This is a genomic window from Phocaeicola sp. ICN-14070, assembly GCF_037892625.1.
Taxonomy (GTDB): Bacteria; Bacteroidota; Bacteroidia; order Bacteroidales; family Bacteroidaceae; genus Phocaeicola; species Phocaeicola plebeius.
This window is the reverse complement of the sequence record NZ_JBBKBF010000025.1, coordinates 1-48,985: the sequence shown is the minus strand read 5'-3', so window position 1 is coordinate 48,985 and position 48,985 is coordinate 1. Positions and strand designations below refer to the sequence as shown.

The 48,985-nt window shown below is 44.2% G+C and carries 36 protein-coding genes; 29 read left to right on the top strand and 7 right to left on the bottom strand.

All coding sequences use genetic code 11. From position 1 onward, the window contains the following. The first annotated feature begins 64 nt into the window (after window positions 1–64). A complete protein-coding gene (locus tag WKT20_RS08810; protein ID WP_040313445.1) occupies window positions 65–709 on the top strand; it encodes a MarC family protein in 645 nt (214 codons plus the stop codon). A gap of 166 nt (window positions 710–875) precedes the next feature. Continuing rightward, complete coding sequence (locus WKT20_RS08805) at window positions 876–1,322, top strand: hypothetical protein (protein WP_007564513.1); 447 nt, start codon at window positions 876–878, stop codon at window positions 1,320–1,322. Window positions 1,323–1,396: 74 nt separating this feature from the next. On the opposite strand, the gene WKT20_RS08800 is transcribed toward WKT20_RS08805, so the two are convergent. Both WKT20_RS08800 and WKT20_RS08795 read right to left on the bottom strand, forming a co-directional pair. Beyond that, window positions 1,397–2,701, bottom strand: coding sequence for a sensor histidine kinase (locus WKT20_RS08800; protein ID WP_340417233.1), 1,305 nt, complete (start codon window positions 2,699–2,701; stop codon window positions 1,397–1,399). Continuing rightward, window positions 2,691–4,064, bottom strand: coding sequence for a sigma-54-dependent transcriptional regulator (locus tag WKT20_RS08795; RefSeq protein WP_117702539.1), 1,374 nt, complete (start codon window positions 4,062–4,064; stop codon window positions 2,691–2,693). The genes WKT20_RS08800 and WKT20_RS08795 overlap by 11 nt, the downstream gene beginning before the upstream one ends. A gap of 212 nt (window positions 4,065–4,276) precedes the next feature. Here WKT20_RS08795 and WKT20_RS08790 point away from each other — a divergent pair, with 212 nt between their 5' ends. From WKT20_RS08790 to WKT20_RS08770, 5 genes are read left to right on the top strand one after another with little or no spacing between them, the layout of a single operon-like run. Then, complete coding sequence (locus WKT20_RS08790; protein ID WP_340417232.1) at window positions 4,277–5,647, top strand: TolC family protein; 1,371 nt, start codon at window positions 4,277–4,279, stop codon at window positions 5,645–5,647. 25 nt (window positions 5,648–5,672) lie between these two features. Beyond that, on the top strand, window positions 5,673–6,923 hold the full coding sequence (locus WKT20_RS08785; RefSeq protein ID WP_117673706.1) for an efflux RND transporter periplasmic adaptor subunit: 1,251 nt from the start codon (window positions 5,673–5,675) through the stop codon (window positions 6,921–6,923). Between the two features lie 13 nt (window positions 6,924–6,936). Then, window positions 6,937–7,563: a GIN domain-containing protein gene (locus tag WKT20_RS08780; RefSeq protein WP_118244453.1), complete on the top strand. Its 627-nt coding sequence runs from the start codon at window positions 6,937–6,939 to the stop codon at window positions 7,561–7,563. 35 nt (window positions 7,564–7,598) lie between these two features. Continuing rightward, entirely contained in the window at window positions 7,599–9,953 is a 2,355-nt protein-coding gene (locus WKT20_RS08775; protein ID WP_118337999.1) for an ABC transporter permease, read from the top strand. Between the two features lie 22 nt (window positions 9,954–9,975). Further along, window positions 9,976–12,342, top strand: coding sequence for an FtsX-like permease family protein (locus WKT20_RS08770; protein WP_340417231.1), 2,367 nt, complete (start codon window positions 9,976–9,978; stop codon window positions 12,340–12,342). A gap of 71 nt (window positions 12,343–12,413) precedes the next feature. Here WKT20_RS08770 and WKT20_RS08765 read toward each other — a convergent pair whose 3' ends face one another. Next, window positions 12,414–12,986 carry a superoxide dismutase gene (locus WKT20_RS08765; protein ID WP_118338000.1) on the bottom strand — a complete coding sequence of 191 codons (573 nt, stop codon included), beginning with the start codon at window positions 12,984–12,986 and terminating at the stop codon, window positions 12,414–12,416. A gap of 210 nt (window positions 12,987–13,196) precedes the next feature. On the opposite strand from WKT20_RS08765, the gene glmS reads away from it, so the two are divergent. The 4 genes from glmS (at window position 13,197) to WKT20_RS08745 (ending at window position 18,115) form a co-directional block, all read left to right on the top strand. Next, the gene (gene glmS / locus WKT20_RS08760) at window positions 13,197–15,041 is read left to right on the top strand and encodes a glutamine--fructose-6-phosphate transaminase (isomerizing) (protein ID WP_118338001.1); all 1,845 of its coding nucleotides are present in this window, start codon (window positions 13,197–13,199) and stop codon (window positions 15,039–15,041) included. A gap of 221 nt (window positions 15,042–15,262) precedes the next feature. Further along, on the top strand, window positions 15,263–16,030 hold the full coding sequence (locus tag WKT20_RS08755) for a DUF1295 domain-containing protein (RefSeq protein WP_117702545.1): 768 nt from the start codon (window positions 15,263–15,265) through the stop codon (window positions 16,028–16,030). 14 nt (window positions 16,031–16,044) lie between these two features. Then, complete coding sequence (locus WKT20_RS08750) at window positions 16,045–17,268, top strand: NADH:flavin oxidoreductase (RefSeq protein ID WP_118338002.1); 1,224 nt, start codon at window positions 16,045–16,047, stop codon at window positions 17,266–17,268. Between the two features lies 1 nt (window position 17,269). Then, window positions 17,270–18,115 carry an SDR family oxidoreductase gene (locus WKT20_RS08745; protein ID WP_117747593.1) on the top strand — a complete coding sequence of 282 codons (846 nt, stop codon included), beginning with the start codon at window positions 17,270–17,272 and terminating at the stop codon, window positions 18,113–18,115. A gap of 68 nt (window positions 18,116–18,183) precedes the next feature. Here WKT20_RS08745 and WKT20_RS08740 read toward each other — a convergent pair whose 3' ends face one another. After that, window positions 18,184–19,083 carry a diaminopimelate dehydrogenase gene (locus WKT20_RS08740; RefSeq protein WP_117702572.1) on the bottom strand — a complete coding sequence of 300 codons (900 nt, stop codon included), beginning with the start codon at window positions 19,081–19,083 and terminating at the stop codon, window positions 18,184–18,186. A 171-nt stretch (window positions 19,084–19,254) separates the two neighbouring features. Here WKT20_RS08740 and ruvA point away from each other — a divergent pair, with 171 nt between their 5' ends. From ruvA to folE, 18 genes are all read left to right on the top strand, one after another. Next, a complete protein-coding gene (gene ruvA / locus WKT20_RS08735) occupies window positions 19,255–19,851 on the top strand; it encodes a Holliday junction branch migration protein RuvA (RefSeq protein WP_117747568.1) in 597 nt (198 codons plus the stop codon). Between the two features lie 228 nt (window positions 19,852–20,079). Continuing rightward, on the top strand, window positions 20,080–20,907 hold the full coding sequence (lgt, locus tag WKT20_RS08730) for a prolipoprotein diacylglyceryl transferase (RefSeq protein WP_118162810.1): 828 nt from the start codon (window positions 20,080–20,082) through the stop codon (window positions 20,905–20,907). Between the two features lie 214 nt (window positions 20,908–21,121). Then, window positions 21,122–24,244 (top strand): SusC/RagA family TonB-linked outer membrane protein, encoded by a 3,123-nt coding sequence (locus WKT20_RS08725; RefSeq protein WP_118162812.1) that lies wholly within the window; start codon window positions 21,122–21,124, stop codon window positions 24,242–24,244. Between the two features lie 15 nt (window positions 24,245–24,259). Beyond that, window positions 24,260–25,999, top strand: coding sequence for a RagB/SusD family nutrient uptake outer membrane protein (locus WKT20_RS08720; protein WP_117702573.1), 1,740 nt, complete (start codon window positions 24,260–24,262; stop codon window positions 25,997–25,999). Window positions 26,000–26,084: 85 nt separating this feature from the next. After that, window positions 26,085–27,890, top strand: coding sequence for a DUF4980 domain-containing protein (locus tag WKT20_RS08715; RefSeq protein WP_117747570.1), 1,806 nt, complete (start codon window positions 26,085–26,087; stop codon window positions 27,888–27,890). Between the two features lie 165 nt (window positions 27,891–28,055). Further along, window positions 28,056–30,404 (top strand): TonB-dependent receptor, encoded by a 2,349-nt coding sequence (locus WKT20_RS08710; RefSeq protein WP_340417230.1) that lies wholly within the window; start codon window positions 28,056–28,058, stop codon window positions 30,402–30,404. Window positions 30,405–30,530: 126 nt separating this feature from the next. Continuing rightward, complete coding sequence (locus WKT20_RS08705; protein WP_340417229.1) at window positions 30,531–32,402, top strand: GH32 C-terminal domain-containing protein; 1,872 nt, start codon at window positions 30,531–30,533, stop codon at window positions 32,400–32,402. Window positions 32,403–32,425: 23 nt separating this feature from the next. Next, window positions 32,426–34,618 carry an alpha-galactosidase gene (locus WKT20_RS08700; RefSeq protein ID WP_340417228.1) on the top strand — a complete coding sequence of 731 codons (2,193 nt, stop codon included), beginning with the start codon at window positions 32,426–32,428 and terminating at the stop codon, window positions 34,616–34,618. A gap of 59 nt (window positions 34,619–34,677) precedes the next feature. After that, complete coding sequence (locus tag WKT20_RS08695) at window positions 34,678–35,838, top strand: MFS transporter (protein ID WP_340417227.1); 1,161 nt, start codon at window positions 34,678–34,680, stop codon at window positions 35,836–35,838. 4 nt (window positions 35,839–35,842) lie between these two features. Next, window positions 35,843–36,724, top strand: a complete 882-nt coding sequence (locus tag WKT20_RS08690) for a carbohydrate kinase family protein (RefSeq protein WP_007564568.1) — start codon at window positions 35,843–35,845, stop codon at window positions 36,722–36,724. Between the two features lie 324 nt (window positions 36,725–37,048). Further along, window positions 37,049–39,826 (top strand): hybrid sensor histidine kinase/response regulator transcription factor, encoded by a 2,778-nt coding sequence (locus tag WKT20_RS08685; protein WP_340417226.1) that lies wholly within the window; start codon window positions 37,049–37,051, stop codon window positions 39,824–39,826. A gap of 64 nt (window positions 39,827–39,890) precedes the next feature. Next, window positions 39,891–40,559 carry a DUF3256 family protein gene (locus tag WKT20_RS08680; RefSeq protein ID WP_118162822.1) on the top strand — a complete coding sequence of 223 codons (669 nt, stop codon included), beginning with the start codon at window positions 39,891–39,893 and terminating at the stop codon, window positions 40,557–40,559. Between the two features lie 296 nt (window positions 40,560–40,855). Next, window positions 40,856–41,764, top strand: a complete 909-nt coding sequence (locus tag WKT20_RS08675; RefSeq protein ID WP_117702556.1) for a peptidoglycan DD-metalloendopeptidase family protein — start codon at window positions 40,856–40,858, stop codon at window positions 41,762–41,764. A 144-nt stretch (window positions 41,765–41,908) separates the two neighbouring features. After that, window positions 41,909–42,451, top strand: a complete 543-nt coding sequence (locus WKT20_RS08670; protein ID WP_117702557.1) for a DUF1599 domain-containing protein — start codon at window positions 41,909–41,911, stop codon at window positions 42,449–42,451. Then, window positions 42,441–43,757, top strand: coding sequence for a BT_3928 family protein (locus WKT20_RS08665; protein ID WP_340417225.1), 1,317 nt, complete (start codon window positions 42,441–42,443; stop codon window positions 43,755–43,757). Before WKT20_RS08670 ends, WKT20_RS08665 begins: the two co-directional genes overlap by 11 nt. Before the next feature lie 24 nt (window positions 43,758–43,781). After that, window positions 43,782–44,537, top strand: a complete 756-nt coding sequence (tpiA, locus tag WKT20_RS08660) for a triose-phosphate isomerase (protein WP_340417224.1) — start codon at window positions 43,782–43,784, stop codon at window positions 44,535–44,537. Between the two features lie 122 nt (window positions 44,538–44,659). Further along, window positions 44,660–45,121 (top strand): SPOR domain-containing protein, encoded by a 462-nt coding sequence (locus WKT20_RS08655; RefSeq protein ID WP_117702559.1) that lies wholly within the window; start codon window positions 44,660–44,662, stop codon window positions 45,119–45,121. Between the two features lie 2 nt (window positions 45,122–45,123). Next, complete coding sequence (gene folE / locus WKT20_RS08650) at window positions 45,124–45,717, top strand: GTP cyclohydrolase I FolE (protein ID WP_117702574.1); 594 nt, start codon at window positions 45,124–45,126, stop codon at window positions 45,715–45,717. A 49-nt stretch (window positions 45,718–45,766) separates the two neighbouring features. Here the strand turns inward: folE and dnaG are convergent, their stop codons facing one another. The 3 genes from dnaG to WKT20_RS08635 are packed head-to-tail and all read right to left on the bottom strand — an operon-like array spanning window position 45,767 to window position 48,690. Further along, a complete protein-coding gene (gene dnaG / locus WKT20_RS08645) occupies window positions 45,767–47,896 on the bottom strand; it encodes a DNA primase (RefSeq protein WP_340417223.1) in 2,130 nt (709 codons plus the stop codon). Between the two features lie 51 nt (window positions 47,897–47,947). Beyond that, the gene (locus tag WKT20_RS08640) at window positions 47,948–48,514 is read right to left on the bottom strand and encodes a hypothetical protein (protein ID WP_340417222.1); all 567 of its coding nucleotides are present in this window, start codon (window positions 48,512–48,514) and stop codon (window positions 47,948–47,950) included. Continuing rightward, window positions 48,457–48,690 carry a hypothetical protein gene (locus WKT20_RS08635; RefSeq protein ID WP_340417221.1) on the bottom strand — a complete coding sequence of 78 codons (234 nt, stop codon included), beginning with the start codon at window positions 48,688–48,690 and terminating at the stop codon, window positions 48,457–48,459. Before WKT20_RS08635 ends, WKT20_RS08640 begins: the two co-directional genes overlap by 58 nt. Window positions 48,691–48,985 lie beyond the last annotated feature (295 nt).

Below are 48,985 nucleotides of genomic sequence, written 5' to 3'. Positions count from 1 at the left end.
CTTTTTTGTATCCATAACTCAGATTTTATTGTATCTTTGTTTTAGGTTTTAAAATATATATTTTATGGATACAATCTTACCTTATGCACTGTTGTGCTTTACCTCTTTTTTTACGTTGACAAACCCTTTGGGTACAATGCCGGTCTTTTTGACAATGACGAATGGTTTGGAAGAAAAAGAGCGACAACATATTGTGAAAAGAGCTACAATCATTTCTTTTATTATACTGATTGCATTTACATTTTGCGGGCAGTTCTTGTTTAAGTTTTTCGGGATATCTACCAATGGATTTCGTATTGCAGCAGGTATTATCATCCTGAAGATTGGCTATGATATGTTGCAGGCACGCTATACCAATACGAAGTTGAAAGACGAGGAGATTAAAGCTTATGCAAACGATATTTCAATCACGCCGCTCTCCATTCCGATGTTGTGTGGACCGGGCGCTATTGCCAATGGTATTATCATGATGGATGATGCGCGTACATGGAGTTTGAAAGTTACCCTTGTTTCCGTGATAGCTTTGGTGTATATACTTACTTATATTATTTTACGTTTATCTACGAAACTGGTTCGCATTATTGGGGAAACGGGTAATAATGTGATGATGCGTCTGATGGGATTGATTCTGATGGTGATTGCAGTAGAATGTTTTGTCGGAGGAATGCGTCCGATTTTGATTGATATCATTCAAGGAAGCCGTTTGTAGATGATAATTAATTATGATTTGCATTTTAAGTATATCAAATCATAATTAATGTGTATTTTCTGCTAATATTCTGTTATTCGTTTGTCTGACCGAATTAAATTGTTACATTTAATTCGAGAAAGGATTTTCAGTACCTTCTTTTTATTAACTTTTAAAATTTGATTTTATGAAAGTGCTATTAGTCGGTCTGGAACGTGTCGGAAAGCTGTTCTCAATGGAGTCTCTTTTCAAGAAGAAACTCACCGAAGCTGACATGACCGATGTGGAGGTGGTAACAGCTGAGATGACAGAATTTGGTTCTCCGGGAGGGAGAAAGTTGGAACGGAGCATGAACGAAGCTTTACGCGATGAAGCCGACTTCGTAGTGGTAATGGAGCCGTGGCAGAAAGATTTGCTGACTCGCTTTATGGATTATCGTAATTGGCATAAGATTCATTTGTTTGCAGATATCTGCAAACGTAAATCTAAAGCCGATATGCCTTCATGTGATGTGGATTTTGGTTATAGGAATGGCAATGAGGAGATGAATGATGGATGTCGGAATTTATTGGAAGGTTTGAAAATGCTTTTGAGAAAACGTGAGTCGGATTCTTCCGACTTAGCGATGGTTTAAAAATACCGTTAGTTGTTATGATTCAATTTTACTAGAGAAGCCCTGAATAAACGTAATTCGGGGCTTCTTTTTGTTTAAAAGAATTCCAAAACGAAGGTGGTATTCCATCCGTTGGTTTCTGCTTTTAACAGGCTGATACTGCCATTAGAAAGCTTCATAATCTGTCGGGAAAGAGAGAGACCGATTCCGCTACCTTCTTTTTTAGTGGTAAAGAACGGTACAAAGATTTCTTCTGCTTCCTTTTCAGGGATGGCAGGACCGTCGTTGCTGACATAGACTAAGATATGTTCTTCCTTGGTGGAATAGGCTCGTATGTGGATTTTTCCTTTATTTTCTCCAATAGCTTGTGTGGCATTCTTGAGAAGATTGATAAGTACCTGGCGAATCAGGTTAGGGTCGGCATACAGCATCAGGTCGTCCGGCTCAATCTGGAGTGTCAACTGAATGTGCGAGGGGATTAAATGGATGCTTTTTACCTGAAGAAGGAGTTCTTTCAGATAGAACGGCTCTGGTGAAGGTTTCTGAAGCGCAGAAAACTTCCGGTAACTGTCTACAAAGGAAATAAGTCCGGTAGAGGTTTCATGAATGGCACGGATACCTTCGTAAATCGGACTATCAATTACATCTTTTCGTAGCAGGAAAGTTTCGCTTAGAGAAGAAATCGGAGCGATGGAGTTCATGATTTCGTGTGTCAGTACCCTGGTCAGTTTTATCCACGATTCAAGCTCTTTTGTGTCCATTTCGTTACGAATATCATTCAGGGTAAGAATCTTTACCGTATTTCCTCCTAATTCCATAATAGAGGCACGCACTAACAGTTGGATTTCCCCTTTGGAAGTAGCATATTGCAGGTTACACCGTTCACCTGCAGGAAGCGAGATGAGTAATTCAGGTATATCATTTCCATAACGTTTCAGTTGTTGCAGGGTACCGAGGGCCGGAAGTCCTAACAGCCTTGTGGCAGCCGGATTGGTTTGTATGATTTTGTTTTGTTCGTCCAGCACGATGATGCCGGAACTGATGCCTGAGAGAACCTGTTCATAAAACCGTTCCCGTTGTTCCATTAATTGTTTCTGTTCGCCCATCATGGCACCGAACTCGTTGAGTGCATTTTGCAAAATACGTTCTCCTCCGATGAAGCCATGCCTAGGAAGGCGGAAAGAATAATCCCTGTTGCGGATAGCTTCCAGCATCAGCCAGCTTTTTTCGCGCAACTGTTTCTGGCTGGAATAAAACAGATAGATGGCTAAGGCAATCAGAAAACCTCCTATCCAGATCCATTCATTCTCATCTTGGTTGATACCGAGCGTCAGCAGTACGGTACCTCCTGTGAGGAATGCGATCCGTGCCAGTGGAGAAGATAACCATTTAGATGCCATGACGTTTCATCTTGTTGTAAAGTGTCTGTCGCGTAATGCCCAATTGTGCCGCTGCCTGTGACAAATTACCATCGCATTGTTCGATGGCTTTCTTGACGAGATTTTTCTCCATCTCGTCCAAGGTTTGCAGCGGAGTGTCTTCTTTATTCTCTTCGTGTATGCTTGGAGTATCTTGTCCCGAAATTTCTGTCAGTTGCAGGTTTTCGGCTTTCAACAGATTTCCTTCTGAAAGGATAACTGCCTTTTCAATGGTATGTTGTAGCTCACGGATATTTCCATACCAGGGATAATTCAGCAGACGCTGTTCTGCATCGGCACTGAATCCGGTCAGTGTGCGCAGGTATTGCTGATTATATTGTTCTAAGAAACGCTGTGCCAGAGGAAGGATGTCTTCTTTCCGTTCTCGGAGAGCCGGAATGTGTAAATGAATGGTATTGATGCGATACAGCAGGTCTTCACGAAACTCTCCATTGTGTACCATTTCATCTAGGTTGCGGTTCGTGGCACAAATCAGCCGGATATTGGTCGGCTGGGGAGTATTGCTTCCCACCTTGATAAAATAACGCTTCTGAATCACCGTCAACAGTTTGGCTTGCAGGTGATAGGGCAGGTTGGCAATCTCATCGAGAAACAAGGTTCCGCCATCGGCTGCTTCAAAACGTCCTACCCGGTCGGTGTGGGCATCGGTAAACGAACCTTTTACATGACCGAATAATTCGCTTTCAAACAGTGATTCGGTAATGGCTCCCATATCGACGGCCACCATCGGACCGTTGCGGTGGGGAGACAGCCGGTGAATTTCTCGTGCCAGCATATCTTTTCCCGTACCGTTTTCTCCGGTAATCAGGATATTGGCATCGGTCGTGCTGACCTTCTCAACCAACAGTCGTAGCGGACGGATGACGGAGGAATTTCCCCAGTACATACTCGATTTTTCCGTCGGTTGTGAGGCCTGCTTTCCTTTCTTCTCGTTTCCTCGGGCTTTGGCATAGGCTTCTTGCAGAGTCTGCACCAGTTTGGCATTGTCCCAAGGCTTTACAATGAAGTCGGTCGCTCCATCCTTCAGCCCTGTTACCGCTAAGTTGATGTCGGCATAGGCAGTGAACAATACCACTTGAATCTGCGGACGCAGCCGTTTGATTTCGCGCAACCAGTAAAGTCCCTCATTCCCGCTGTTGATGCCGGAAGAAAAGTTCATGTCCAGCAGCACCACATCAATCGCTTCCCGTTGTAGTAGGGAAGGAATGGTTACGGGAGAATTCAGGGTGATTACTTGCTGGAAATATTCTTCCAGAAGATATTGCAGAGAAGTAAGTATGTTGCGGTTGTCATCTACAACGAGTAAAGTTCCTTGTTTTGCCATCTGTGATTGAGATTTTGCGACAAAAATAGGAATTTTCAAGGCATAGCCCTCAAAAATGTCTAAAAAATATGCACAGTGACAAAAAATTAGACACTCATTGTCAAAAAATTAGACACTTGAGATTCTATGTAATATTCTATCTTATTGAAAATGAATTGAATAAAACTTTGGCACGGTATTTGAATGCTCTTTTGCGGATAAAAGAAAACAATATGAATAAAAAGAATCTATTACGCATGATGATTTGCTTCTTTTCCGGTTGGATGGGGCTGGAAGCTACGGCACAAGAGGTATGGGACGTAGACCGCTGTATGAACTACGCCGTACAGCACAACCGTACCGTCCGGCAGCGGGAACTGGAAGCAGACAATGCAAGATTGGATCGCATGAAGGCTATCGGTAGTTTCTTACCCGGGGTAACCGCCGGTACCAGCGTACAATATAATTTCGGTCGTTCAGTCGATCCGGAAACCAATACCTACAACACCTTGTCTACTTTCAACAACGGTTATTCCATGGAAGCTTCCATGCCGATTTTCCGTGGCGGGGGACTGGTGAACGAGGTGCGTCGGGCAAAGGCTGCCTGGCTGATGGGAAAAGCTGCCTGGCAGGAAGCTAAAGATAATACAGCGTTAGAGACTTTTCAGGCTTATATCGATGCTCTGTATTGCTACGGCACTTTGCGACTGGCCCGCAAGAAATTGCAGGAAAGTGATTCGCTGCTGTACAAAACATGCCGTCAGGAGGAATTAGGCTTGAAAGGCTTGTCGGATGTAGCCCAAATGGAAGCCCAGCAGGCTACGGACAGTTACAACCTCACCCATCAGAAGAACTTGTATGAAACAGCCTTGCTGACATTGAAACAGAAAATGAATTTTCCGGCAGAAGATACTTTACAGTTGGATACTGCCGTACTCGATACACAGACACTTCAATATATTCAGTTGACTCAGGAGCGTGCGGACGATGTGTTCCGTATCGCACTGAATGTCAATCCTACCCTGCAGCAAGCTGCGCTGAATGCGAAAGTGGCCTATATGCGCCGTAAGATTTCATGGGCCAATGTGGTACCGTCCATCACGTTGTTCGGTGGAATCTCCAGTTCCTATTATAAGGAACTTCATTCTACGGCTTATCCTGATTTCCGTACCCAGTTCAACAATAACTTCGGTTCCTACGTGGGCATCAGCATGAGTATTCCTATTTTCAACCGGCTTTCGGGAGTAACCAGCATGCGTCAGGCAAAAAACAATTACCGCATTGCTTGTGAACAATATGAATCGCAGAAAGAGGAATTGCAGAAATTGGTGCTTCAGGCCGTACAGGACCGGGAAGGCTATCTGAAAGAGAGCATACAGATGGAAAAGAAAGTCAGTTCCGACTCACTGGCCTATCATGTCACCCGGCGCAAGTACGAGGAAGGCTTGATGACTTCACTCGATGTACAGAACAATGCAGCCACCTTGCTCGAAAGCGAGACTTTGCTGTTGCAAAGTAAACTGACCTACCTGATGAAATGCCGTCTGGTAGACTATTACAAGGGAGAAGAAATTATTCGCGGGTTTGATGACACAGACAAATAAATAGAAATTGAAAAAAGACGATATTATGGATATACAGTTAGAAAAGAAAAAAGGAATCCAGAAGAAACATCTTCCTTATATTGGGGGAGGAGCCGTTATTCTTCTGCTGTTGGGCTGGATTATTTTCGGCAATCATGCTTCTACATTGAAAGTCGACGGTAAATCGCTGAACATTGCCGACGTGACTTATGGAAAGTTCAATGACTATATCCGTGTGAACGGGCAGGTGCAGCCTATTTCCGTGGTACAACTCAGTCCCGAAGAGGGAGGTATCGTGCAGGAAAAGGTGGTGGAAGAAGGAGCTCATGTGAAGAAAGGCGACGTGATTCTTCGTCTCAGTAACTCCAACCTGGATTTGCAGATTCTGAATGCGGAGTCTGAACTGGCCGAAAAGCAGAACCTGCTCCGTAATACGCAGGTCACCATGCAGCAGGACAAGTTGAACAACGAAACCGAGAAAGTACAGCTTGACATTGATACGCGCCGCAAACAGCGTACGTTCCAGCAGTACCAGCGTCTGTACAAGGAACGTCTTATCAGCCGCGAAGAATATCTTCAAGCCAAGGAAGATTATGAAGTGGCCCAAAAGAAGCATAAACTGATTACGGAACGTCTGGTGCAGGACTCCATTTACCGTAACATTCAGATGGATCAGATGGAAGATAACTTGCAGAACATGCGCAAGAACGTCTTGCTGATTCGCGAACGGAAAGATAAGCTGGAGGTGCGGGCTACCATTGACGGAGAATTAGGATTGCTGGATGCAGAATTAGGACAGAATATCAACGCCGGACAGATGGTGGGACAGATTAATGATTTGTCGGACTTCAAAATCGAGGCCATGATTGACGAGCACTACATCGACCGTGTGACTAACGGGCTGCCCGCTACTTTTGAACGTCAGGGTTCTTCGTTTAACTTGAAGGTGCGCAAGGTATATCCGGAAGTACGTGAGGGACGTTTCCGTACGGATTTCATCTTTCAGGGCAACCGTCCGGAGAACATCCGTAGCGGACAGACCTACTACATCGACCTGCAGCTGGGTGAGCCTACCGAAAGCGTGCTGATTCCGAAGGGTACCTTCTTCCAAGTGACCGGAGGAAACTGGATTTTCGTGGTCGACAAGGATGGGAAGAAGGCCTATCGTCGTAAAATCCGCATCGGACGTCAGAATCCGCAGTATTATGAGGTGCTGGAAGGACTGGAAAAAGGCGAACGCGTCATCGTTTCCGGTTATGAGAGTTACAAAGACAATGAAGTATTGGTGTTAAACTAAAAAATAAATTGTGATGAAAAAGATAGTACGTATATTGGCAGGTTTGGTAATGGGTTTGATGTGTGTAAACTGTGCCAGTGCAAAAAGTGGTAACGAAGAAAAAGTAAGTGAAACCCGCAGTGTGAATCCTTTCCATTCCATTGAAGTGGAGAGTGTGGCCAGTGTGTATTTCACTCAGTCGGATACCTATTCTCTTCGTGTAGAGGGAGAAAAGAAATGGGTAGACCAGACAAAGTGTACGGTGAAAGACGGAGTATTGCTGATTGCGTGGGCTGAGAAAGGTAAGAAAACTACCCGGAATGTGAACGGACTCTCTATTTACATCAGTGCACCCGATTTGCAGAAAGTAGCTTTTGAAGGTGTCGGATCATTCAATTGCAAGTCCCGCCTGAACCTGAAGGATGTGAAGTTTGATGTGGAAGGCGTGGGCAGTCTGCACGTGACCGACTTGCGCGCCCGGAATGTGCAAGTCAGTCTGGAAGGTGTAGGAAGCGGTGAACTGGCCGTAGATTGCGAACACCTGGATGCCAGCATAGAAGGTGTAGGCAGTCTCACTTTAAGTGGAAAGGCTAAATCGGCTCAAATCTCCAAAGACGGAATCGGCAGCGTCTCCACCCGGCGGTTGAAAGTCGGTGAATAAATTTCGTAATTGCAGTATAAAAACACTTACCACTCATGAACACACTTCTTAGAAATTTCTCGCATACCTTCCGGCGTTTCTTTACGGCCAGCGTATTGAATCTGTTAGGATTGAGTATTGCCTTTGCGGCCTGTTTCGTCATTCTGACGCAGGTGGATTACGACTATAACTACAACAAAGCCTATCCGGCACACGATCGTATTTACCGGGTAGAAGTGGATGCAGGCGGAGATTACGGCTGGCAAATCTGGCTGGCTCGTCCTTTCTGTGAGCTGGTGGGAGCTTCTTCTCCACACATACAGGCCATTTCAGTTACTTCATTGTCAAACTCTCTCAATGATTTTGAGGTAGACGAACACATTTACTCTGAACCTTGGTTTACGGGATTTGGTGATTACCTGGAGGTATTTCAGCCTACTATGGTGTGCGGTACAACCGCCTCCCTCAATGAACCCGGCCATGCCCTGATTTCCGCATCCATGGCCCGTCGCTTTTTCGGTACCACGGATGCCATTGGCAAGACCATCTACGTAGACCGTAAATCTCGTAACCAGCCGTTGGTGGTAGGAGGAGTTTATCAGGACATGCCGGAAAACTCCCAGTTAGGAAACTGTGTTTTTTCCTCCTACTCCCCGAACCTGAACAAAGATTCGTGGAGAAACTGGAATTATGCCTTGTATATCCGGCTTGACAGTCCAGCTTCATTGCCCGATGTGGAACGGTCGGTTATTGAAAACTGCAAGCAGAATATTCCAAGAGACCGGATTAGCGGAGATGAAGACTGGGAGAATTTCATTCATTTTACGCCGTTGGACGAAGTACACTATTCTACGGTAGGCAATAAGGCAGCTACCAGCAAGGCCGCCGTGTACCTGCTGCTGTGTGTATCGGTGCTGATTCTGCTTACAGCAGCAGTCAACTACATGAACTTCTCACTGGCAGAAACTCCCATGCGGTTACGTTCCATCAATACCCAGAAGGTGTTGGGTGCTTCCACTTTCTCCTTGCGGATGTATTTGTTGTTGGAATCCGTATTGGTTTGTGTGTGTGGCTTCCTGCTGTCCTTGCTCTGGCTCTATCTGTTGCAAGACACCTCCCTGAATACCTTGGTGGCATCAGACCTCTCTTTGATGAATCATCCGAACCTACTGATAGCTTTGGGCGGAATGGCCGTGTGCATGGGCTTGCTGGCTGGAGCCTATCCTTCTTACTACGTCACCTCTTTTCCGCCGGCATTGGTGTTGAAAGGTTCGTTCGGCCTTTCTCCGAAGGGCAAGATGCTGCGTACGTTTCTGGTTTGTTTCCAGTTCTTTGTCTCTTTCATGCTGATTATCTCCGTGGGCATCATGTACCTGCAGAGCCGTTATATTCAGCAGAGCGACTATGGCTACGACAAGGAGGTCGTATTGGTAGGAGCGATTCCTTATGAATATCTCGATCGCAGGGAAGCGATTGTCAGTGAATTATCCGGGATTTCGGGCATAGAAGGCATTTCAATCTCCCAGTTTGTTTTAAGTTCAGCCGATAATTACATGTCGTGGGGAAGAGGGAGTGGAGACCGGTCTATCAATATGACTTGTTTTCCGGTGGACTACCGCTATTTGTCGGTGATGGGCATCAAGATTATCGAAGGCCGTAACTTCAAGCCGGGCGACGGGGATGTGTATATTTTCAACGAAGCAGCTCGGAAGAAATATCCTTGGATGAGAGTCGATGAACCGGCTGTCCCTGAGGATTATCCAGTGATTGGATTCTGTGAGAACATCTGTTTCAGCAGCTTCCGCAACAACGATGCCGTAGAGCCGATGGCCTTCTTCATTTACGGAAAAGACCATGCAAATTGGGATGCCAACAATATCTTGAACATCCGGGTGGCTGCGGGAGTAGACAAAGTGGACATGCTTCACCGCTTGGCTGAGGCAACAGAAAAGATGGCACCGGGCCGTGATTTCAGATTCCGTTTCATGGATGAGGTGATTGACCAGAACTATCGTCGGGAATTGCGTTTCACCCGTCAGATTCTATTGTTCTCCCTGATAGCCATTGTCCTCAGCATGATTGGTGTGTTCGGACTGACCTTATTTGAAAGCGAATACCGCCGGAAGGAGATTGGTATCCGGAAAATCATGGGAAGTTCCACTGGTGAGATTCTCTATATGTTTACCAAGCGTTATTTCGTTATGCTGGTGGTCTGCTTCGTACTGGCAGTTCCCTTTGGTTGGTGGATAGGGCACGACTGGCTGGAAAGCTTCTCCGACAAGACGCCTATCCGTGCCTGGGTATTTGTGGCCTCCTTCCTGCTGGTCAGTCTCATTACGGTACTGACAGTGACATTCCAGTGCTGGAAGAATGCCAATGAAAACCCCGTACGGAGTATTAAGACGGAATAAATACATTAAACTATAAAATACGATGAAAGGACTGAAAACCTATTTTACCTATCTTCAACGCAACAAGCTGTTTACGCTGGTCAACGTGGCGGGACTGGGCATCTCTCTGATGTTCGTGCTGCTTATTGCCAATATGGTAGTGCGACAGCTCACTGTGGGCAGCGATATAAAGGACATCGAGCATATTTATGTGTTGTCGAACGAGGAATATAGCGCCAGCAATTACCTGGTGGGTGAACGGCTGGCCAACCGTTATCCGGAAATGGCCGACTGGTGCGCTGTGAATGCTGAAGCTTGTAACTCGGGGAGTTATGCGGTAATAGAAAACCGGAAAACCAGCCTCGAAATATATTGTGTGAAAGATAATTTCCTCCGTTTCTTTGGCTATTCGCTGTTGTCGGGAAATCCGGAACAGGCACTGGTCGATGCACATAGCATCGTGCTGACCGAATCGGCTGCCCGTAAACTGTTTGGGGATGAACCTGCGGAAGGCAAGATGCTTCGTTTGTCTGCAGACAAGAAGGAGATGTACACAGTGACAGGCATCATAAAAGACTTTGATAACTCTGTTATCCCCGATGAGGTAGAAGCCATTGTACCATTCGACTATGTGGATTTTGTGAACTGGGGAAGCAGTATGCGCAATCCGGATATGAACAACATGGGAGGGACGACGATACTGGTCCGTTTTCCTCAAGGTGTCAATCCCGATCAGAAAGCTGCCGATATGCTGTCTTTTCTCAAAACCTTTTCCTGGGGATATCAGCATGAGTTGTTCCGTGAGGCATTCTGGATGCCGTTGAAAGACGTGTGTTTCTCCGAAATAATAAGTCTTCAGCTACGTCAGTACAATCCGGTGAAAGTCTGGATATTCTTAGTGGCAGGTATTCTGATTCTGCTGATGGCTGTATTCAATTACGTCAGCATGTGCGTGGCACAAGTAAGCTATCGTGCCAAAGAAATGGCTACCCGCCGGTTGTTGGGCTCTTCCGCACGGAGTATCTTCTGGCGCTTGTTGGGAGAGTCGGCCTTGTTTACCACAGGAGCCTTTCTGCTGGCTTTGCTGTTGGCTAAGGCTGTGGAACCGACGGCCTGTGACCTGCTGCAAACACGGCTGGACATCTGGGGCGACTTAAACGCCATCACTTTGCTAATCTATTTGATAGGCATTGTTCTGCTTTCCTTGCTGGCCGGAGTGGTACCTGCTGTTCTGCTTTCTCACTACCATCCGCTGGATGTGGTGAAAGGCACTTTCCGTCGGAAAACCAAGGCGGTGTACCTTCGGGCACTGTATGTGGTACAGAGCGGACTCACCGTAGCCATGCTGACTTGCACCCTCTATCTGTCCGCACAAATCTACCGGATTCTGCGTGAACCGTTGGGTTATACGTACGGTCATGTGCTCGACTATCCTGCCATGACAGTCGGTTCCTCCGAAAAGATACGTCTTTTTCGTGACGAAGCCCGTAAGAAGCCCTTTGTAAAGAATGTCTGCTTGACTGCCGGTACGCCTGTAAACCGCGGAAACAACAATACCACCCAGCTTTACGACAACAACGGGATACCTCAAAATGTCAGTTTTCAGGTGTTCCGTACCGATTCAGCCTTCTTGGACATCTTTCACATCCAGGTGTTCGACGATAGGAAACTTCCACGGAAATGGGGGAACATGTATTTCTCCGAAAGTACGTTCGATTCTTTGCAGCTGGATTACGCGCGTACGGCAGAATTGCGGAATGAATATGGCCGCCAGTATGCTGTAGGCGGGCGGTATGCCGACATCAAATTCGGTTCCATTCTCCTTCCGCAGTCACCCACCATGATTTCAGTAGAGCATCCGGACAAAGTAAGGCCCTGGAACGTACTGGTAGAAACCATTGAAGGCAATCAGGCAGCATATAAGAGAGAACTTGATGCCTTGTTTTCGGAAGTGGTGGAGGGTATTCCCTTTGAATCTAAATGGTATGCCGATGAAATCAAGGAAGTCTACAAAGATTTGTTGCACATGCGTACTACTATTGTGGCCTTCACGTGTGCAGCTCTATTGATTTCCCTATTGGGACTGACCGCCATGAGCATTTATTTCATCAGCCAGCGCAAGCGCGACATGGCCATCCGAAAGGTTTTTGGTTCCAGTGCAGGTATGGAGCGGGCACGACTGCTTCGTTTCTCCCTGCTGTCTTTGCTGGCAGGCATGCTGTTGGCCGTTCCTTTGGCGTGGTTCGGTGTACAGCAGATAGACGGTATCCTGCACTATTCACCCATGGCGATGTGGGGCGTGTTTGGCGTTGCCTTTCTGTTGGTAGCCTTGATTTCTTTAGGCTCCGTGTGTCTCATCAGTTGGGGAGCCGTTCGTGAAAATCCGGTGAATCACATTAAGACCGAATAATTTTTCATAGTGTGTAAAAACAGATAAAACAATCGGGACCTCCGCCATTTGCCGAGGCCCCGATTTATATCTTAGAGACGGGCAGCTACTTTCTGCCAGTCCACCAATGTCCAGAATGCTTCGATGAAGGCCGCCCGGCGGTTGCGGTAGTCAATGTAGTAGGCATGTTCCCACACGTCGATAACCAGTAACGGTTTCAGTCCCTTCTTGAGCGGATTTCCGGCGTTCGATTCGCTGACGATGGACAAATGTCCGTCTTTGTCACTCACCAGCCAGGTCCATCCCGAACCGAATAGCGTGGTGGCTGCCTGTGTAAACTTCTCTTTGAAAGTTTCTACCGAACCGAAATCGCGAGTCAACGCATCTGCTAAAGGTTGAGGTATTTCCGGCTGATGAGGAGTCAGTGTATCAAAGAAGAACGTATGGTTCCAGGTCTGGGCTGCATTGTTAAACATCGGCCCTTCCGCTTCCAGCAAGATTTGCTCCAGCGTTTTTTCTTCGTAAGGCGTACCGGCAATCAATTTGTTCAGGTTGTCTATGTACGTTTGCAAATGTTTTCCGTAATGATATTCCAGTGTTTCTTTGCTCATTTTCGGAGCCAGTGCTTCCAGTTGATAAGGAAGTTCAGGAAGTAAATGTTTCATTTTTTTCTTGATTTAAAGTTGATAAATTTCAATTCTGTTTCTATATAAACAAACAAATCGTTCGTAAAGTTGAAACTGCGGTACTAATTTAATATAAAAATCGGTGTTTTCATAGAAAATCTCTCCCTAAATTCCCTCTATACTGTGAGAAATCGTAATTTCGCTGACAGATTAGGTAGATTTCTATAATATTTTAAGGTTAAAAGTAACATGTGTGGAATTGTAGGATATATCGGAAAGCGAAAGGCTTGGCCGATATTGGTAGAAGGCCTGAAGCGCCTGGAGTATCGCGGATATGATAGTGCCGGAGCGGCCTTGATGAGCGACACTCATCAGTTGAATGTGTATAAATCCGTGGGAAAAGTAGCTGATTTGGAACGGACAGCCGAAGGGCAGGATGTGTCCGGTTACGTGGGAATTGCTCATACGCGTTGGGCCACCCATGGAGAGCCCAGTACGGTAAATGCTCATCCGCATTGCAGTCAGAATGGTGATTTGGCACTGGTACACAACGGGATTATTGAGAATTATGCCGTGCTGAAAGAAAAGCTGCAGGCCAAAGGCTGCACCTTTAAGAGCAGCACCGATACGGAAGTGCTGGTGCAGTTGATAGGCTATATCCAGCAGCAAGGCAACCTGGACTTGCTGACCGCTGTGCAGTTAGCTTTACGGGAAGTTATCGGTGCTTATGCCATTGCAGTAGTCGACCGTAAGCATCCCGACGAGATTATTGCTGCCCGCAAGAGTAGCCCGTTAGTCGTCGGAGTAGGCGAGGGAGAGTTCTTCTTGGCTTCTGATGCCACTCCCATGGTGACTTACACCAATCAGGTGGTGTATCTCTCTGACGGAGAAATAGCCGTACTACGGGCAGGTGCTCCCTTGAAGATTGTCGACTTGAATAATGTAGAATGCCCGCATGAGGCACAGACCGTAGCCCTTAATATCGGGCAGCTGGAAAAAGGAGGTTTCCCCCACTTCATGCTGAAAGAAATCTTCGACCAGCCCGACTGCATCAGCGACTGTATGCGTGGGCGCGTGAATACGGACACTTGTACGGTCACCCTTTCCGCCGTGTCCAACTACAAGGAACAACTGTTGCGTGCCGGACGCTTTATTATCGTAGCCTGCGGTACTTCCTGGCATGCCGGACTCATCGGCAAGCAACTGATTGAAAGCTTCTGCCGCATTCCGGTGGAAGTGGAATACGCCTCCGAGTTTCGTTACCGTAATCCGGTGATTCATCCTGATGACGTAGTCATCGCTATCTCCCAGAGCGGAGAAACTGCCGACACATTAGCTGCCATTGAACTGGCCAAGTCGCAGGGAGCCTTTATCTATGGTATCTGTAACGTCATCGGTTCTTCCATTGCCCGTGCTACGGATACCGGTTCCTATATCCATGTGGGTCCCGAAATCGGAGTGGCTTCTACGAAAGCCTTTACCGGACAGGTTACCGTGCTCACCCTGCTGGCTTTGGCGTTGGGACGAGAAAAAGGTACACTTTCGGAAGAAGAGTATCATCGGATAGTGAAAGAACTGGTTGCCGTCCCTGAAAAGATGCGGACCGTCCTGAAGCAGCATTCGTTCATTGCCGATTTTTCAAAGATGTTTACCTACGCCCGCAACTTCATTTATTTAGGTCGGGGATACGCCTTTCCGGTTGCCTTGGAAGGAGCCTTGAAGCTGAAAGAAATTTCGTACATCCATGCCGAAGGTTATCCGGCCGCCGAGATGAAACACGGCCCTATTGCTCTGATTGATGCCGAAATGCCGGTGGTCATCGTGGCCACACAGTCGCCCTTGTACGAAAAAGTGCTGAGCAACATTCAGGAAATCAAAGCCCGCAAGGGAAGAGTGGTAGCCGTAGTAACCGAAGGAGACACGGTTATCCGAAACTTGGCTGATTACAGCATCGAACTTCCCGCTACGCTGGAATGTCTGAATCCGTTAGTAGCTTCCATTCCGTTGCAGTTGTTGGCCTATTACATTGCAGTTTGCCGTGGAATGGATGTCGACCAGCCACGCAATCTGGCTAAGTCTGTAACGGTGGAATAACGTAAGTTTTTCACAGATACACTGAAATCCCTGTATTTCTGACGCCTTTGGTGAGAAATGCAGGGATTTTTACTCTTTATTGTCTCAGATTTGAAAACATAGTGTTGAAAAAGAGAAAACCGTAAGTAATTCATAATTAATGGTTGATAAGTAAGAAGAAAGCGTGCTGTTTTTCCTTTTTACAGATATTTTCTTTATCTTCAAAGGCAAAACCGCACGCTATGAATTACGAAACTTATCAAATCATGCTATATGTCCTGTCCTTCCTGGCAGTGATAGTCTTTGTAGCACTTTATTTTGTGAAGGCCGGGTACGGCATATTTCGTACCCGCTCCTGGGGATGGTCTGTGCCGAACAAAGTAGGCTGGATACTGATGGAAGCTCCTTCATTTGTGGTAATGGGGCTTTGGGCGTGGAAGGCAGGAGTAGAGGCGTATACTCCGCAGGCCGTATTTGTAGGACTGTTCATGCTGCATTATTTTCAACGTTCGTTTGTCTTTCCGTTGCTGATGAAAGGGAAGAGCCGGATGCCGCTGGCTATCATGGCGATGGGAATACTTTTCAATGTAATCAATGTGACCTTGTTGGCTGCCAGCTTTTTCAGTTGTGCATTGCCGGGGAAGTACGAACCGGCCACATTTTGGACAAATCCTTTACCTTGGATAGGAGCCGCGATATTTTTCATAGGAATGGCCATTAATCTGCATGCAGACCATGTAATCCGGAATTTACGGAAGCCGGGCGATACACGTCATTACCTGCCGGAGAAAGGTTTTTATCGCTATGTGACTTCAGCCAATTACTTTGGGGAGTTGGTGGAATGGACCGGATTTGCTTTGCTGACGGTTTCTCCTGCGGCTTGGGTGTTTGTGTGGTGGACAGCAGCCAATCTGGTGCCGCGTGCCGATGCCATTTACAAACGCTATTGTGAGGAGTTCGGAAAGCAGGCGGTAGGTAGCAGAAAAAGAATTATACCTTATATATATTAGGAAAAGGAGGAAAGATGGATTCACTTTTATTTACTCCGGTCACTTTGGGGCCGTTGACACTGCGTAACCGTAGTATTCGTTCGGCCGCATTTGAAAGCATGTGTCCGGGAAATGTGCCTTCACCGCAATTGCTGGATTATCACCGTTCGGTGGCTGCTGGTGGGGTGGGAATGACTACGGTGGCGTATGCAGCCGTAACGCGTAGTGGACTTTCATTTGACCGTCAGTTGTGGATGAGCCCGGAGATTGTGCCGGGACTGCGTGAGCTGACGGATGCGGTACATGTCGAAGGGGCTGCAGCAAGCATTCAACTGGGGCATTGTGGTAATATGTCGCATAAGAGTATTTGTGGATGCCTTCCGGTAGGAGCAAGCAGCGGATTCAATTTGTATTCACCGACTTTTGTGCGCGGATTGCGTGCCGATGAATTGCCGGAAATGGCGAAAGCTTACGGACGGTCTGTGTGTCTGGCGCGTGAAGCAGGATTTGATGCAGTGGAAATACATGCCGGGCATGGATACCTGATTAGTCAGTTTCTTTCCCCTTCTATCAATCATCGGAAGGATGAATTTGGCGGAACGTTAGCGAACCGCATGCGTTTCATGGAGATGGTGATGGAGGAAGTGATGAAAGCAGCGGGGAATGATATGGCTGTGCTGGTGAAAATGAATATGCGCGACGGTTTTCGGGGAGGTATGGAACTGGACGAGTCCTTACAGGTGGCACGGAAACTGCAGGAATTAGGAGCACATGCGCTGGTGTTGAGCGGCGGATTTGTCAGTAAGGCACCGATGTATGTGATGCGGGGCGAGATGCCTATCCGAACCATGACGCACTACATGACCTGTTGGTGGTTGAAGTATGGTGTGCGACTAGTAGGTAAATACATGATACCCTCTGTGCCTTTCCGTGAGGCTTATTTCCTGGAAGATGCCTTGAAGTTTCGGGAGGCACTGGATATACCGTTGGTGTATGTGGGAGGTCTGGTGTCGCGACAGAAAATAGAGGAGGTATTGAATCATGGCTTTGAAGCGGTACAGATGGGACGTGCGTTGCTGAATGAGCCTGACTTTGTGAATCGTATGCGACAGGAAGAGAATGCACGGTGCAATTGTCGTCACAGTAATTATTGCATTGCCCGTATGTACACGTTGGACATGGCTTGTCATCAGCATTTGCAGGAGGAACTGCCGCCTTGTCTGAAGAAAGAAATCGAACGAATTGAAAGCAAGGGATGAGATGGAGCGTAAATTAGCAGTGATTACAGGTGCCGACGGAGGAATGGGAACAGAGATTACCCGTGCGGTGGCGTTGGCTGGTTATCGGGTGATAATGGCCTGCTGTAACAAGGAAAAAGCTGAGGCTAAAAGAGAGTGGGTGGTGAAGGAAACGGGGAATCCGGAGGTGGAGGTCATGTATATTGATTTGGCTTCGTTGGCTTCTGTGGCTGACTTTGCGGAGCGACTCTGTGCCCGTGGGGAGAGACTGGCATTGCTGATGAACAATGCCGGGACGATGGAAACCGGTCGCAGACTGACGGAGGATGGACTGGAACGTACGGTGAGTGTGAATTATGTGGGGCCTTATCTGTTGACACGCAGGTTGCTTCCACTAGTGGGAGAGGGGAGCAGAGTAGTCAACATGGTGTCGTGTACGTATGCAATCGGCCGGCTGGATTTCCCGGATTTTTTCTTGCGCGGAAAGAAGGGGAGTTTCTGGCGAATTCCGGTTTATAGCAATACGAAATTAGCTTTGACACTTTTTACGCTTGAATTGGCAGCTCGTGTGAAGGAGAGAGGAATTGTGGTGAATGCGGCTGATCCGGGCATTGTTTCGACGGATATTATCACCATGCACATGTGGTTTGACCCTTTAACGGATATTTTCTTCCGGCCGTTTATCCGGACACCTCGTCAAGGGGCAGCCACGGCCATCGGTTTGCTGCTGGATGAAGAGGCAGGCAAGCGTACCGGTACATTGAATGTAAGCGGACATGCTGTAAGGTTATCCGGGAAGTATCTTCCTCATGTGCAACAGCAGGAGTTGTGGGAGCGTACAGAGGAGATTGTGAAGAAGTGGTTATAAGATGTATAAATGAAAACGGGCCGGCTTATCTGTGTGACAAGTCGGCCCGTATCGTTAAAGATTATGTATTATACCAAGTGAGCAATCAGTTCTTCACGGTCGCCTGCTAACAGGTCGATAACCGGAACTTCAATCATGGTGTAGCATCCCGGTTGCTGCTTCATAGAAGCACGAGCTACACAAACCAGTACCTGAGCTGTCAGAGCCGGGTTGTTGATCTTCATGTCAAATTCGAAGAGCTGGTTGTGAGTCTTACCTGATACACCTTTGCGAACCAGGTTTACACCGTGACCTACATCGTTCAGGTCGTCTACGCAAGGAACTTGGATAACGTGTGTTTCATCGTTTACAAAATAGGGGTCAGCTTTGATGGCTGCTTCTACTGTCTTGAAATCTGCACCTTCTTCCAGTTCTACATATACCATACGGCGGTGAATACCTGTTCCCATCGGAATAGTCATAGACAACGCATCTTTTACTCCGGCAATGGCGCGAACGGCTACAGAATGTCCCATGCTGCGGCCCGGACCGAAGTTAGTGTAAGTGATTCCTTTCGGAGCGATGGCTTCCAGCAGCGTGCGTACTACAGAGTCGCTTCCCGGATCCCATCCGGCAGAAATGATAGCTACTGCGTTGTGAGCTTTTGCTGTTTCACCCAAAGAACGGCGCAGGCTGGTAATCTGAGTGTGGATGTCGAAGCTGTCTACCGTGTTGATGCCTAATGCAAGGATTTCTTTTGCATATTGTTCTACGCTGCGGGTCGGAGTTGCCAGAATAGCTACATCTACATCTTTCAGTTCGCGAATATCTTTTACTACAGGATAATCGGCCAGTTCTGCAGGTTTGTTTTCTGCTCCATTACGGCGTACGATACCTGCTACTTCAAAATCAGGAGCTGCTTCAAGAGCTTCCAGTGTGAATTTTCCGATGTTTCCGTAACCTACTACGGCTGCTCTAATCTTTTTCATATTTCTTATTTGTTTTAAGTTGTTTCGTTTTAGTTGGCGCAAAAATACAGAATTAGAATCATTCCAAACAAGCAATAAAGCCACGAATTCCAAAAAAATCTGGCTGAACTTACAATTTATAACTTTCTTATCGTTATTTTTGTTCTCCATTTTATAAATTGTTAGAAAAACATGATTGAATATATCAAAGGAGAACTTGTGGATGCTACTCCGGCGTGGGTGGTTGTAGAGTGTAATGGATTAGGATATGGAATTAATGTGTCGCTGAACACTTACTCTGCCGTACAGGGAAAAAAGGAGGTCAAACTCTATATATATGAGGCCATCCGTGAAGATGCGTATGTGTTATATGGATTTGCCACCCGTCAGGAGAGGGAATTGTTTTTGTTGCTTATCAGTGTATCGGGCATTGGAGGAAATACGGCACGTATGATTTTGTCGGCACTTTCTCCTTCGGAATTGTGTAACGTGATTGGCAGTGGAAACGACAAACTGCTGAAGACCGTGAAGGGAATTGGCTTGAAAACGGCCCAGCGCATCATTGTGGAGCTGAAAGATAAGATTGCAGTGACAGGTATAGAGAGTGCGGCAACCGTCAAATCGGTGGCTGTAGCTGCCAATGCGGAAATATATGAAGAGGCAGTGGCTGCATTGACTATGTTGGGATTTGCACAGGCACCTTCTCAAAAGGTGACCGCGCAGATTCTCAAGGAGGAACCGGATGCACCTGTGGAAAAAGTGATTAAACTTGCTTTAAAGCGACTTTAAATCAGGATGTTATTGTTTGCCAGTACTTCCTTGGCTGTACTGTAGTACTTTCCTGGCAGTATTGGAGTACTCCCGCGGAAGTACTGAAGTACTGCTTAGGGAGTACTGAGCGGTGGGGTTGGTCTTCGCGTGAAAGGGCGCCGCACCCTCAAAGAGTGTTTCTTCTGTTTTGAAGCAATGCATTTTTTTTGTTCCTTTGTGAAGTTTATTGATTAAAAATTAAGTAGCATGACATTTGCGAGTATTGTATGGGATGTGGATCCGGTGCTGGTTCATTTGGGTTCGCTCGAAATCCGTTGGTACGGGCTGATGTGGGGGCTGGGATTTATTCTGGCTTACGAAATGGTCTCCCGTTTGTTTAAGAAGGAAGGGTATCCGGAAAACTGGGCTGACAAACTGTTTGTATATTGTATTGTCAGCAGTGTAATTGGAGCTCGTCTGGGGCACTGCCTGTTTTATGAATGGGATTATTATGGAGCGCATCCGGCAGAAATCCTGAAAATTTGGAAAGGCGGACTGGCCAGTCACGGAGGTGTATTTGCCTTGATACTGGCTTTAATCTGGTATTCTAAGACAGTGACGAAAAAAAACGTGTGGTGGTTGTTCGACCGTATGATACCTGCCGTAGCGGTGGTTTGTATGTGTATCCGTTTCGGTAACCTGATGAACTCCGAGATTTTCGGTTATCCTACAACTTTACCATGGGGATTTGAGTTTGTCCGCTCGCGTGAATGGCAGGAATTATACAATCAGAATGGAGTGGCGCAGGCTTGTCATCCTACTCAGATTTATGAAATGTTGTACTGTCTGGTAGCACTGGTCGTATCGTGGTTCATGTATCACAAGCTTCATTTAGGAAAACGAATCGGATTGACTACAGGCGTTTCTTTGTTAATCTTTTTCGGTGCTCGGTTCGGATTGGAATTCATGAAGAATCCACAGGTAGCTGAAGAAGTAGGCATGACATTGAACATCGGACAATGGTTGAGTGTGCCGTTGATATTGTTAGGTATATATCTGATTGCAACCAGCGGAAAAAGGAAAGAAGCCTTTTGAATCGGAATTTGTTAAGAGTTTGAAATGTAATATCTTATAAATGTTTCCTCTTGTTGTACTTTTGTTTCTTTGTAACAAAAATGCAACGGGAGGAAACATTTTTTATGCTTATGCTAAAAGATGAACGGTACATTTGCAATGTTGTTTTTGATAAGAAATCTTATTAGAAACTTGTATCTATGTGTTAAATGTTGAACTTAATTTTAATGTAACAATGGAAAGCATGAAAAGAACGTTCTTTCTTACGTGCCTGTTCTTGATGGCATGTTTGGGTATGCAAGCACAAAACTTGCAGGTGTCTGGAACTGTTATTTCCAAGTCTGATGATTTGCCAGTTATTGGGGCAACTGTATTGGAAAAGGGAACAACAAATGGTACAATTACCGATTTTGACGGTAAGTTTTCTCTCACAGTGAAGCAAGGGGCTGAAATTGTAGTTTCTTATGTAGGTTTTAAATCCCAAACTTTAAAGGCTAATTCGGTTTTAAATATTGTACTGGAAGAAGATTCTGAAATGCTGGAAGAGGTGGTTGTCACTGGTTATACAACTCAGCGTAAAGCCGATTTGACTGGTTCTGTGGCTGTGGTTTCTACCGATGCATTGAAAACGGCTCCGGACCCAGATCCGATGAAAGCTTTGCAGGGAAAAGTAGCTGGTATGACAGTTACGACCAACGGTTCGCCGAGTGGTACGGCTACGGTTCGTATTCGTGGTATCGGTTCTTTTAACTCTTCTCAGGATCCGCTTTATGTGATTGATGGTGTGCCTACTAACATGTCTTTAAATTCATTGAATGCCAATGATATTGAGAGTATGCAGGTATTGAAAGATGCGGCTTCCGCTTCTATCTATGGTTCACGAGCTTCTAATGGTGTAATCATCATTACTACTAAGAAAGGAAAGAAGGCAGACAAGGTGAAAATAGCTTTCTCTGCCAATCTGACTGCCCAGTTTTATTCTTCTCAGTCATTGATGAATGTTTGTAATTCATCGGAATATGCTACAGCCATGGCACAGGCCGCATTGAATGACGGATTGGATCCAGTGGCGTATACCAGCAACTATGGTCTGAACTTAAATGCAGCTTCAGGTACACCAATTACAGTTTGGAACCCGAGTACCAGCCAGTATGTGAATTATACCGTCAACGGATTGTATGACGGATACATCAACAGCAAGAAGACGATGCGTTATTCTGATACAGACTGGTTAGATGAAATTTCAAGAGTCGGTTTTTCTCAGAATTATGACCTTTCTCTTTCTCATGCGAATGACAAACATTCTACCATGTTCTCATTGGGTTACAAGAAAAACAACGGTATCTTGAAATATACAGATTTTGAGAATATCTCTGCCCGTATGAACTCTTCATACAATGTGAACAAGTATGTGACTATCGGTGAGAACTTCACAGTGACTTATTCAAGCCAGGTAGATTGCGCTCCGATGGAAAATGCATTGAAGATGGCTCCGACCGTACCGGTATATGAAGAAGATGGTACTACTTTTGCTGGTCCGGTAGGTGGTATGAGCGACCGTCAGAACCCGATGCGTGAGCTGTATCACAACAAAGACAATCATTTGGACTATTGGCGTTTGTTTGGTAACGGATATATAGATATTAAGCCTTTCAAAGGTTTTGTATTCCGTTCTAACTTCGGTATTGATACGTATAATTCAATCATTAATTCAATGACGCACACTTTCCATTCTGATATTGTCAACAATGATATCGCTAAGACTACCTTGTCAAATAAGAATGAAGTGAACTGGACATGGTCGAATACCATCAACTACAATTTCAATGTGGCGAAGAAACATGATTTCAATATTTTGTTGGGATCTGAATTGTCAAAGCAGAGTTCCATCGATTTTTCTGCTTATTCAGAAGGATATGCATTGGAAGATGTGGATTATATGTGGCCGAATGCTGCGACAGGCGTCATGAAGAATACCGGTGCAAAAGTTGGTTATCGTCTGGCTTCTTTCTTTGGTAAGATTGACTATAATTTTGACGACTTGGTGCTGGCTTCATTCACTATCCGTCAAGATGGTTCTTCTCGTTTTGGTAAAGGTCACCGTTGGGGTACTTTCCCAGCAGCTACATTGGGTTTGCGTGTGTCTAAATGGATAAAAGCAAGTTGGATGGATGACTGGAAAGTGAGATTGTCTTGGGGACAGACTGGTAACCAGGCAATTGATAATAATGCACAGTTTGGTTTGTATGTAGTGGATTACGGATTGGACCGTGTGACTTCTACCGCATACGACTTGTATCTTCAGGGCTCAGGAACCTTCCCTTCAGGATATCGTGCTACTCAGCTTGCCAATCCTAACTTGAAATGGGAATCTGCTACACAGTATAACGTGGGTACAGATTTTACACTCTTGAATGGTAGTTTGTATGGTACTATCGATGGATATGTGAAGAATGTCAGTGATATGTTGATTAATCCGGCTTACTTGGGTGCCATTGGTGAAGGAGGTGCTTCTTGGTTGAATGGTCCTTCTTTACGCAACTGGGGTATGGAATTCAACGTAGGATACCGTAAGTCACTGGCCTGTGGACTAGGTTTGGATATCAATGCCAATGTAGACTTCTTCCGTAACAAGGTTACTTATCTGCCGTCGACTACGACAGGAGCTTACGCCCATACTTCTAGAGAAAACTTGGTACAGTCAGGCATGCCTTATGGTTCTTCAGTAGGTTATATTGTAGAAGGCTTGTTCCAGACTCAAGAAGAAGTAGATAAATCCGGACAGGCTAATGCCCGTGTAGGTGGTTTAAAATATAAAGATGTAGATGGAAACGGAATCATTACTCAAGATGACCAAGAGTGGATTTATAATCCGGTTCCTGCTTTCTCTTATGGCTTGAACATTGCGTTGAACTACAAGAACTTCGATTTGACAATGTTCTGGCAGGGCGTTTGCAATCAGGATGTATATAACAACCAGAAAGCACAGACAGACTTCTGGAGTATTGTAGATGCTGGCTCTAACAAAGGAACCCGTTTACTGGGTGCTTGGAATACCAACAACACCAGCTCTACTATTCCGGCTTTGACTACCAATAACACTGCGGATGAAGGTAGAGCTTCTAGCTACTATGTAGAAAATGGTTCATACATGAAATTGCGTACCCTCCAATTGGGATACACAGTACCTGCTACTTTCTTGTCCAAGTTTAAGATGTCTAGCGCAAGAATCTATCTGTCAGGTCAAAACCTGCTGACTATTAAGAGCAAGAGTCTGACTTGTCCGGACCCGGAAAACCCGAACTGGAATTACCCGCTTGCAACTTCTGTATCATTTGGTTTACAAATTGGTTTCTAATTTAAAATAATGAATATGATGAAAAAATATATATTGCTGGCAGCTTGTGCACTGGGTTTGTCATTGAGTAGCTGTGAAGATTTTTTGAATTATACTCCGACTGCAGTAGTAAACGAAGATAAGGCCTTCTCTGATCCGGAGAAAATGGTGAATGCGGCTTACGCTATGTTGGGCGATTGTTGGTACACTTATCCGTTCAACTTGTTTCCTTATGGCGACGTGAGTTCGGATGACTGTCTGAAAGGTGGTTCAGGAACTACGGATACAGGTTATCATGCTTTTGATATTTGGACTACATTGACAGCTACCACTCCTGGTGAGATGGATGAATTGTGGTATCGTTTGTATGTAGCTATTTCCCGTTGTAACCGTGCATTGCTTGCGCTGGAACGTAATGGAGACCAGTTGGGCGAAGATGTGAAAACGCAGCGTGTAGCAGAAATGCGTTTCTTGCGTGGACATTTTTATTTTAAACTGCTGACGGTGTTCCGTCAGGTTCCTTGGATTGATGAACAAGTAGTGGAAGATAATTCGTATGAAAAGGTCAGCAATACAGCCTTGAATTACCAGCAGTTGTTCCAAAAAGTCATTGATGATTTCAAAGCAGCTTATGATGTTTTGCCGGTGAAAGAACCAGGTGAAGATGGTCGGGCTAATAAGATTGCAGCAGCTGCTTATTTGGCTAAATGTTATCTGACTTTAGCATGGGGAGACGGATATGAAGCTACTACTGGTGAGGGACATATCAACTCTGAATACATGCAGAAGGTGATTGATTATACGGATGATGTGATATCTTCTGGTTATGGATATTTGGAAGATTATGGAGATATTTTCTTGCCGGCCTACAAGAATAGCAAGGAGTCTGTCTTTGCAGTGCAGTGTTCTGACTATGAAGATGATAATACAACTTATGGACGTGCTAACTGGTCTAACATGCTGAATGGTTGCTGGCAGATGTGGTCTTGCGGATGGGATTTCCACAAACCTTCTCAAAATTTGGTGAACGCCTTCAAGACCAAGAACGGCCTTCCGATGTTTGATGATTATAACAACGAGATTGATTATCCGATTAATGGTCAGCCTACCAGCCAGAAATGGGATCCGCGTTTGTTCCATACCGTAGGTATGCCCACTTTCCCTTACAAGTATGAGGCTGAATATACGATGACTACTGCCAATTCACGTACACCGAATACGTATGGATACTATACTTCGTTGAAGGAAGTTCCTCAGCGTTCTGAAGGAGAGACCTATAATGGTTCATGGCAGGCTTTTGCAATGAATGATTATGTATTCCGTTACACAGACGTGATGTTGATGCGTGCGGAAGCATTGATTGAACAGAACAGACTGAGCGAAGCTGAGAAGATTGTGAATGATATCCGTGACCGTGCAGCTAAGTCAATTGACAAGCATATCAGCTATGCAAAAAATCAGTGTGATATTGCGCTTTATCCGGACAATTATTTTTCAACTAAGGAAATTGCCCGTAAGTGTTTGCGTTGGGAACGTCGTCTGGAAATGGCCATGGAAAATGGACGTTTCTTTGATTTGCGTCGTTGGGGAATTGCATCTAAGACATTGAACGCATATTTTGAGAGTGAACAGCATGATGTTTATGAAGGACAGACTTATGGGCAATATTATAAAGATGCTCATTTTACTGCAGGTAAGAATGAATTCTTTCCGATACCTTATAATCAGATGTATTATATCCCTGGGTTGTACACTCAGAATAAGGGGTATGAATAATAAGATAGATTTTCCTTTTTCTTCCTTATGTCAACAAGGAAGAAAAAGGAAATAACATAGCGATATATACTAAAAACATAATTTTATGAGAAAGTATGCATATACAATGAAAGTAACCCTATTGGGGCTTTTTTTAGGACTGACATCAGTGGTACAGGCTGATTCTTCATGGACAATTCGTCATTTGGTAAGTGAACAAAACATTGTTTCTTTGGATGTTACCGAAGATTATTTGCTTCTTCCCATACAAGATGATGCACCAGAAGGTAAAATTTGCATTGTAAAAGATAACGAACAGAAAGGTACTCTCATGAATGTACGTTTGGCTCGGGAGAGAGTGGATTCATACGTACCATTTGAGTTATCGGCTTATAAAGGGCAACATATTTCTATTGATATACAAGGTGTTCCTGCAAACGCGCTTTGCTGGAAGGAACTGAAAATGTCAGATTCATTTGACATGACGAACAAGGAAATGTTCCGTCCGGTTTATCACCATACTCCGGTATATGGTTGGATGAACGATCCAAACGGAATGTTTTATAAAGATGGGGTATATCATCTGTATTTCCAGTATAATCCGTATGGTTCGGTGTGGGGAAATATGCACTGGGGACATTCTACCAGTACAGATTTGATGCACTGGAATTTTGAAGGCTGCGCCATTGTACCAGATGCATGGGGAGCTATTTTTAGTGGTTCATGTGTGGTAGACCATAATAATACAGCCGGATTTGGTAAAGGAGCCGTTGTGGCTTTTTATACTTCTGCCAAGGCCACTCCTTGGGGAGATGTCCAGTCACAAAGTATGGCTTACAGTTTGGATAATGGAAAAACTTTCACCAAATATGAAGGTAATCCTATCCTGACTTCTTCTGAAAAAGATTTTCGTGACCCGAAGGTATTCTGGTATGCACCGGGCAAGCATTGGGTGATGATGTTGGCTGTAGGTCAGCACATGGAAATCTATTCTTCTGTTAACTTAAAGGAATGGAAGAAAGAGAGTGAATTTGGTGCTATGCAGGGGGCTCATGGTGGCGTTTGGGAATGTCCGGATTTGGTGGAAATCCCAGTAGAAGGTACTCGTGAGAAAAAATGGGTACTAATCTGTAACCTGAATCCTGGAGGTCCTTTTGGAGGTAGTGCTGCTCAGTATTTTGTGGGCTCATTCGATGGAAAGAAGTTTGTAAACGAATCGCCTACTCAGACAAAGTGGATGGACTGGGGAAAGGATAATTACGCTACTGTGACTTGGAACAATGCACCTGACGGACGTTGCATCGCATTGGGATGGATGAGTAACTGGCAGTATGCCAATAATGTTCCTACCCGCCAGTATCGTAGTGCCAATACACTTGCTCGTGATTTGACTCTTTATCGCGAGGGACAGGAGTTGTTTTTAAAGAGTACTCCTTCTGTGGAAGTGAAAAAAGCACGTGGTAAGAAAGTTTCAATACCTTCATTTAAGGTTTCCGAGAAGCATGAAATAGTAAATTTGTTCGAAGATAATCAAGGAGCCTATGAAGTAGAAATACTCATTCAGAATGCAGGCGCGTCAAAGATTGCTTTTTGCTTATTGAATGATAAGGGAGAGAAAGTCTCTATGTATTATGACTTGAATCGTAAACAGTTTGTGATGGATCGTAGCGAGAGCGGAACGGTGGATTTTAGCAAAGACTTTCCTGCGGTTACGGTCGCTCCGGCAAATGTTGACAAAGAGTTGGTTTTACGTTTGTTTGTCGATCGGTCAAGTATTGAAGCTTTTGGTGAGGATGGAAAATTTGTGATGACAAATTTGGTGTTCCCTTCACAGCCTTATGTGAAAATGTGCTTTGAAGCGGATAAGAACGGGTATGCAGTGAAAACATTGAATGTGTATACATTGCAGTAACCCCCTCCTCGCTAGTAAAAATGTTGCGTCCTGTAGAAATATTGTTGCATGAAACAATATTGTCATAGGATGCAACATTCTTTATGGCCTTATAGCTGTCAATCACTTACTTTTGCGATGAACAAATAAAAAATTTCATGCTAACATATTAATTAAAATGATGCTATGAAGGCCGAAAAAAAACAGTTTTCAAATCGTATGGGAGCTGCGGTGCTGCTGCTCGCTTGGGCTTGTGTAAATGGCTATGCACAAGAAAACAATTCATCAAATGAAGGTAGTTCTAAAGAAGAAGGTAACCGTAATGTAATGTTGAATGCCGCCAGTGCAAACGGACCTCGTGAAATTCAGATTGGTCTTCCTTCTGCAGATGTGAATGTGCTTGAAAATGGAATTCCGGTAACGTATGCTACGAATCCGCACAGTGTAAACTCTTTGTGGCGTGCAGATGCCAGCTTGAACCATGTAGGATTGTTGAAAATTTCAGAAACTGCCATTACAACCGGTAATATCGGATATGCAGTCAACTCTTTCACTCAGCTTGGTGAAAAAGGTTTTCATGGAACATTGAATTATAAGTCCAATCATTTCGGCATGCAGGAGTTCTCTCTGAATCTGAACGGAGAAATTGCTAACGATTGGTTCTATAGTGGAAGCATCTATCAGGATTTTGACCCGGGAACATTCAAAATTAAATCTACTCCTTTCCAGGATCGTACACAGATTTATAAGTTTGCCTTGACAAAACGCTATAACAATAACCGGGGTGAGTTTACGGCTATGTATCATTACAGCAACAGCCATCCGGTATATATGTATGCCACTCAGTCGGCTCCGTTTATTTACGTAGGCGATGGTAGCGTAAGAGAGTTGGGGGCTTTTGCTTTGGGTACTACTTCTTATCTTCCGGTTGACAATGAAATGGTATATCGCGACATGCGTACAGGAGAGTTGAAGAAAACAAGCTTGTATGATGCCGTACAGAATAAGGGTAGTGAGTTTACCTTGATGAATAATTACAACTGGGATAACGGTTTGTCTTGGAAAGTAATCATGAAATACGACCATGCGACCGGTTCTTGTGTGTACCAGACTCCGATGGAACTTTCACAGCGTGCAAACAGTGCTATTAATTATCAATATGAAGCAGAAGACGGTAGCATGAGAGCATACGATGGCGAATATGTACAGAGCCGTATGTCTTGCTTGAACCGTGGTTTCATTGATGAAGTAATGTTTACTACTGAGCTGTCTCGTAAATTGTCTAACGGTACATGGCGCCTGGGATTGAACGAATGGTATTATGATATTGATTATGCATCAAATACTACGATGTATGACCAGTCTGTACCGACTGACGGAAGCTATCCGGTCCGCCTTTATAATCCTGATTATAATGTAGCAGGAAGTGGACGTACCTATGGAGGAAATGGATATTACTATGACTTCAACAAGAATGCATCAGAATATTATAAAGGTCATGAAAACAAATTGGCTGTATATTTCACTCACGACTGGGATGTAACCGACAAATTTAACCTTTACTACGGTGCTCGTCTGGAATACCAAGCTCTTCGTGGAAACAATGCAGCGGTTAAAGATGCTGATGGCAATTTTGTAGGACGTTTTGCTGATTATTATCTGGGAGCTACTGCACCTAATGGAACAAAGATTGAACCGACTCCGATGGAGTATGACTGGTTTAATTACGCACTGAGTGCAGCCGCTACTTATAAGTTGACCAAACAGTTCGGATTTACTGGAGACTTTACTTACATTACCCAGCATCCGAGAATTGAGAACTTTGCTCCGGCTGTATTGCCGAATACCGATAAGATTTCAGTACCTCTGGGACGTGCCGGTATCTATTATAACAACGAATGGTTGAGCTTGACTTCATTGTTCTCTTATATCTCAAAGACCAACAACAACTCTACATTGAACTTGCAGCATAGCGTAAATGGAGTAAACGAAATCTTGGCTGCTCCGTTGAACTATGACATCAAGACATTGGGTTGGACTACTGACGTGGTAGCTCGTCCGTTTAAAGGTTTTGATTTGCACTTCCTCTTCACTTACCAGAAGCCGACTTACAAGAAATATGAAACTTCTGTGAAGTTCTCAGACGGTTATGTAGGTCAGATCAATGCCACTGGTAACATCGTAGCAGAAATCCCGCAGGTAATCGTGGAAATCGACCCGAGCTATATGATTACAAAAGATTTGAAAATCTGGACTAGCTTCCGTTACTTTAGCAAGACATACGCTAATATCAATGATGCCTATTATTTCAATGGCCGTTGGGAAACCTTTGGTGGTTTGAACTGGCAGGTAAACAAGAAACTGTCATTAGGCTGTTCAGTTGTTAACTTCCTGAACCAGACTGGTGCAAAAGGAAGTATCGCAGGTGCAGAACTCGTAACGAAGGAAGAAGCTGGAAAATATGCCAATACAGTAATGGCAGGAAGCTACATCCGTCCGTTCACAGTAGAACTCTCTGCACAGCTTAAATTCTGACATTCATTTTTCTATTCCGATAAATTCCCGGCACAACGAATCAATGGGTTGTGCCGGTTATAAAAAGTTTTCAATAGGTATTTTAAAAGAATAATTTGTATTTTTAATCCCATAAAACAACGTATCATGAAAAAGAATTTTGTTAACCTCGCATTAGGAGCGTTTTTCTTGACTGGTATGTGGGCATGCCAATCACAAAAAAATAACTTAGTATTTGAGCATCAGGGAGACACTTTGACTGTCGTACACATAAAGAATCCTTCTAAATATCTTTTGCTTCCTATTCAGGAATCATCTAATGAGGGAAAGGTGAAATTAGTGACCGGAAGTCCGGCTGATATGCCGATGGATGTACGTCTGGCAGTAGACAGCGTAGAGTATTACGTACCGTTTGAATTGCCTCAAGGAGCTAAGGAAGCCACTGTTACCATTGGAAAGGTGGCTGCAAACGCTGTATGCTGGGAGCATATTCAGTTGTCGGATACTTTTAATACGGCAAATACGGACTATTATCGTCCGGTATATCACCATACACCGCTTTATGGCTGGATGAACGATGCCAACGGACTGGTGTATAAAGATGGAGAGTATCATTTGTATTTCCAGTATAATCCTTATGGTTCCAAGTGGGGAAATATGCACTGGGGACATTCAGTTAGTAAGGACTTGATTCATTGGGACCATTTGAATCCTGCTATCGCACGTGACACATTGGGCCACATTTTCTCAGGAAGTACAGTGGTAGACAAGAATAATAGCGCAGGCTACGGAAAAGATGCCATTATCGCTTTCTACACATCTGCCAGCGATGAACACGGACAGATTCAGTGTATGGCTTATAGCAAAGACAATGGACGTACTTATACAAAATACGAGAAAAATCCGATTTTGACTCCGTTTGACGGACTGAAAGATTTCCGCGATCCGAAAGTGTTCTGGTATGAACCAGCTCAGAAATGGTATATGATTGTTTCTGCGGACAAGGAAATGCGTTTCTACTCTTCTTCTAACTTGAAGGACTGGGAATATCAGAGCGGATTTGGTAAAGGTTATGGTGTACAGCCTAATCAGTTTGAGTGTCCTGACTTTATCCAGTTGCCGGTTGATGGTGACAAGAACAATATGAAATGGGTGATGATTGTAAATATCAACCCGGGTTGTATGTTCGGTGGTAGTGCTACAGAATATTTCGTAGGTGATTTTGATGGAAAAGAATTCAAATGTGACACGAAACCGGAAGTAACTAAATGGTTGGATTTTGGTAAAGACCACTATGCTACTGTTTGTTTCTCAAATACTGGAGACCGCGTGGTTGCAGTGCCTTGGATGAGCAACTGGCAATATGCAAATGTAACTCCTATCCGTCAGTATCGTGGAGCAAATGCCTTGCCGCGTGAATTGTCATTGTACACAAAAGATGGTCAGATTTACATGGCAGCCAATGCTGTAAAGGAAACAGCAGGCTTGCGTAAAGAAACACGTACCATTGACAATCAGACTGTGAAAGGTGAAAGCAAGACTGACGAAATCTTCCCGCAGAATGAGGGTGCTTTTGAAATTGAAATGGATGTAACTCCGGGTGCATCTACTGTAGCTGGAATGGAACTGCTGAATGACAAGGGTGAAAAGACCAAGATTTACTTGGATATGAAAGCCGGTAAACTGGTGATGGATCGTACAGAAAGTGGGTTGGTTGCTTTTGGTGAAAAAGCAGAACCTCATGCCATCGAAAATCATGACCGTCGTAAAACGACTTCTATCAACTATAAGAATGATTTTGCATTAGGCACATGGGCTCCTCTTTCATTGTGTGAAGGAAAAACTTATCATTTGCAGATTTTTGTAGACAAGTGCTCTGTAGAAATCTTTGCTAATGGAGGTCGTATTGCCATGACCAACTTAGTATTCCCTACCAAACCTTATAACTCTATTCGTCTTTACAGTGAAGGTGGTGATTATAAGGTAGAGAATATGAAGATACATAAATTGGGGTTGTAATTTATTAAAAAACCAGACAGACCATGAAAAACTTTTTTATTACGGCTTTAGGCTTGTTTTGGGGTTTTCAGTGCGCGGAAGCAGCGGAAGAAAAGGTTATCCGGATTTCAACGGATAATACGGACCTGGTGCTTCAGGTAGCTGAAAACGGACGTCTCTATCAGACTTACTTGGGCGAAAAACTGTTGCATGAATCGGATTTGAAGAAACTGGACTGGCAGATACATCCTGCATCAGATGCCAGTGTCTCTTCACGCGGATGGGAAGTCTGTTCAGGTTCAGGTAACGAGGATTTCTTTGAACCAGCTTTGGGAGTGACTCATGCCGACGGTAATGCTTCTACCTGGCTTTATTACGTGTCTTCTTCTACAAAAGCTGTGGAAGGAGGAACACAGACTGATATTCATTTGCGTGATGACAAATATCCGGTGAATGTAACCTTGCATTACGTGGCTTACGAAAAGGAGGACGTAATCAAGACTTGGAGTGAAATCTCACACCAGGAGAAAAAGCCTGTACAGTTATTCCGTTACGCTTCTACGATGTTATATTTCAATCGTCCAGCTTACTATTTGACTGAATTCAGTGGTGACTGGGCGAAGGAAGTACAGATGAGTACACAGAAGCTGGAGTTCGGTAAGAAAGTGGTAGATACCAAGCTGGGAAGTCGTGCTGCCATGCATGCACAACCTTTTTTCATGGTCGGTCTGGATACTCCTGCTGCAGAAAATCAGGGGGAGGTCCTGATGGGTACATTGGGATGGACAGGTAACTTCAGCTTTACTTTCGAAGTGGACAATGTGGGTAATCTGCGTGTGATTCCTGCTATTAATCCTTATGCTTCGGTGTATGAGCTTCAGAAAGGCGAAGTGTTCACTACTCCTGAATTTATTTTTACTTTGAGTAATAAGGGTACGGGCGAAGGTAGCCGTCGCTTTCAGAACTGGGCACGGAATTATCAGTTGAAAGATGGAAAAGGTTCTCGTCTGACGTTGTTGAATAACTGGGAGAATACAGGATTCGGCTTTAATCAGAATATTCTTGTCGATCTGATTAAGGAAACGAAAGAACTCGGTGTAGACATGTTCTTGCTAGATGACGGATGGTTTGGCAACAAATACAAACGCAGCAGCGATACAGCCGGACTGGGCGACTGGGATGTAACGGCCGACAAACTTCCTGATGGAATCAATGCGCTGGTTCAGGCGGCTGAAAAAGAAGGAGTGAAGTTCGGTCTCTGGATTGAACCGGAAATGGTGAATCCGAAGAGTGAATTGTTTGAAAAGTATCCTGACTGGGCAATCCATTACCCGAACCGTGAAACCTATTACTATCGTAACCAGCTGGTACTCGATTTGAGTAACCCGAAGGTGCAGGATTATGTGTATTGCATTGTGGATAAGTTGTTGAAGGAAAATCCGGGTATCGCTTATTTCAAATGGGATTGCAACAGCCCGATTACCAATATCTATTCTTCTTATCTGAAAGATGCACAGGGACGCTTGTATATAGATCATGTACGTGGCGTGTACAATGTCATGAAACGGGTAAAAGAGAACTATCCGGATGTACCGATGATGCTTTGCTCTGGTGGTGGCGCACGTTGTGACTATGAAGCGTTGAAATATTTCACGGAATTCTGGTGCAGTGACAACACGGATCCGGTGGAAAGAGCTTATATCCAGTGGGGCTTTTCTCAGTTCTTCCCGGCCAAGGCCATGTGTGCACACGTGACAAGCTGGAATAAGAATACTTCTATCAAGTTCCGTACCGACATGGCATCCATGTGTAAGCTGGGATTTGATATCGGCTTGAAAGAAATGGCTGCAGAAGAATTGGAATATTGCCAGCTTGCGGTAGCCAACTGGAAACGTTTGCAGCCGGTGATTCTGGATGGGGTACAGTACCGTCTGGTATCTCCGTATGAATCTAACCACATGGCAGTGAACTATGTTAGTCAGGATGCTTCAAAGGGCGTGATATTCGCTTACGATATCTATCCTCGCTTCCAGGAAAAGCTGATTCCGTTGAAGGTAAAAGGATTGGATCCGAACAAAATGTATCGTGTAAAAGAAATCAACCTGATGCCGGGAACAGAATCTACGCTGGAGGCCGATGGAGAATTATTCTCTGGTGATTATCTGATGAAAGTCGGATTGGATGTCTTTGGATTCCGTCCTACTCAGAGTCATGTGATAGAACTTACTGCTGAATAAGAAAGACGATTCTCAACAAGAGATGAAGCTGAATTTGAACAGATTAAAAACAAGTAAAAATGACAAATACTCAATTGAAATATGCCAAGCTGTTTCCCGTGATGCTTTGCTTCTTTGCTATGGGATTCGTAGATTTGGTGGGAATTGCTTCAAACTATGTGAAAGAAGATTTAGGTCTGACAGACTCTGAGGCAAATATTTTCCCTTCTTTGGTATTCTTTTGGTTTTTGATATTCTCAGTGCCGACTGGAATACTGATGAACCGGATTGGAAGAAAAAAGACTGTATTGCTGAGCTTGGGAGTGACTTTCTTCTCTTTACTACTTCCTATGTTTGGCGACAGCTATGGATTGATGCTTTGCTCGTTCTCTTTATTGGGAATAGGTAATGCTTTGATGCAGACTTCACTCAATCCATTATTGAGCAATATTATCTCGGGTGACCGTCTGGCCAGTACGCTGACTTTCGGACAGTTCGTGAAAGCTATTGCTTCTTTCCTTGCTCCTTATCTGGCCATGTGGGGAGCTTTGCAGGCTATTCCGACTTTTGGTTTGGGATGGAGAGTGTTGTTTCCTATTTATATGATTGTAGCTGTATTTGCAATTTTGTTGCTTTCGGCTACTCCTATTACCGAAGAACAGCCGGACAAGGCATCAGGATTTGCTGATTGTCTGAAACTGTTAGGAAAACCTTTTATTCTGCTGTCTTTCCTTGGTATCATGTGCCATGTGGGAATCGATGTGGGTACGAACACTACTGCTCCTAAAATTCTGATGGAACGTATTGGAATGACCTTGACAGAAGCTGGGTTTGCCACTAGTCTGTATTTTATATTCCGTACATTGGGATGTTTTTCCGGTGCATTTATCTTACGCGCCGTATCATCTAAAGTCTTTTTCCTGATAAGTGCGATTTGCATGATGCTGGCTATGATTGGGCTTTTTGCTTTCGACTCTCAGATGGTTATTTACATTTGTATCGCATTGATAGGTTTTGGAAATTCTAACGTATTCTCTATCATCTTCTCTCAGGCTCTTCTGGCTATGTCCGAGAAGAAAAATGAAGTCTCAGGACTGATGATTATGGGATTGTTTGGTGGTACCGTATTTCCTCTTTTGATGGGAGTTGCCAGCGATGCAATCGGACAGAATGGAGCCGTAGCTGTGATGACGGTAGGTGTGATTTATTTGCTTTTTTATACATTGAAAATTAAACATTAAAACTATGGAAAATACAATTGTTGTAGGTATAGGTGAAGCATTATGGGATGTGTTGCCTGAAGGAAAAAAAATAGGTGGAGCTCCGGCTAATTTTGCATATCATGTGTCACAGTTTGGTTTGGATGGTCGTGCGGTTAGTGCTGTAGGAGATGACAAGTTAGGAGCAGAAATTTTGGAAAACTTCTATGAGAAGAATCTGCATAGCATGATTGAAAAAGTACCGTATCCTACAGGTACGGTTCAGGTAGAATTGGATGCAGAAGGAGTTCCTTGTTACGATATAAAGGAAGGTGTGGCATGGGATAATATTCCTTACACTCCAGCCTTGGAAGGATTGGCTAAACAGACTACAGCGGTTTGCTTTGGTTCTTTGGCACAGCGAAGCGTGGTTTCCAGAGAAACAATCAACAAGTTCTTGGATGCCATGCCGGAAGATACATTGAAAGTGTTTGACATTAACCTTCGTCAGGGTTTTTATACGAAAGAAGTGCTTTGCAATTCTTTCCAGAAGTGTAATGTGCTGAAGATAAATGATGAAGAGTTGGTTACAGTGAGCCGTATGTTCGGTTATCCGGGTATTGACCTGCAGGATAAATGCTGGATTCTGCTTGCCAAGTATAACCTGAAAATGTTGATTCTGACTTGTGGCGTGAACGGAAGCTATGTCTTTACTCCAGGCAATGTGTCATTTGTAGAAACTCCAAAAGTAAATGTTGCCGATACGGTAGGCGCAGGTGATTCATTCACTGCTACTTTCGTAGCTTCTATTTTGAAAGGAAAGACCGTACGCGAAGCGCATGAACTGGCAGTAGAGGCTTCGGCATTTGTATGTACCCAGAATGGGGCTATGCCGGAATTCCCTCTGTATTTGAAGGAAAAAATTTAAGCTATATAGTTTATCTTGTGAAAAATCTCCGGAAGTATGTTTCTGTACTTCCGGAGATTTTTTTGTCTGGTAAGATTGGAAAGTCTGCTGAAGATAATGTTGCTTCGGCTTTGTCTGTTTTATGTTTTCCGCGTGAAAACCATATGTTTCCCGAAGCGAAAACGTAGGTTTCTCACACGGAAAACGTATGGTTCCGCTTCGGGAGACATAAAAAGAGTAGAGCCGTTGAACGAAAAATTGTGGGTCGGTTTCGTGATTTTTGTATCTGTCAGACTGTATAAATCGCTGCGATTTTCATACATTTGCAGAAATAGATATAAAATTATGAAACATTTAGTCTGTGGTTGGATAGGGGTAATTTGCTTGCTGTTTTTGTCTGTAGCCTGTTCCCGGAAGGAGATGGACTATACTATAGCCGTGTCACAGTGTAGCGAGGATGATTGGCGTGCCCAGATGAATAAAGAAATTCTTCGGGAAGGTTTGTTCTACCCGGGGGTAAATATTGAAGTTTATCAGGCTCATGATGATAATACCCATCAGATTAAGGATATAGAATCTTTGATTGAAAGAAAAGTCGATTTGCTGATTGTAGCTCCGAATGAAGCTGAAGCTATTACTCCGGTGATTGAGAAGGCATACGATGCCGGAATTCCTGTCATCCTGATTGATCGGAAAATCAATTCTAAAAAATATACAGCCTATGTGGGTGCCGATAACTACGAAATTGGTCGTAGGGCGGGGGAGTATATTGCAGACCGTTTAAAAGGAAAGGGACGAGTGATAGAAATTACCGGGCTGAGAGGTTCAACTCCGGCAGTAGAACGTCATCGAGGAATGATGGAAGCTTTGAAAGCTACTCCGGGAGTGCAAGTGGTGGCTTCTGCTGAAGCCGGGTGGTTCCGGCAGAAAGCTGGGGAGGTTATGGATACGTTACTGGATGCTCATCCACAAGTAGATCTTGTTTTTGCACAGAATGACCGGATGGCTATCGGGGCGTATGAGAAGGCACGTCAGAAGAATCGTGCCGGACAGATTGCTTTTGTAGGAGTTGATGCGGTAGCTGCTGGAGTAGAAAGTGTGGCGGAAGGCAAACTGGATGCCACCTTCATTTATCCCACAGGCGGAGATAAGGTGATTCAGGTGGCCATGGCTATATTGCAAGGTGAACCCTATCAGAGAGAGAATATTCTTTCTACGGCATTGGTGAACCGTGCCAATGCCCGTGTGATGCAGATGCAGATGAAGCATATTCTGACGCTGGACCAAAAAATTGAGCTTTTAAATCATCAGCTGGATGATTATTTTCTTCGTTACTCCGCACAGAAAATGTTCTTATATGCTTGTGTGGTGATATTGGTGTTGGTTGGATTCTTGTTCTTTTTCCTGGTACGTGCCTTTTGGGTAAAGAACCGGATGAATACGGAATTGTCCAGTCAGAAGCAACAATTAGAGCAACAGCGTGACCAGTTGCAGGAACAACGTGATCAGCTGATTGTATTGTCTCGTCAGTTGGAGGAGGCTACACATGCCAAGTTGGCCTTCTTTACCAGCGTGTCGCATGATTTCCGTACGCCGTTGACCTTGATTGCAGACCCAATCAATCAGTTGCTTGAAGAAAAGCATTTGGGTGAGAGAGAGAAGAATATGCTGGAGATAGTGCGGAAGAATGTGGCCGTTTTATTGAGGTTGATCACTCAGATTCTGGATTTCCAAAAATATGAACATGGTAAACTGGCTTTGCGGCTTTCAGAGTTTAATGCGCTGGAATGTATAAAGGATTGGACAGAGGCATTTCATACCTTGGCATTCCGGAAGCAGATTCAATTTGCGGTGAAGGCGGAAGGAGATGCGGCGCAGTATGTGATGGTGGCCGATGCGGAAAAAATAGAACGCATTACCTACAATTTATTGTCCAATGCCTTTAAGTTTACTCCGGAAAAAGGTGAGATAAAAGTTGCGCTTTCACGGATAGAGAAAGATAATCAACCGTATTTATGCATGGAAGTCAGTGATACGGGCATTGGTATGTCGGAAGAACATGTACATCATGTGTTTGAACGTTTTTATCAAATAGATGTGCAACATACAGGCTCAGGCCTGGGATTGGCTCTGGTAGAGGCTTTTGTGCAGTTGCATAAGGGTACGGTACAAGTGGAAAGTGAAAAAGGAAAAGGTACATGTTTCCGGGTTGTACTTCCGATGAAGCAGGAAGGCGAAGTGAAGGAGGTTATAGAGAAAAATGAATCCTTGAAAAACTTGCAGGAAGGGGCTGTGCTGGATGCTGGACAGGAGACTTTGCATCAGTGGGTTGAAAACGTGGAGGTGGACGGAACAGCAGACAAAGAAGTGGTGCTGGTTATTGATGACAATCAGGATGTGCGTGATTACGTGAAGATGTTGCTGCAAGATAAATATACTGTAATTGAGTCAGTTAACGGGCAGGAAGGCATAAGACAAGCTATGAAATATGTGCCGGATGTAGTGGTATGTGATGTCATGATGCCTGTTATGGACGGTATAGAATGTTGTAAGCGGCTGAAAAGCGAGTTGCAGACGTCTCACATTCCGGTATTGATGCTGACGGCATACGCTATGGATGAACAGCGGATTCAGGGATATGATTCGGGTGCAGACTCGTATCTGACGAAGCCTTTCAATGCCAAACTCCTGCTGGCGCGAATTCGCAACCTGATAGACAATCGGAAGCGGTTGAAGTCGTTCACAGAAGATGCCACAGCTGTAGGCGGAAAACAGCAGCTAGGCGAAGTGGACAAGGGATTTGTGGAAAAACTGAAATCCTTGATAGAAGAAAAGATGGGTAATTCAGATTTGAGTGTAGAAGACTTGGGTGCTGAATTGGGATTGGGGCGCGTGCAGTTATATCGTAAAACAAAATCCTTGACCGGATATGCTCCGAATGAATTGTTGCGCATAGCCCGGCTGAAAAAGGCTGCCTCTTTGCTGGCATCTACTGAAAAGACGGTGGCCGAAATTACATACGAAGTGGGATTCAGTTCCCCGTCTTACTTCACCCGGTGTTATAAAGACTATTTTGGAGAAAGCCCCAGCGAATTCCTGAAAAGACGGGATGGGAAGAATTGAGAAGGAAAAGATTCTTTCTAAAAGAAATAGTTGTATATTTGGGCACTTTTTTGAATAGCTGGTTATGAAACGTATTTTGATATTGATATTCGTGTTATGTGTATATGGTGCTGCTGGGCGTGCGCAAGATTTGAAAACGCTTTTTGTAGCATTGCCAGATTCATTGTCTCCGCTTTTGACAGAAGTAAACCGGGCTGATTTTGGGGACTTTCTGGAAAGCGGGATGAAGGCAGAAGTGAAGAACCGTTTTGGAAATATGTCGGAAATGACTAAATTGACCTCAGATTATTTATTCTTGAAAACGACTTCTGCCAGTACTTTGGAACTGAAATTGCTTCCGTTGAATGACTCCGTGAAAGTGATTTGTGCAGTTTCTACTTATTCGGCTCCAGCGGCTGACAGCCATATTGCTTTTTATGATATGAAGTGGCATGAATTGCCGATTTCTGATTTTTTACAGCTTCCGCAGGAGGATGAGTTTTATTTGAAACCGGCTTCGGCAGAACAGGCTGATTCTTTGAAAAATCTGCGTGCTTATGCAGATATGTATTTATGGAAGGCTGAGCTGTCGGTTGATAAACCTATATTGAGTTTTACTTATACTACCCCAGACTATTTGGATAAGGAAACCGCAAAAAATTTAAAACCGTATCTGAAATCCCACCCTGTTTGTCTGGAGTGGAAAGAGGGAAAATTTGTATCTCAGGAAAATTTGAATACCTCGTTAAAGTAATTCTATTTAATTCTTTATATTGCTGGAGGTTATGTTGTACAACATTTATTCTGCTCTTTGCGTATAAAAATACATAAAAAATCGTTAACCGCTCAGACGGATATACCGAATTTTTTTTATCTTTGGAATGCTGTTTGTAAAACGACAAGCATATCTGCGTAATTATGAAGGCAGGAATGCATTCTAAAAATGATTTGTTTTAAACCAGTAATGGTATTCTGAATAAGGGTCGGGCTGGAAAAATAGAAAATAACGAAGTCCATCCGACGGATACTAGCTGAAAAATATAAGGTATAATGATTTTAAAGTGTATTAGAACAGTAGCAATGGCGGCTCTGGCCATGGTTAGCATCAATGTTTCAGGACAGGATCTTCTGGCTCGTCAGGCGCCGATTGACAGAAAATTAAAAGCTGTGGATTCATTAGCCCTGATTCGCCAGATCAAAGCAGAACAGGCAGTATATCCCGCTTACAGTCTTTATCCAAACTGGAACAATGATCATGTTCATGCTTACGGCGGTAATGTACAGGTTCCAGATAGTTTCCGAATCGATTTGACAGGCTTTTGCATGCCGACCACTCATACAGTCATCACTTCTAAATGCGGTCCGCGCTGGCGGCGTATGCATAACGGATTGGATATAAAGGTTTATATTGGTGATACTATCCGTGCTGCTTTCGACGGGCGTGTGCGCATGGTGAAATATGAACGTAGAGGGTACGGAAAATATGTAGTAATCCGTCATGACAATGGATTGGAAACCATTTACGGACACTTGTCTAAACAGATTGTGGCAGAAGATGAGTATGTAAAGGCGGGTGATCCGATTGGCTTGGGAGGAAATACCGGGCGTTCTACTGGTTCTCACCTTCATTTTGAAACTCGTTTCTTGGGCGAAGTGATAAATCCGGAATTTGTGTTTGATTTTCCGAATCAAGATATTGTGTCAGACAGCTATTTGTTTGTACGTGGTGCCAACCGTTATGCATATCAGCGTACCCGTGCATTGGCAGCTGTTAAATCAGGAAAATCCGGAGCAGCCGAAGCAGAAAAATCGGCTATCCGTTATCATAAAATCCGTAAGGGCGATACATTGGGACGTATCTCTCGCTTGTATCACGTATCCATTGACCGCTTGTGCCAGATTAATGGTATAAAACGTACTACGACGTTGCGTATCGGACAAGTTTTAAGATGTTCTTGATAAGAAAAACAAATTTGCTGAAATAAAAAAGGATGCCATTTCATATAGTTCTGTCGGGGCTGTATGAAATGGCATTTTTATCTCCTTTATTTTTGTGTGCTCTGTGAAAAAACAGTAACTTTGCCACATATTCGAGCATAAAAGATGGAAGAAACCAAGAAACAATTTGAACATGTAATTGCGGTATGCCGTGATTTGTTTGCTAAAAAGTTGCATGATTACGGAGCTGCCTGGCGCATTATGCGACCATCTTCTGTGACGGACCAGATTTTTATTAAGGCAAACCGTATCCGGAGTATTGAAGTGAAAGGTGTGTCCTTGATAGATGAAGGCATTCGTCCGGAGTTTATTGCAATTGTCAATTATGGTATTATCGGGCTTATTCAACTTGAACTGGGCTATGCCGAGAAGGAAGACATCACAGAGGAACGTGCGCTGGAATTATATGATGCGTATGCAGATAAGGCCCTGAAGTTGATGTTGGCTAAGAATCATGATTATGATGAGGCCTGGCGTAGCATGCGTATCACTTCTTATACAGATTTGATTTTGATGAAGATCTATCGAACCAAACAGATAGAATCTTTGAAGGGAGATACGTTGGTGTCAGAAGGCGTGGATGCCAATTATATGGATATGATTAATTATGCCGTTTTCGGATTGATTAAGCTGGAGTTTGGAGAATAAGTTTCTACATAAAGCAGTTGTGGTCTGGAGTAACGTTTGCCGTTTTTTATTGGCTGTCGTTTTTCTGTTCTCCGGATTTGTCAAGGCCAATGACCCTTTGGGCACGGTCTATAAGGTACAGGATTACTTGGAAGCATGGGGACTGCAGAGCCTGAGTGCGGGATATATGCCTTATCTGGCAGCTATGCTCTGTGCCTTGCTTGAGTTTGTTCTTGGCATTTATCTGTTCTTTGGGATTCGTCGGAGGGTAGCGCCTTTATTGGTGTTGCTGGTCATGTCTTTCATGACCCCGCTGACACTATGGCTGGCAATCGCCAATCCTATTTCTGACTGTGGTTGTTTTGGCGATGCGGTAGTACTGACCAACTGGGAAACTTTCTTCAAAAACGTAGTGTTGCTTATTGCGGCTATTTCCGTGTTTAAATGGAGGCAGTATATATTCAATCTGGTGACGACAAAGGTGGATTGGCTGATTTCGCTTTACAGCATTTTGTTTATTATCTTCTTCATGCTGTTCTGCCTGCGTTATCTGCCTGTATTTGATTTTCGTCCATATCACGTGGGGGCAGATATCGTGAAAGGTATGACGATTCCTGAAGGTGAGAAGCCTACTGTGTATGAAACGCTTTTTATTTATTCGAAAGACGGAAAGGAGCAAGAATTTACGATTGATAATTTCCCGACAGATACCACGTGGACTTTTGTCGATTCAAAGACTCGGGTGAAGGAGAAGGGCTATGAACCTCCTATTCACGACTTCTCGATTACTTCACTGGAAACGGGAGAGGATTTGACTGATGACATACTCCATAGTGAGCAGTACACCTTTTTGCTTGTGGCACCATGGTTGAAGCAGGCAGACGATAGTGGTATGGATCTGATCAATGAAGTGTATGACTACAGTGTGGAACACGGTTATCGTTTTCTTTGTCTGACGGCCTCCTCGGAACAGGATATTACAGATTGGCAGGAAAATACAGGGGCAGAATATCCGTTTGCATTGATGGATGAGATTACGCTGAAAACGATGATTCGTTCTACCCCGGGATTGATATTGCTGAAAAAAGGAGTCGTGCTGCGTAAATGGAGTGTTTCCAATCTGCCTGATGAATACCAGTTGAATGCACCGCTGGAGAAACTTCCATTCAGTACATGGAATCCGAAAACTAGTGTACACAAAGTGGTAGAAGTGACCGGCTGGTTTTTGGGACCTTTGCTGTTGCTGACCGTGGTCGACCTGATATGGTTGCGCATAAAAAGCCGCAAAAAGAAAAAAGAGAAAGAGAATAAAAAAGAAACATTATAACTAACCCTTTAAAATTTAAACAAAATGAGAAAAAACATTGTAGCAGGTAACTGGAAGATGAACAAGAACCTGCAGGAAGGTATTGCATTAGCAAAAGAATTGAACGAAGCATTGACAGCAGACAAACCAAACTGCGATGTAATCATCTGTACTCCTTTCATTCACTTGGCTTCTGTAACTCCTTTGGTAGACAGCTCTATCATTGGTATAGGTGCTGAAAACTGCGCTGACAAAGTATCTGGTGCTTATACTGGTGAAGTTTCTGCAGAAATGGTTGCATCTACAGGTGCTCAGTATGTAATCTTGGGTCACTCTGAACGTCGTGCTTACTATCACGAAACAGTTGAAATCTTGGAAGAAAAAGTTAAATTGGCTTTGGCTAACAACTTGAAACCTATCTTCTGTATCGGTGAAGTATTGGAAGAACGTGAAGCTAACAAACAGAATGAAGTAGTAGAAGCTCAGTTGGCTTCTGTATTCTCTTTGTCTGCTGAAGATTTCGGTAAAGTAATCTTGGCTTACGAACCGGTTTGGGCTATCGGTACAGGTAAGACTGCTACTCCGGAACAGGCTCAGGAAATCCACGCTCACATCCGTTCTTTGGTTGCTGCTAAATACGGTAAGGAAGTAGCTGAAAATACTTCTATCCTGTACGGTGGAAGCTGCAAGCCTTCTAACGCAAAAGAATTGTTCGCTAATCCTGATGTAGACGGTGGTCTGATTGGTGGTGCTGCTTTGAAAGTTGCAGACTTCAAGGGTATCATCGACGCTTTTAAATAATTCTTTTTTGAATTAGTCAGGAGCGACTTATGAGCACAGAGATGATGTGAGGACGTAGTGCCGTCGTATGGTCTCTGTGCTCAATTGACTTTTGTTTTCTATGTCTATCTAAAAATCCGCTTATGCTGAAATATCTTTTATTTGTAGTTTCTGTTTTGTGTGCCGGCGGGGCTTATGCCCAGCAGAACATTATCGAAAGCCTGCAGACCCGTCGGGCAGGAGAAGGTGTAGTGACTATCCACCAAGATGCACAGATTACCTCCTTGATAGGGAAGCGTTATGTGCGTTCTACCAGTTCGGAGCCGGTAAAGACATTAAAAGCTCGTGGATTTCGCGTACAGGTATACGCTGGGAATAATTCCCGTCAGGCGCGTAGTGAAGCGAATAGGGTAGCAACGAAAGTGAAAGAAGAATTTCCGGAACTTCCGGTTTATACTTATTTTCAGCCTCCTCGCTGGCTGTGCCGGGTAGGAGACTTTAAAAGTATTGAAGAAGCACATGTGACCATGCGTAAATTGAAAGCTACAGGAGTTTTTAAGGAAGTGTCTATTGTGCGTGAACAGATTAATATACCTATAGAATAATGATGACAGATACAAGTTCGATAAACTGGCCGCAAGAGAAGGTTGAGAAACTGGTTGGGCATTATAAGGAAATCCTTTCTTTGCTGGGTGAAGACCCTGAAAGAGAAGGACTGTTGAAAACCCCTGAGCGTGTAGCAAAAGCCATGCTGACGCTGACTCGCGGATATGAAATGGATCCGAGAGAAGTGCTGAATGCCGCAAAATTCAAGGAACCTTACAGCCAGATGGTGATTGTGAAGGACATTGATTTCTTTTCCATGTGCGAGCATCACATGCTACCGTTCTACGGAAAGGCTCATGTGGCATACATTCCTAACGAATATATTACGGGTCTGAGTAAGATTGCTCGTGTGGTAGATATTTTTTCTCACCGTTTACAGGTGCAGGAACGCATGACGCTTCAAATAAAGGAGTGTATTCAAGAAACACTGAATCCATTAGGCGTAATGGTAGTAGTAGAAGCCAAACACATGTGTATGCAGATGAGAGGAGTGGAAAAGCAGAATTCTGTAACGACTACCTCTGATTTTACAGGTGCATTCAATCAGGCTAAGACGCGCGAAGAGTTCATGAACCTGATTCGTGCAAAATATTAATATGAAAAAGACTATTTCCCCTTTTATCGTAAGTGGAGAGGGGAAATAGCTAACGTAAAATGACGCGGTCGCCTGCTTTTTGTGCCATTGGAATCTGAATTTCTTGCAACTCTTTGTAATGTTGCATGATTTCCTGACATTTCTCCGGATTGTTATAGATGTCCGGATTGGTTAAAGCCTGCAGGGTATGCTTCATTTCTTCTTCAACAATTGATAGCTTGAAATCAATTAACAACCTGGGAACTAACTCATAAAGTCTTTCTTCATCGGTGATGATTGCCTGTCCTTTGGAGTGGTACTTGCTTAGCTGATAGCGGTCGCTGGCCAGTTCTGCGGCCTGTTTGCTGATTTCCGGATCAGGATGAGTCAGAAAATAGCGCTCAGACACAAAGCCTTCGTCATGCAGATGATTCTCTGCTTCTTTTAGGATGCGGCGGTCTAAGGGATAGTGAAACTGCAGTTCATCCTCCTTCAAGCTGGAAGAAATACATTCTATGACAGTGAGCGGTTGTTCTTCTCCGTTTTCATCCTCTAAGTAACACATCACTTTTTCTCCATAGCGGACAATCATTTGTAGGAGGAGCTGTTCCTTCTTGTAGAACAGTTTCTGTTCGTTCCCTTCTAATGGGATATAGGAAAGGTAATTGTCCGTAGGAGCAGGAGTGCTTGTGGGTTGTCCGGCAGGCTGTTCAGCAGCTGGAGGTATATACTCTGCATCTGTTTCCAGAGGAGCTGGAGGAAGTTGAGTCTCATCCGGTATAGGAATCTCTGTCGGCTGTGTCTCCGGGTAAGTAGTCGGAGGAGCTGGTTGGACATCCTTGGTAGCTTGTCGTTGCTTACGCTGGATTTCCTTGTATTTATTTTCCTGTGCCTGCTCTATCAATTTGTTTACCGCTTCTATCAGGATTTTCTCTTCCATTTGCAGAAGCTGGCTGCACTCGCGTGTATATACGGAGCGCACAATAGAGTCAGGTATCACAGAGATACTTTTTACGATACTGGAAATCAGACTGGCACGTTTGATTGGGTCTTTCCCTGCTTCTTCCATCAGCAAGTTCGTCTTGAAACGGATGAAGTCCACTTCGTGCTCATTGATGTAGGCCTGATAGTCGGTGGCATTATGTTTGCGGGCAAAGCTGTCGGGGTCGTCTCCATCGGGGAGCAGACATACCTTGATGTTCATGCCCTCTTCCAGCAGCATGTCAATACCGCGTATGCTGGCCTTGATTCCAGCTCCGTCACCGTCATACAATACCGTAATGTTATTGGTAAAGCGATGAATCAGGCGTATCTGGTCGGAAGTCAATGCCGTACCCGAAGAAGCCACCACGTTTTCAATTCCACTTTGGTGCATGGAAATGACATCGGTATAACCTTCTACTAAGAAACAGCGATCTTGGCGTACAATGGCTTGCTTGGCAAAATAAATACCATAGAGTTCCCGGCTTTTATGGTATATCTCAGACTCCGGAGAGTTGACATACTTCATCTGCACGTTCTTAGTGGCTGCACTTAATACACGTCCGCCAAAAGCTACCACTTTTCCCGACAAGGTGTGTACAGGGAAAATGACACGCCCCCAGAAACGGTCGCGAAGTGAACCGTCGTCCTTTCTATAGCACAAGCCAGTCTTTACCAGAAACTCTTCCTGATAACCTTTTTGTTTGGCAGTGCGTGCCAGTGCATCGTGACTGTCTGTGCTGTATCCTAACTGGAACTTTTTGATAATGTCATCACGGAATCCTCGGCTGCGTAAGTAGGTCATACCGATACGCTGTCCGTCGATGTGATTATAAAGTATGTCTTGGAAATACTCAGAAGCAAACTGATTGACTACAAACAAACTTTCACGCAAACTATGTGCTTGTTTTTCTTCGTCGGTCAGTTCCCGTTCCTTTACTTCGATGTGATATTTGTTGGCCAGCCACTTCAGTGCCTCGTAGTAAGAAAGTTGTTCGTGCTCCATAATGAAGTGCACCACATTTCCTCCCTTACCGCAACTGAAACATTTGCATAATCCTTTGCTGGGAGATACACTGAAAGAAGGGGTCTTTTCATTGTGGAACGGGCATAGTCCGATGTAGTTCACTCCTCGGCGGCGGAGGGTGACAAACTCGGATACAACATCTACTATTTGTGCGGCGTCCAGTATTCGGTCTATGGTAGCTTGGTCAATCATTTCGAAGGGCGAAAATAATAAAAATAAGTAGAATGTGCAACGGCTTCCGTGTTAGAACATGAACGCGATGGAAGCTCCGAAAGTAAAATTATGCATAGGCGTTCTTTTACTATACGAACGGACTTCCCGGTTACCGTCTTCGTCTGCCCAAGAGTTCTTCAGGTCGTATGTCAGCCGAGGGGAGGCAAAGTCATAGTCGCAATAGAGACGCAGGGCCGCGTTTTCTTTGTAGCGGTAGGCGAGAGAAAGGCCGGTTCCTAATTTGAATGTAGAACTTTTACGGATATGAAGAAATTCTTCATCAATGAAAGTGCTTTGTAGCATTTCCTGAACGCTGAGGCCTTCCTGCTGGATATAGTAATCTACGTCGGCTTTATAGAATTGGTCGTAGGCTTCCTGGCTCACTTTCTGACGGTCGAAAATGGCTGGATTAATCCGTGAAATAGAGTTTAAGGTAAAGTTTGCATTAGTACGTCGTCCGGCTAACAGTTTGCTTCCTATTAAGAAACGGCTGCTGAGCGGATAAGAAAAGTAAAGTCCTAAATCGATGTCGCACATACCTAAATGGTCAGATTCCAGTCCGTCGAGCAGGTACATGTTGACAGGAGCTCCTTCCATGAACTACGACTTTCTACTCCAGCTAATTTCATGCTCCATGTAGCAACTAACGGGACATATTGTGTATAATTGTCATATTCGTGGTGAAAGGTAGGCTGGAAGCGATTGCGCAGTGTACGGAAATCCTGGTTTTGTTTTTTCACGATTAAGCCGGAAACAATAAAAGGAATTCCCATGTACGAAAAGTTTTGCTGGAAAAGCTCCTTTGTTTTCTTTGGCTTCGCTGGAAGAGTCAATGAGGTAAGAGAAGACGTGGAGTCTTGCATCAAAAAATAACCGCTCGCGGGAGTATGTGCATACAGCGAGTGACAGATCAGTGCTGAAATAAAGAAAAATAGTAAAGTGTATATTCTCATTGCTGCCCGTGGTTTTAGGAATACATGGTAAAGAGCGGCAAAGGTAGTGCTTTAAAGAGAGAGAGACTGAAAGTTTTCAGATGTACATTGGGAGTGTAAATATATAAAAATGAGG

Excerpts from the sequence above, each read along its gene's own strand:
- WKT20_RS08810 (WP_040313445.1), top strand. The coding sequence starts at position 65 with ATGGATACAATCTTACCTTATGCACTGTTGTGCTTTACCTCTTTTTTT.
- WKT20_RS08770 (WP_340417231.1), top strand. The coding sequence starts at position 9,976 with ATGAAAGGACTGAAAACCTATTTTACCTATCTTCAACGCAACAAGCTG.
- WKT20_RS08640 (WP_340417222.1), bottom strand. The coding sequence starts at position 48,514 with ATGGAAGGAGCTCCTGTCAACATGTACCTGCTCGACGGACTGGAATCT.
- WKT20_RS08795 (WP_117702539.1), bottom strand. The coding sequence starts at position 4,064 with ATGGCAAAACAAGGAACTTTACTCGTTGTAGATGACAACCGCAACATA.
- ruvA (WP_117747568.1), top strand. The coding sequence starts at position 19,255 with ATGATTGAATATATCAAAGGAGAACTTGTGGATGCTACTCCGGCGTGG.
- WKT20_RS08745 (WP_117747593.1), top strand. The coding sequence starts at position 17,270 with ATGGAGCGTAAATTAGCAGTGATTACAGGTGCCGACGGAGGAATGGGA.
- WKT20_RS08710 (WP_340417230.1), top strand. The coding sequence starts at position 28,056 with ATGAAGGCCGAAAAAAAACAGTTTTCAAATCGTATGGGAGCTGCGGTG.
- WKT20_RS08635 (WP_340417221.1), bottom strand. The coding sequence starts at position 48,690 with ATGGGAATTCCTTTTATTGTTTCCGGCTTAATCGTGAAAAAACAAAAC.
- WKT20_RS08750 (WP_118338002.1), top strand. The coding sequence starts at position 16,045 with ATGGATTCACTTTTATTTACTCCGGTCACTTTGGGGCCGTTGACACTG.
- WKT20_RS08765 (WP_118338000.1), bottom strand. The coding sequence starts at position 12,986 with ATGAAACATTTACTTCCTGAACTTCCTTATCAACTGGAAGCACTGGCT.
- WKT20_RS08700 (WP_340417228.1), top strand. The coding sequence starts at position 32,426 with ATGAAAAACTTTTTTATTACGGCTTTAGGCTTGTTTTGGGGTTTTCAG.
- folE (WP_117702574.1), top strand. The coding sequence starts at position 45,124 with ATGACAGATACAAGTTCGATAAACTGGCCGCAAGAGAAGGTTGAGAAA.
- lgt (WP_118162810.1), top strand. The coding sequence starts at position 20,080 with ATGACATTTGCGAGTATTGTATGGGATGTGGATCCGGTGCTGGTTCAT.
- WKT20_RS08690 (WP_007564568.1), top strand. The coding sequence starts at position 35,843 with ATGGAAAATACAATTGTTGTAGGTATAGGTGAAGCATTATGGGATGTG.
- WKT20_RS08800 (WP_340417233.1), bottom strand. The coding sequence starts at position 2,701 with ATGGCATCTAAATGGTTATCTTCTCCACTGGCACGGATCGCATTCCTC.
- WKT20_RS08655 (WP_117702559.1), top strand. The coding sequence starts at position 44,660 with ATGCTGAAATATCTTTTATTTGTAGTTTCTGTTTTGTGTGCCGGCGGG.
- WKT20_RS08780 (WP_118244453.1), top strand. The coding sequence starts at position 6,937 with ATGAAAAAGATAGTACGTATATTGGCAGGTTTGGTAATGGGTTTGATG.
- WKT20_RS08740 (WP_117702572.1), bottom strand. The coding sequence starts at position 19,083 with ATGAAAAAGATTAGAGCAGCCGTAGTAGGTTACGGAAACATCGGAAAA.
- WKT20_RS08695 (WP_340417227.1), top strand. The coding sequence starts at position 34,678 with ATGACAAATACTCAATTGAAATATGCCAAGCTGTTTCCCGTGATGCTT.
- WKT20_RS08670 (WP_117702557.1), top strand. The coding sequence starts at position 41,909 with ATGGAAGAAACCAAGAAACAATTTGAACATGTAATTGCGGTATGCCGT.
- WKT20_RS08715 (WP_117747570.1), top strand. The coding sequence starts at position 26,085 with ATGAGAAAGTATGCATATACAATGAAAGTAACCCTATTGGGGCTTTTT.
- WKT20_RS08790 (WP_340417232.1), top strand. The coding sequence starts at position 4,277 with ATGAATAAAAAGAATCTATTACGCATGATGATTTGCTTCTTTTCCGGT.
- glmS (WP_118338001.1), top strand. The coding sequence starts at position 13,197 with ATGTGTGGAATTGTAGGATATATCGGAAAGCGAAAGGCTTGGCCGATA.
- WKT20_RS08805 (WP_007564513.1), top strand. The coding sequence starts at position 876 with ATGAAAGTGCTATTAGTCGGTCTGGAACGTGTCGGAAAGCTGTTCTCA.
- WKT20_RS08785 (WP_117673706.1), top strand. The coding sequence starts at position 5,673 with ATGGATATACAGTTAGAAAAGAAAAAAGGAATCCAGAAGAAACATCTT.
- WKT20_RS08705 (WP_340417229.1), top strand. The coding sequence starts at position 30,531 with ATGAAAAAGAATTTTGTTAACCTCGCATTAGGAGCGTTTTTCTTGACT.
- WKT20_RS08685 (WP_340417226.1), top strand. The coding sequence starts at position 37,049 with ATGAAACATTTAGTCTGTGGTTGGATAGGGGTAATTTGCTTGCTGTTT.
- dnaG (WP_340417223.1), bottom strand. The coding sequence starts at position 47,896 with ATGATTGACCAAGCTACCATAGACCGAATACTGGACGCCGCACAAATA.
- WKT20_RS08725 (WP_118162812.1), top strand. The coding sequence starts at position 21,122 with ATGGAAAGCATGAAAAGAACGTTCTTTCTTACGTGCCTGTTCTTGATG.
- WKT20_RS08755 (WP_117702545.1), top strand. The coding sequence starts at position 15,263 with ATGAATTACGAAACTTATCAAATCATGCTATATGTCCTGTCCTTCCTG.
- WKT20_RS08775 (WP_118337999.1), top strand. The coding sequence starts at position 7,599 with ATGAACACACTTCTTAGAAATTTCTCGCATACCTTCCGGCGTTTCTTT.
- WKT20_RS08680 (WP_118162822.1), top strand. The coding sequence starts at position 39,891 with ATGAAACGTATTTTGATATTGATATTCGTGTTATGTGTATATGGTGCT.
- tpiA (WP_340417224.1), top strand. The coding sequence starts at position 43,782 with ATGAGAAAAAACATTGTAGCAGGTAACTGGAAGATGAACAAGAACCTG.
- WKT20_RS08675 (WP_117702556.1), top strand. The coding sequence starts at position 40,856 with ATGATTTTAAAGTGTATTAGAACAGTAGCAATGGCGGCTCTGGCCATG.
- WKT20_RS08720 (WP_117702573.1), top strand. The coding sequence starts at position 24,260 with ATGATGAAAAAATATATATTGCTGGCAGCTTGTGCACTGGGTTTGTCA.